The sequence below is a fragment of the Liquorilactobacillus uvarum DSM 19971 genome (genome assembly GCF_001434935.1).
In the GTDB taxonomy this organism is placed as follows: domain Bacteria; phylum Bacillota; class Bacilli; order Lactobacillales; family Lactobacillaceae; genus Liquorilactobacillus; species Liquorilactobacillus uvarum.
This window is the reverse complement of the sequence record NZ_AZEG01000003.1, coordinates 1-57,671: the sequence shown is the minus strand read 5'-3', so window position 1 is coordinate 57,671 and position 57,671 is coordinate 1. Positions and strand designations below refer to the sequence as shown.

At 36.5% G+C, this 57,671-nt stretch carries 59 protein-coding genes, 1 tRNA gene and 1 other annotated feature; of the genes, 5 read left to right on the top strand and 55 right to left on the bottom strand.

The window, feature by feature from the left end; translation table 11 throughout:
* The first annotated feature begins 5 nt into the window (after positions 1-5).
* Positions 6-137: an SPJ_0845 family protein gene (locus FD20_RS13960; protein WP_268871929.1), complete on the top strand. Its 132-nt coding sequence runs from the start codon at positions 6-8 to the stop codon at positions 135-137.
* A gap of 139 nt (positions 138-276) precedes the next feature.
* Here FD20_RS13960 and FD20_RS02200 read toward each other — a convergent pair whose 3' ends face one another.
* The 29 genes from FD20_RS02200 to FD20_RS02065 form a co-directional block, all read right to left on the bottom strand.
* On the bottom strand, positions 277-576 hold the full coding sequence (locus FD20_RS02200; RefSeq protein ID WP_057735952.1) for a nucleoside triphosphate pyrophosphohydrolase family protein: 300 nt from the start codon (positions 574-576) through the stop codon (positions 277-279).
* A gap of 13 nt (positions 577-589) precedes the next feature.
* Positions 590-1,180, bottom strand: a complete 591-nt coding sequence (gene yihA / locus FD20_RS02195) for a ribosome biogenesis GTP-binding protein YihA/YsxC (RefSeq protein WP_057735951.1) — start codon at positions 1,178-1,180, stop codon at positions 590-592.
* Positions 1,181-1,338: 158 nt separating this feature from the next.
* Positions 1,339-1,518, bottom strand: coding sequence for a 50S ribosomal protein L32 (gene rpmF, locus FD20_RS02190; RefSeq protein ID WP_057735950.1), 180 nt, complete (start codon positions 1,516-1,518; stop codon positions 1,339-1,341).
* 88 nt (positions 1,519-1,606) lie between these two features.
* On the bottom strand, positions 1,607-2,140 hold the full coding sequence (locus FD20_RS02185; protein WP_057735949.1) for a YceD family protein: 534 nt from the start codon (positions 2,138-2,140) through the stop codon (positions 1,607-1,609).
* Positions 2,141-2,219: 79 nt separating this feature from the next.
* Positions 2,220-3,368, bottom strand: coding sequence for a nucleotidyltransferase (locus FD20_RS02180; RefSeq protein ID WP_057735948.1), 1,149 nt, complete (start codon positions 3,366-3,368; stop codon positions 2,220-2,222).
* A gap of 13 nt (positions 3,369-3,381) precedes the next feature.
* Positions 3,382-4,122, bottom strand: coding sequence for a class I SAM-dependent DNA methyltransferase (locus tag FD20_RS02175; protein WP_057735947.1), 741 nt, complete (start codon positions 4,120-4,122; stop codon positions 3,382-3,384).
* 1 nt (position 4,123) lies between these two features.
* Positions 4,124-4,480 (bottom strand): ribosome silencing factor, encoded by a 357-nt coding sequence (gene rsfS / locus FD20_RS02170; RefSeq protein WP_057735946.1) that lies wholly within the window; start codon positions 4,478-4,480, stop codon positions 4,124-4,126.
* A 10-nt stretch (positions 4,481-4,490) separates the two neighbouring features.
* Positions 4,491-5,090, bottom strand: coding sequence for a bis(5'-nucleosyl)-tetraphosphatase (symmetrical) YqeK (yqeK, locus tag FD20_RS02165; RefSeq protein ID WP_057735945.1), 600 nt, complete (start codon positions 5,088-5,090; stop codon positions 4,491-4,493).
* The gene (locus FD20_RS02160) at positions 5,083-5,679 is read right to left on the bottom strand and encodes a nicotinate-nucleotide adenylyltransferase (RefSeq protein ID WP_057736058.1); all 597 of its coding nucleotides are present in this window, start codon (positions 5,677-5,679) and stop codon (positions 5,083-5,085) included. The genes yqeK and FD20_RS02160 overlap by 8 nt, the downstream gene beginning before the upstream one ends.
* A gap of 60 nt (positions 5,680-5,739) precedes the next feature.
* Positions 5,740-6,051 (bottom strand): ribosome assembly RNA-binding protein YhbY, encoded by a 312-nt coding sequence (yhbY, locus tag FD20_RS02155; RefSeq protein ID WP_057735944.1) that lies wholly within the window; start codon positions 6,049-6,051, stop codon positions 5,740-5,742.
* 15 nt (positions 6,052-6,066) lie between these two features.
* Positions 6,067-7,185, bottom strand: a complete 1,119-nt coding sequence (gene yqeH / locus FD20_RS02150; RefSeq protein ID WP_057735943.1) for a ribosome biogenesis GTPase YqeH — start codon at positions 7,183-7,185, stop codon at positions 6,067-6,069.
* The gene (locus tag FD20_RS02145) at positions 7,178-7,711 is read right to left on the bottom strand and encodes a YqeG family HAD IIIA-type phosphatase (protein WP_057735942.1); all 534 of its coding nucleotides are present in this window, start codon (positions 7,709-7,711) and stop codon (positions 7,178-7,180) included. Before FD20_RS02145 ends, yqeH begins: the two co-directional genes overlap by 8 nt.
* A gap of 159 nt (positions 7,712-7,870) precedes the next feature.
* Positions 7,871-8,230, bottom strand: a complete 360-nt coding sequence (rplT, locus tag FD20_RS02140) for a 50S ribosomal protein L20 (protein ID WP_057735941.1) — start codon at positions 8,228-8,230, stop codon at positions 7,871-7,873.
* A gap of 162 nt (positions 8,231-8,392) precedes the next feature.
* Entirely contained in the window at positions 8,393-8,593 is a 201-nt protein-coding gene (gene rpmI, locus FD20_RS02135; RefSeq protein WP_057735940.1) for a 50S ribosomal protein L35, read from the bottom strand.
* A 29-nt stretch (positions 8,594-8,622) separates the two neighbouring features.
* Positions 8,623-9,123, bottom strand: coding sequence for a translation initiation factor IF-3 (infC, locus tag FD20_RS02130; protein WP_056967411.1), 501 nt, complete (start codon positions 9,121-9,123; stop codon positions 8,623-8,625).
* A 45-nt stretch (positions 9,124-9,168) separates the two neighbouring features.
* Positions 9,169-9,301: a sequence feature (ribosomal protein L20 leader region), on the bottom strand.
* 71 nt (positions 9,302-9,372) lie between these two features.
* Positions 9,373-11,325 carry a threonine--tRNA ligase gene (gene thrS, locus FD20_RS02125; RefSeq protein ID WP_057735939.1) on the bottom strand — a complete coding sequence of 651 codons (1,953 nt, stop codon included), beginning with the start codon at positions 11,323-11,325 and terminating at the stop codon, positions 9,373-9,375.
* Between the two features lie 40 nt (positions 11,326-11,365).
* Positions 11,366-11,539, bottom strand: coding sequence for a hypothetical protein (locus tag FD20_RS13260; RefSeq protein WP_157060823.1), 174 nt, complete (start codon positions 11,537-11,539; stop codon positions 11,366-11,368).
* Positions 11,540-11,629: 90 nt separating this feature from the next.
* A complete protein-coding gene (gene dnaI, locus FD20_RS02120; protein ID WP_057735938.1) occupies positions 11,630-12,559 on the bottom strand; it encodes a primosomal protein DnaI in 930 nt (309 codons plus the stop codon).
* A 24-nt stretch (positions 12,560-12,583) separates the two neighbouring features.
* Positions 12,584-13,966 (bottom strand): replication initiation and membrane attachment family protein, encoded by a 1,383-nt coding sequence (locus FD20_RS02115; protein ID WP_057735937.1) that lies wholly within the window; start codon positions 13,964-13,966, stop codon positions 12,584-12,586.
* 14 nt (positions 13,967-13,980) lie between these two features.
* Complete coding sequence (nrdR, locus tag FD20_RS02110) at positions 13,981-14,493, bottom strand: transcriptional regulator NrdR (RefSeq protein ID WP_057735936.1); 513 nt, start codon at positions 14,491-14,493, stop codon at positions 13,981-13,983.
* 39 nt (positions 14,494-14,532) lie between these two features.
* The gene (coaE, locus tag FD20_RS02105) at positions 14,533-15,132 is read right to left on the bottom strand and encodes a dephospho-CoA kinase (protein WP_057735935.1); all 600 of its coding nucleotides are present in this window, start codon (positions 15,130-15,132) and stop codon (positions 14,533-14,535) included.
* Complete coding sequence (mutM, locus tag FD20_RS02100; RefSeq protein ID WP_057735934.1) at positions 15,133-15,960, bottom strand: DNA-formamidopyrimidine glycosylase; 828 nt, start codon at positions 15,958-15,960, stop codon at positions 15,133-15,135.
* A 14-nt stretch (positions 15,961-15,974) separates the two neighbouring features.
* Positions 15,975-18,641, bottom strand: a complete 2,667-nt coding sequence (polA, locus tag FD20_RS02095) for a DNA polymerase I (RefSeq protein WP_057735933.1) — start codon at positions 18,639-18,641, stop codon at positions 15,975-15,977.
* 140 nt (positions 18,642-18,781) lie between these two features.
* Positions 18,782-19,486: a Bax inhibitor-1/YccA family protein gene (locus FD20_RS02090; RefSeq protein WP_057735932.1), complete on the bottom strand. Its 705-nt coding sequence runs from the start codon at positions 19,484-19,486 to the stop codon at positions 18,782-18,784.
* Positions 19,486-19,968 carry a MaoC/PaaZ C-terminal domain-containing protein gene (locus FD20_RS02085; RefSeq protein WP_057735931.1) on the bottom strand — a complete coding sequence of 161 codons (483 nt, stop codon included), beginning with the start codon at positions 19,966-19,968 and terminating at the stop codon, positions 19,486-19,488. The genes FD20_RS02090 and FD20_RS02085 overlap by 1 nt, the downstream gene beginning before the upstream one ends.
* A 213-nt stretch (positions 19,969-20,181) precedes the next feature.
* Positions 20,182-21,507, bottom strand: a complete 1,326-nt coding sequence (gene murC, locus FD20_RS02080; RefSeq protein WP_057735930.1) for a UDP-N-acetylmuramate--L-alanine ligase — start codon at positions 21,505-21,507, stop codon at positions 20,182-20,184.
* Positions 21,508-21,595: 88 nt separating this feature from the next.
* Positions 21,596-23,923, bottom strand: coding sequence for a DNA translocase FtsK (locus tag FD20_RS02075; protein WP_057735929.1), 2,328 nt, complete (start codon positions 23,921-23,923; stop codon positions 21,596-21,598).
* Between the two features lie 119 nt (positions 23,924-24,042).
* Entirely contained in the window at positions 24,043-24,657 is a 615-nt protein-coding gene (gene ytpR / locus FD20_RS02070) for a YtpR family tRNA-binding protein (RefSeq protein ID WP_057735928.1), read from the bottom strand.
* 206 nt (positions 24,658-24,863) lie between these two features.
* Complete coding sequence (locus FD20_RS02065) at positions 24,864-25,187, bottom strand: thioredoxin family protein (protein WP_268871930.1); 324 nt, start codon at positions 25,185-25,187, stop codon at positions 24,864-24,866.
* Between the two features lie 150 nt (positions 25,188-25,337).
* Here FD20_RS02065 and FD20_RS02060 point away from each other — a divergent pair, with 150 nt between their 5' ends.
* Positions 25,338-25,664, top strand: coding sequence for a hypothetical protein (locus tag FD20_RS02060; RefSeq protein WP_057735926.1), 327 nt, complete (start codon positions 25,338-25,340; stop codon positions 25,662-25,664).
* Positions 25,665-25,672: 8 nt separating this feature from the next.
* Here FD20_RS02060 and trmB read toward each other — a convergent pair whose 3' ends face one another.
* From trmB to FD20_RS02040, 4 genes are all read right to left on the bottom strand, one after another.
* On the bottom strand, positions 25,673-26,311 hold the full coding sequence (trmB, locus tag FD20_RS02055; RefSeq protein WP_057735925.1) for a tRNA (guanosine(46)-N7)-methyltransferase TrmB: 639 nt from the start codon (positions 26,309-26,311) through the stop codon (positions 25,673-25,675).
* Between the two features lie 188 nt (positions 26,312-26,499).
* Positions 26,500-27,294, bottom strand: a complete 795-nt coding sequence (locus FD20_RS02050; protein ID WP_057735924.1) for a phosphotransferase family protein — start codon at positions 27,292-27,294, stop codon at positions 26,500-26,502.
* A 63-nt stretch (positions 27,295-27,357) separates the two neighbouring features.
* Positions 27,358-28,572 (bottom strand): ABC transporter permease, encoded by a 1,215-nt coding sequence (locus FD20_RS02045; RefSeq protein ID WP_057735923.1) that lies wholly within the window; start codon positions 28,570-28,572, stop codon positions 27,358-27,360.
* Positions 28,565-29,305 (bottom strand): ABC transporter ATP-binding protein, encoded by a 741-nt coding sequence (locus tag FD20_RS02040; RefSeq protein WP_057735922.1) that lies wholly within the window; start codon positions 29,303-29,305, stop codon positions 28,565-28,567. The genes FD20_RS02045 and FD20_RS02040 overlap by 8 nt, the downstream gene beginning before the upstream one ends.
* A gap of 136 nt (positions 29,306-29,441) precedes the next feature.
* Between FD20_RS02040 and FD20_RS02035 the strand changes: the two genes are divergently transcribed.
* The 3 genes from FD20_RS02035 to FD20_RS02025 all read left to right on the top strand — a co-directional run bounded on the left by FD20_RS02035 (position 29,442) and on the right by FD20_RS02025 (position 31,239).
* The gene (locus FD20_RS02035; RefSeq protein WP_057735921.1) at positions 29,442-29,864 is read left to right on the top strand and encodes an HIT family protein; all 423 of its coding nucleotides are present in this window, start codon (positions 29,442-29,444) and stop codon (positions 29,862-29,864) included.
* Positions 29,865-29,885: 21 nt separating this feature from the next.
* Complete coding sequence (locus FD20_RS02030; RefSeq protein ID WP_057735920.1) at positions 29,886-30,188, top strand: hypothetical protein; 303 nt, start codon at positions 29,886-29,888, stop codon at positions 30,186-30,188.
* Between the two features lie 172 nt (positions 30,189-30,360).
* Entirely contained in the window at positions 30,361-31,239 is an 879-nt protein-coding gene (locus FD20_RS02025; RefSeq protein ID WP_057735919.1) for a peptidylprolyl isomerase PrsA, read from the top strand.
* A 169-nt stretch (positions 31,240-31,408) separates the two neighbouring features.
* On the opposite strand, the gene FD20_RS02020 is transcribed toward FD20_RS02025, so the two are convergent.
* The 22 genes from FD20_RS02020 to purC all read right to left on the bottom strand — a co-directional run bounded on the left by FD20_RS02020 (position 31,409) and on the right by purC (position 57,188).
* The gene (locus FD20_RS02020; protein WP_057735918.1) at positions 31,409-32,383 is read right to left on the bottom strand and encodes a 3'-5' exoribonuclease YhaM family protein; all 975 of its coding nucleotides are present in this window, start codon (positions 32,381-32,383) and stop codon (positions 31,409-31,411) included.
* 28 nt (positions 32,384-32,411) lie between these two features.
* The gene (locus FD20_RS02015) at positions 32,412-34,982 is read right to left on the bottom strand and encodes an ATP-binding protein (RefSeq protein ID WP_057735917.1); all 2,571 of its coding nucleotides are present in this window, start codon (positions 34,980-34,982) and stop codon (positions 32,412-32,414) included.
* A 3-nt stretch (positions 34,983-34,985) separates the two neighbouring features.
* Entirely contained in the window at positions 34,986-36,188 is a 1,203-nt protein-coding gene (locus FD20_RS02010; protein WP_057735916.1) for a metallophosphoesterase family protein, read from the bottom strand.
* 194 nt (positions 36,189-36,382) lie between these two features.
* Complete coding sequence (locus FD20_RS02005) at positions 36,383-36,721, bottom strand: YlbF family regulator (protein ID WP_057735915.1); 339 nt, start codon at positions 36,719-36,721, stop codon at positions 36,383-36,385.
* A gap of 75 nt (positions 36,722-36,796) precedes the next feature.
* The gene (locus FD20_RS02000) at positions 36,797-38,926 is read right to left on the bottom strand and encodes a PBP1A family penicillin-binding protein (RefSeq protein ID WP_057735914.1); all 2,130 of its coding nucleotides are present in this window, start codon (positions 38,924-38,926) and stop codon (positions 36,797-36,799) included.
* A 99-nt stretch (positions 38,927-39,025) separates the two neighbouring features.
* Positions 39,026-39,496: an arginine repressor gene (gene argR, locus FD20_RS01995; protein WP_057735913.1), complete on the bottom strand. Its 471-nt coding sequence runs from the start codon at positions 39,494-39,496 to the stop codon at positions 39,026-39,028.
* A gap of 65 nt (positions 39,497-39,561) precedes the next feature.
* Positions 39,562-40,272 carry a Crp/Fnr family transcriptional regulator gene (locus FD20_RS01990; protein WP_057735912.1) on the bottom strand — a complete coding sequence of 237 codons (711 nt, stop codon included), beginning with the start codon at positions 40,270-40,272 and terminating at the stop codon, positions 39,562-39,564.
* Positions 40,273-40,537: 265 nt separating this feature from the next.
* The gene (gene argS / locus FD20_RS01985) at positions 40,538-42,238 is read right to left on the bottom strand and encodes an arginine--tRNA ligase (RefSeq protein WP_157060822.1); all 1,701 of its coding nucleotides are present in this window, start codon (positions 42,236-42,238) and stop codon (positions 40,538-40,540) included.
* Between the two features lie 304 nt (positions 42,239-42,542).
* Positions 42,543-42,613: transfer RNA gene (locus FD20_RS01980), tRNA-Gly, on the bottom strand.
* Between the two features lie 49 nt (positions 42,614-42,662).
* The gene (locus tag FD20_RS01975) at positions 42,663-42,869 is read right to left on the bottom strand and encodes a hypothetical protein (RefSeq protein WP_057735910.1); all 207 of its coding nucleotides are present in this window, start codon (positions 42,867-42,869) and stop codon (positions 42,663-42,665) included.
* A gap of 118 nt (positions 42,870-42,987) precedes the next feature.
* Complete coding sequence (locus FD20_RS01970; protein ID WP_057735909.1) at positions 42,988-44,394, bottom strand: MATE family efflux transporter; 1,407 nt, start codon at positions 44,392-44,394, stop codon at positions 42,988-42,990.
* A 223-nt stretch (positions 44,395-44,617) separates the two neighbouring features.
* Complete coding sequence (locus FD20_RS01965) at positions 44,618-45,514, bottom strand: LysR family transcriptional regulator (protein ID WP_057735908.1); 897 nt, start codon at positions 45,512-45,514, stop codon at positions 44,618-44,620.
* Between the two features lie 197 nt (positions 45,515-45,711).
* On the bottom strand, positions 45,712-47,307 hold the full coding sequence (locus tag FD20_RS01960; RefSeq protein ID WP_057735907.1) for a putative polysaccharide biosynthesis protein: 1,596 nt from the start codon (positions 47,305-47,307) through the stop codon (positions 45,712-45,714).
* Positions 47,308-47,421: 114 nt separating this feature from the next.
* A complete protein-coding gene (gene purD / locus FD20_RS01955; RefSeq protein ID WP_057735906.1) occupies positions 47,422-48,687 on the bottom strand; it encodes a phosphoribosylamine--glycine ligase in 1,266 nt (421 codons plus the stop codon).
* Positions 48,688-48,706: 19 nt separating this feature from the next.
* The gene (gene purH / locus FD20_RS01950) at positions 48,707-50,245 is read right to left on the bottom strand and encodes a bifunctional phosphoribosylaminoimidazolecarboxamide formyltransferase/IMP cyclohydrolase (RefSeq protein WP_057735905.1); all 1,539 of its coding nucleotides are present in this window, start codon (positions 50,243-50,245) and stop codon (positions 48,707-48,709) included.
* Complete coding sequence (gene purN, locus FD20_RS01945; RefSeq protein ID WP_057735904.1) at positions 50,242-50,832, bottom strand: phosphoribosylglycinamide formyltransferase; 591 nt, start codon at positions 50,830-50,832, stop codon at positions 50,242-50,244. The genes purH and purN overlap by 4 nt, the downstream gene beginning before the upstream one ends.
* An 11-nt stretch (positions 50,833-50,843) precedes the next feature.
* Positions 50,844-51,881, bottom strand: a complete 1,038-nt coding sequence (gene purM, locus FD20_RS01940; RefSeq protein ID WP_057735903.1) for a phosphoribosylformylglycinamidine cyclo-ligase — start codon at positions 51,879-51,881, stop codon at positions 50,844-50,846.
* Entirely contained in the window at positions 51,881-53,335 is a 1,455-nt protein-coding gene (purF, locus tag FD20_RS01935) for an amidophosphoribosyltransferase (RefSeq protein WP_057735902.1), read from the bottom strand. The genes purM and purF overlap by 1 nt, the downstream gene beginning before the upstream one ends.
* The gene (purL, locus tag FD20_RS01930; protein WP_157060826.1) at positions 53,311-55,536 is read right to left on the bottom strand and encodes a phosphoribosylformylglycinamidine synthase subunit PurL; all 2,226 of its coding nucleotides are present in this window, start codon (positions 55,534-55,536) and stop codon (positions 53,311-53,313) included. The genes purF and purL overlap by 25 nt, the downstream gene beginning before the upstream one ends.
* Positions 55,536-56,222 carry a phosphoribosylformylglycinamidine synthase subunit PurQ gene (gene purQ / locus FD20_RS01925; RefSeq protein ID WP_057735901.1) on the bottom strand — a complete coding sequence of 229 codons (687 nt, stop codon included), beginning with the start codon at positions 56,220-56,222 and terminating at the stop codon, positions 55,536-55,538. The genes purL and purQ overlap by 1 nt, the downstream gene beginning before the upstream one ends.
* On the bottom strand, positions 56,222-56,470 hold the full coding sequence (gene purS, locus FD20_RS01920; protein WP_057735900.1) for a phosphoribosylformylglycinamidine synthase subunit PurS: 249 nt from the start codon (positions 56,468-56,470) through the stop codon (positions 56,222-56,224). The genes purQ and purS overlap by 1 nt, the downstream gene beginning before the upstream one ends.
* Positions 56,463-57,188 (bottom strand): phosphoribosylaminoimidazolesuccinocarboxamide synthase, encoded by a 726-nt coding sequence (purC, locus tag FD20_RS01915; protein WP_057735899.1) that lies wholly within the window; start codon positions 57,186-57,188, stop codon positions 56,463-56,465. The genes purS and purC overlap by 8 nt, the downstream gene beginning before the upstream one ends.
* Between the last annotated feature and the right edge of the window lie 483 nt (positions 57,189-57,671).

The window sequence follows — 57,671 nt, the reverse complement described above, 5'->3', positions numbered from 1 at the left end:
CCACTATGGGACTTACAATAAATCGTCAAAATCAGTTAGACAAATTATTTGAAAAACTTGCAGTTGATCCTATTGAACCTCCAAAGAAAAAATCAAAAGATAGCGAGAATGCAAAGAAAGAACAGAAGAAAAAGTAATTAGACACAGAATTAGTAATAATTTTGTTGTAATAAAAGAATCTCAAGCAAGGCTTATAACCCGCTTGAGATTCTTTTATTAATTATTTCTAACATTCAATAATATTGTTTGCTATATGTAGCCTAAACCCCAGCTTCTTTACTTGCCTTGCGAAAAGCCGTGTGGGTAACGTTTATTCAGTGTTCTAATGTTATCTTCAGCGACTTCATCAAAGGGTATATCCGCCCATGCTGCAATCTGAGATAGATACCAAAGCACATCTCCTATTTCATGTACCATCTCTGAACGATCTAAATCTTGTCCTTTAAAAGTGTAGTTTTTAATCAAATCAATTAACTGTCCGCTTTCCCCCGCCAGTCCCAACGCGCAGTTCGTTAGAACCTGTTCATTACCATATAGTGTTCTTTTAGCAGCCTTTTGATAATCATCAAATTCCATCACTGTCACCCTTTCAATTTTGCCCTGTCATCTTTTCAATCCAAGCCCAAACTGAATCTTTTCCAGTCTTGTCAGTAGCAGAAAACAATGTAAAATTGTCTTCGTTCAAAAAACTTATTTTTTTCAATGTACTACTCGTCACTTTATTCCATTTTGAACGTGGAACCTTGTCTATTTTTGTACCAACAGTCAAAACAGGCAACTGGTAGTAGTGTAAAAAATCCAGCATTTGGATGTCTAATTCAGTAGGATCGTGTCGAGCATCAATCAGTGAGATTACACCCTTAAGACTGGGACGCTTTGTTAAATACGTTTCAATCATTCGGCCCCATTTATCACGCTCTTTTTTTGAAACTTTGGCGTACCCATACCCCGGAACATCAACCAAAAACAATTTTGATTCAACATTATAAAAATTGAGTGTTTGCGTTTTTCCAGGTTGACCAGATGTTCGCGCATAGCTTTTACGCTCAATTAAGGTATTGATTAGCGATGACTTTCCGACATTAGAGCGGCCGACCAAGGCAATTTCTGGGAAACCTTCATCAGGATATTGTTCTGGTCTAACTGCACTTATTGTCAGTTCAACATTGTGCACTTTCATCATTGTTGCCTCCTTGCCTTGATAAATTCTACCACAATTTTTGCCTTAGTCTCCACTAAAACATTAAAAACTCACTAAGCACATATTTATGGTAAAAAAAAACATTCCACGACATATAAGTCTGGAATGCTACTATTTCATTGTAATCGAAGTTCGTCTTACTTTGAAATTTTAACGACTTCTTTGTCACCATAGTAACCACAACTTGAACATACATGATGTGATTTTCTTAACTCACCACAATTTGGGCAAGCGCTCATTCCTGGCACCTGTAGCTTGTAATGTGTACGGCGTAATCTTTTACGTGTCTTTGAAGTTTTACGTGCTGGTACTGCCATTGACAGCCACCTCCTTTAAATTAATTATAAATTATTCAACAAGAAGAATTGTACTTTGTATTCGCTAAATTTGCAACCATCCGCTGACTCATTTATCAGTTTTAAAAAAATCCTTTAATTTTGCCATCCGGGGGTCAACACCATCGCCATCATTACGTTGACTGTCTTCCTCTGATAGGTTCCAATCGGAACCGCGCAAATCTGCCGCATGCTGTTTCTCATCCTCAGTTAGAATCTTCATCGGAATATGTAGCAAAATGTTATCCTCCACGATTTGACCCAAGTCAATAACGTCATTATCTAAAATAATCACAACATCATTATCATCAAATCGTTCCATATTAGACTCATAATGGCTGATATAATATTCACTAGTATTAAATTTAAGCGGTATCTTGACCGGTTTTAACGATCTCGTTGAAGGCACCGTCACGCTAACCGTTACCTCCAAATACCCCAACAAACCCAAGCTATCCATCGAAAACAGACCGTGGACATGTGCCGGTGAAATAGCAAGAATATCCTTGTTTCGCTCTTTAATCGATGCTGTAACATCAACCATTGTATCAATATGGAGAGGCTTTGCTCCCTTTTGACTCAACTCACTCAGAGACCACTTCATACAAATCTCCTCCTAATACAACAACCGTAATTATACCTGTCTCGCAAACCAATGTCAACGTTTATTCCTTGACAGCTGCTTATTCAAAACGCAGTGGAACTTGTCTCAAATCTTGCGTCATACCATTTATTAAGGAATATACAGTCCCTGCACGATAATCAACTCGCATAAGACCTTCCTTATTATTTTTATCAACCTTTGTTATTATGGGATAACTGCAGTTCTTTTTTATTTTATTCAAATGAAGTCGTCCTTTACCACTAAAGCCCAACAGTCTGATATAAGGATGCTCATCAACCTGTTTGACTTCCTCAGGAGTGACCTGTATGAGTATAATTACTGCTAAGCGCGATAAACGAGTATAAGTATAGCGTTTTGATTTAACCGCTTTGATCCAATCATCAAATTTTGCATTTTCAGGAAGTCGCTCCATCTGCTGCTTTACTCGATATTCAAGTCCCTCTGAAACATCATATAGTTGCCCTATTTTCTTTAAACTGCTTGTCTTGATTTGATATTGTAACAACGGCCAAAAATTCTTCCAAGAAATTATTCTCTCATTAGCCAAAGTAGCATAGGTTACAACAGGAACATATTTTTTTATTTCTTTCTTGCTTTGCATTTCAAGTTGCTTTCTAATTGCGGATGCACTAGCAATATGCTTTTTTTCCTTTAAAAAAAGATCATGATGTCCAGCTACCACTCGCTGAATTGGCATCAGCTGAAACGGAGAACCTAATTTTCTATTTGCTTTTGCATATGCTAGTCCCAAAAGATCATTGGGCTGGTCAACGCTATATCCTAATTTTTCACGAACTGCTCGCTGATATGCGGCTGCAAAAGACTCATTATATTTAGCAAAATCTCCATGAACATCCAATGTTTTTTTCGCCATCAAATCAAAATTGTAAGTGGCATGTTCTGCACCGAAGAATAATTTCTGAACACCTAATTCCTTCAAAATTTTTATCGCTCCCAGCGCAAATCGATCGGCTGGCTGAACACAAAAAACAAGCGGTAATTCCACAATTAGATCAACACTAGCTGACAAAGCTTGCTTTGCACGTGTCCACTTATCAACACATGCCGGCTCCCCTCGTTCCAAGAAGTTTCCACTCATAGCAACAATGATCGTAGCATCAGAAAATTGAGCACGCACTTGCTTAATCTGATAGAGATGTCCATTGTGAAAAGGATTATATTCGGCAATTATTCCAATTACTGTCACTACATTTCGCTCCCTATGCTTTATGGCAAACAAAGAACCATCTATCCGTTGTTTCAGAAAGCTCAGCGCTCCCAAAATCACCAAATTTTTCTACGTTTTCAAACCCTGCGGCATCCAACAATTTCAAATATTTGGATAGTGTGTACGTCCGTTCATAATGTGTTTCACTTAAGCGTGCATATTCGTTATTTTGTTTATCATACACAAAAAAATTTAGAATATGAGTGACACTATGTGGTTTTCCCCCACTATAGGACTGCCATATAAAGGCCTGTTCATTGTCTGTATAATTGTACATATAACCAGGATAAACGACATCTGTCTGATAAGGAGAGATTACATCAAAGATAAAGTCCCCTCCCTTTTGCAAATGCTCATACACTTGACTAAAAACTTTCAGCATATCGTCTTCATTCTCCAAATAACACAAAGAATCCAAACAGCAAGTGATAACATCGAATTTTGCTAGTTCACTCAAATCGAGCATATCAGTTTCAATCAAAGGAACTTTAACTTTTTCGTCTCTTGCACGTTTTTCAGCCAAAGCCAGCATATCAGTGGACAAATCTGCACCTGCAATATTGTAGCCTTTTTTGGCAAATAAAACAGCCAATCTTCCTGTTCCACATGCAAGATCAAGAATTTGAGCTGACGAAATCATTGGAACCTGTTCTTCAACTAACGAACACCAGCGTGTGTATATTTCTGGTTCCATTAAATCATCATATAATTGGGCAAAAGTTGTATAAATCATCTTAATCCGTTATCCAATCAGTGAGGTTAACAAGCGGTGCTTCTGACCAAAGCTTCTCTAAATTGTAAAAATGCCGTGTTTCTGTTTTAAAAACATGTACAATAACATCGGACAGGTCTATCAATATCCATGTCCCACTATTTTTTCCTTCAATTTGCTTAATCGTAACTCCATTTTCCTCGGCTTTTTCTTCAATCGTATCGGCAATTGCTTTTACCTGACGTTCTGAATCGGCCTGCATAATCACAAAATAATCGGCCACATAACTTATCTTTTGAACATCAAGTGCAACAACATCTTCAGCCATTTTACTATCTGCTGCTTCAACAACTACCTTTAAAATATCTTTGCTATTCATCTAATTCTCCTTAATTTACTGCGACTACCCAGCGATTATAAGTTTCAATAGCTACAGGATAAATCGTCTTGTTTGCAGCCAACAAATATTGCAGGGTATGTTTAGTTTCAAAAGCAACTGCCTGATCCAGATTGTTAAACGCAATCGTACGTGCAACATCTACATCAGGAAATACACGTCCCTTCTCAATAAAATCAGCAACATAAACTACTTTATCTAATTGAGTCATTACTGCAGAACCAACTGTGTGACGTCTGACAGCATTCAATATCTCTTCATCATCTATCTTAAGTTCATCTGCAATAATCTCAGCACCTACGACTCCGTGCCATATAAAATTATTCCATTTCAGTAAATCGGGATCTAAATGCTTTTTTTCAATTACTCTTTTGAATTCCTCAGTACTTCGTTCTTTAGCATAATCATGAACTAAACCTGAAATACTCGCCTTTTCAACATCAACATTATTTTCTTGTGCAAGTTGAACAGCTGCCTGTTCAACTCCTAAAATGTGCTGATAGCGTTTTGTACTTACACTCTGCTGAATTTTAGCACACAGCTCATCTCTGCTTCCAGCAAAATAATCTTTGCGATACTTCAAATCAAACACCGTAAAGTCCCCTTTCGTAAATGTATTTCTCAACAGCAGCAGGTACCAGATATTTGATTGAGCAATGCTGACTTAATTTTTGCCGAATTAAAGTTGAACTGATGTTGATCAAAGGGATATCAACCCATGTAATTGGATATGGGCTATTCTGGGGATAACCTTCCCGGGCAACCCCCACAAAATGTACCATTTTAACCAATTGGTCAATTTTATGCCACTTAGGCAGATAAGCAACCATATCTCCGCCAATGATAAAATATAATTCGTAATCTGGGTGACATTTTTTTAAAAATTTAACACTATCATAAGTATAGCTTATTCCTCCACGCTCTAGTTCGCATTCTTCCATCTGAAAAAGAGCATTTCCCTCTATACTTAATGCAACCATCCGCTCACGCTCAATTGCATCAATCGAACCCTTATGATCCACATGAGGCGGTTTAGCATCTGGCATAAAAAGTATACGTTCCAAACCCAGCTGATCGGCAACCTGCTCTGCAATAATTAAATGTCCCATGTGAGGTGGATTGAAGGTTCCCCCCAGAATCCCAATTCTTTTTTTATTTTCATTAAAATCAGTTTTTGACATGGTCAAGACTTGCGGGTCTTTCACCGTTTGCACAGTCACTTTTCACACCTCCGCATTTGCTTATAATTCCTTTAGCTTAATTGAGATATCGCGATTTTTTTCGCTGTCTGCCTGCCGGTAAAGAACCAAAATATGTCCTATTTCTTGAACAACTTGAAAATCTGTTTTTGTTTCTAGATACTCACGTACTTCACTAGTATCTGATGGAGCATTCTGTAAAAGATTGATCTTTATTAATTCGCGCTTGTTCAAAGCATTTTTGACTTCTTTAATCCAAACAGTATTCAAGCCTACTTTTCCAATTTGAAAAAGAGGCTTCATTGAATGAGCCTGAGTTCTTAAAAAACGTTTTTGTTTACCAGTTAATGACATGATTTCCTCCATAATTTAAATCATTGCTCTTCGTAACGTAACTGCAACTCCTTGGGGTGCCCATCCTGCAATAATCGTATCCGCATTAACAGTTATCCAGCCTAATCCTGAAAAAACAAGATCACTTTTTTGAGTTGCTTTAAATTCGAAACGGACAAGTTTGGGTAATTTCTCAATATTTTCAGCAATCGGCGGCTGCAATAATTCACCGGCATGTTTTTCATAAAAAGTGTCAGCATTACTTGTTTTCGTTCGATGGATCATCAAATTATTATCAACATATACCACGACACCCTTTTTTTCTCCGCCCAAATAGTCAAAACGAGCTAAAGCGCCTAGGAAAAGTGTCTGTCCTGATCCCAGTTGATAAACTTTAGGTTTGATTTCTTTTTGTGGTACAGCAATATTCAGCTCTTTGCCTGAAAGAAAATGCGCCATTTGCTGCTGATGAATGACTCCAGGAGTATCAATTAGAGAATGTTCATCATCTAGAGGGATCTCGATCTTATCAAGCGTTGTTCCAGGAAAACGAGAAGTTGTAATCAACTCGTCAATTCCAGTTTTTTGCTTGATAACCTGGTTGATAAGTGTTGACTTTCCAACATTGGTAACACCTACCACATAAACATCACGACCATTTCGGTGCTTGTCAATCAATCTTAATAAAGAATCTATCATGTGATTTTTTTTGGCACTTACCAATGCAACATCAATTGGTCGAAGACCTTGCATGTTGGCATTTTGCCTAATCCAATCCCGCAACTTGGATCTTTTTAGAGACTTTGGTAACAGATCCTCTTTATTACCAACAATTAAAATGGGATTATCACCTACAAAACGTTGAAGCCCCGGTATAATCGATCCACTAAAATCAAAAATATCAACAACATTAACTATTAACGAATCTGTTTCACCAATTTGTGTCAGGATTTTTAAAAAATCATCGTCTGTTAATGCCACATCGGACACTTCATTATAATGCCGCAGTCTAAAACAGCGTCTACAATACAGATCTTCATCTTCATCCCTTTTTTGAACTGCCGAAGCCGGAACATATCCAACTCCTTCAGGATTGGAGCTCTGAATCAATGCCCCACAACCAATACAATACAGTTCTTCGTTCTCTTTAGTCATCTAATGAATGCCCCCATGTTGATGAAATAACATTATTTTTTATTAAACTTTTTTTTATCATTTTTTCAAAAAAACGATTTATTTTAGTATTCCATGCGTCTGTTTCAATAATTGGTTTAACTAGGATACTTTTGATCCCAGCTGAGTTAGCAGCAGCAACATCTGTCATGAGTTGATCGCCTACTAAAACTAATTCACTATTTTTTAGTTTGAATTTTTGTTTTGCTTCATTTATTCCACGTGAAAAGGGTTTTAATGCTCGTGAAACAAAAGCAAGTTTTAGCGGTGATACAGCCTTAGCAACGCGTTTCTTACTATTATTAGACACGACAATCACTGGAATTGACTCTGCCTGCATTATCTCTAACCATTTTTTTAATTCAGGCGTTCCGCCAGGATTATTCCATGCAATCAGAGTGTTGTCTAAATCTGTTAAAATGACCTTGATTCCATTCTTTCTTAAATCACCTGGTGTCAAATCATAAATTGATTCAAGCATCCAGGTTGGCTTGAAACGTGTAAACATATAACACACTCCTACTTTTTCTTAACTTATTTATTATATGCTACTTTCATCAAGTTACGCAAAAATTATAATTGCTACTGTTTATACAACAAAATTACCTAGATATAACAAAAGTCTAGAACAAATTTGTCCTAGACTCTCTCTTCTTGCTTACGTTGATTATTTAGCTAAAGCTTTCTTTGCTTCTTCAACAATAGAAGTGAAAGCAGCACTGTCATTAATAGCCAAGTCTGCTAGCATTTTACGATTTACTTCAACTTCTGCTAGTTTCAAACCATGCATCAACTTGCTATAACTGATATCATTGTTGCGGGCAGCAGCATTGATACGAGCAATCCATAATTTACGGAAATTAGTCTTAGTCTTACGACGATCACGAAATGCATATTGGTAAGATTTCATAACTTGTTGCTTAGCAACTTTAAATTGGATATGCTTTGATCCACGATATCCCTTTGCTAATTTGATCATTTTTTTACGACGTTGGCGTGTAACTGTTCCACCTTTAACACGTGGCATGAAAATTCCTCCTTAAGTTAGTCTAAGGGTATCAATTGAAATATTATTCGCAATAAACGAATTTGCCCTTAGAACACATATCTCTTTTACAAGATATATTACTGGTCACATACGTGATCTTATTTTAATTTGTTAAACAATAAAAAACGAAAAATGCATTGATTACTTAACTTGTGAAAGCATTTGTTTGATTCGTTTCATATCAGAAGAAGACACCATCGATGCTTTACGCAATTGGCGACGTTGTTTCTTCGTTTTTCCGTGGAAACGATGACTAGTAAAAGCATTTGAACGCTTTAAACCACCATTTCCTGTTCTTTTGAAACGTTTTACTGAAGCGCGATGTGTTTTTTGTTTTGGCATAATACTTTCTTCCTCCTATGTTATAAAGCCTATTTTTCAGCTTTAGGCGCTAACATTAAAAACATGCTACGACCATCCATTTTAGCTCTTGATTCAACCGTTGCAATATCATTAGTTGCTTTTGAGAACCGATTTAAAACATCGTAACCAATCTCTTTATGCGTGATTGCACGACCCTTAAATCGAATAGATACCTTAACCTTGTCCCCTTTAGAAAGAAACTTACGTGCATTTTTCATTTTAGTATTGAAATCATTAGTATCAATTGTTGGACTTAACCGAACTTCTTTAACATTAATGACTTTTTGTTTCTTTCTTGCTTCGCGCTGCTTTTTCTGCAACTCGAAACGATATTTCCCATAATCCATGACTCTGGCAACTGGCGGTTTTGCTTTCGGTGCAACTAAAACTAGATCCAAATTTGACTGTTCAGCTAAGCGCAAAGCTTCCTGCTTGGACTTAACACCAAGCTGAGAGCCATCACTAGCAATCAGACGCACTTCACGTGCTCGAATACCTTCATTTACCATTTTATCAACTGCTATGGTGTTTCACCTCCAAATATAATCAGAGAAAATGCAGAAAAAACGGGAAACTTATTGCTAAGCCTCCCGCTTTCTTCACTTCGTTCAATCCGAAACCTATTATATAAGTGCCCGGGAACTAAAATGTTCGCAAGGCGAGAAGCGGGTGCTTCTGCTTTTTTCTCAACTTTTATTATATTACCACCAAAGGTTACACAAAGTCAAGTTTATAATTCAAAACTATTCATTTAAATTTTATTTTACTTCCCGGCTATAGCTTGATATATCAGCAAGAATTTCATTCACAAAGTCCTCGATCTTTACTTCCTTACTATTATCTTGCCCATAACGGCGAACAGAAACGCCCTTTTCGGCTACTTCTTTATCGCCAACTACCAAAATATAAGGAATTTTGTTAACTTGTGCTTGCCTTACTTTATAACCCATCTTTTCATTTCTCTCATCAATGTTAACTCTGACACCATTTGCAACTAGACGATCACGTAACTGTTCGCAATAGCCCAAATGCAGATCATTCTTGACAGGAATAACTGTAACTTGCTGCGGAGCCAACCAAGTTGGAAATGCACCTTTGTACATTTCTGTTAAGTACGCTGTAAAGCGTTCCATCGTTGAGACAATCCCCCGATGAATCATAACTGGTCGATGCTCTTCTCCATCAGCACCAATATAATGTAAATCAAATTTTTCAGGCAATAAGAAATCTAATTGAATAGTTGAAAGAGTTTCTTCTCCGCCAAGTGCAGTTTTGGTCTGAACATCCAACTTAGGACCATAGAAAGCAGCTTCTCCTTCAGCTTCATAGTAATCTAGTCCAAGATCATCCATTGCAGCTTTCAACATTTTTTGGGACTTTTCCCACATTTCATCATCATCAAAATACTTATGAGTATTCTTTGGATCACGATAGCTAAGCCTGAAACGATAATCAGTGATATCAAAATCACTGTACACTGAGACCATCAATTGAAGCGTTTGTTTGAATTCCTCTTCAATTTGGTCTGGTGTAACAAAAGTGTGTCCATCATTTAAAGTCATTTCACGCACACGAGACAATCCTGTCAAAGCACCAGATTTTTCATAACGATGCATCATACCTAATTCTGCAATTCGAAGTGGAAGATCACGATATGATCGGATATGCCGATTATATATCTGAATATGTGATGGACAATTCATCGGGCGTAATTCAAGCATTTCCCCATCCCCCATGTCCATTGGTGGAAACATATCCTCACGATAATGATCCCAATGTCCAGACTGCTTATATAAATCTAGATTTGCAAGAATCGGTGTGTAGACATGTTCATATCCGCGTGAAACCTCCTTGTCGATAATATATCGCTCAATTGTTCTTCTGATCGTAGCTCCCTTGGGCATCCAGTAAGGCAGGCCAGCACCGACCTTAGGATCAACAAAAAACAAATCCAAATCATTGCCAATAACACGGTGATCACGTTCACGTGCTTCTTGACGACGTTTCAATTCTGCTTCCAAGTCCTTTTGCTTGAAGAAAGAAGTACCGTAAACACGCTGAAGCATTGGATTGCTTGAAACACCTTTCCAATAAGCACCAGCAACGGAAAGTAATTGAAAGATCTTAACCCCTTTTGTGGCAGCTAATTTTGCACCACTTGAAACATCAACAAAGTTTCCAAGTACATGTACGGCTACCTGACCATTATTTTCCGCCGCTATTTTTTTAACCAACTCCATGCGATAAGGATCGCCATCAATTGCCTTCAGAGCTTCCTGCTCACTAAGAACCTTATATTCAATTGTCATATTTGCTTTCACAAATTCTTTCATTTTTTGTGAAATTTTTTCAAATTCTGTTTCAGCTACCTGACCATCAACATTATCTGTATCAAAGTAAAAACCATGTTCTGTTGTTTTTCCTTCGCCAAAATGCATTTTAGGATACAATTCAGATAATGCACTCGCTAATAGAATAGCACCCGTTTGCCACAAAACCTGTAGTCCTTCTGGAGAATCTTTAGTAATAATTTTTAGTGTCCCATCTTCAACCAAACCTTGCTGATAATCAATCAACTGATCATTAAAATTTCCTGCAACAGCCTTTTTTGCAAGACTCGTACTGATAGTTTTAGCAATTGCCTCAGTCGTAATTCCTTTGTCAAATTCTTTGATTGCTCCATCTGGAAATGTAACTTTAATTTTTACCACAATTCATTCCTCCAAATTTAATAAGATAATAAAAACGCCTCTAATATGCCTCACGCATATTAGGGACGTTTTTAACGCGGTTCCACCCAAATTCAAGATTACAGTAAGCTCGCAATCTCCTCAAATACGTTGCTAACGGACGCAGTCCGACCTGAATTTTCATCAGATAAAAAATAGAAGTGGTAAGCTTACCGCTCGGGTGGTTTTCAGTCAAGACCACCCATCCCTGAATTCATAAACCGTTTATCTTCTACATCAACTACCTAATATTAAACCACTAATAAGCTTGACGTTCAAGTCAAAATTATTTTTTAAATTGACGACGATTTCGACCAACAATTCTGAATTCCTCAGCTAAAAATCTGATTCGTTCCATAATGCGTTTTGCTTTGAGTGGTTCTGCTTCGCCCCGATTGTTCGTTGTCAAGTATTGCTTTTCAAGCTGAACCATATCTAAATTAGAACTAAAAAAAGTTGGCAGCTCTTCTTGCATCCGATACTGAAGGATAACTCCTAAAATATCATCCCTGATCCAACTTGACAGTTGATCAGCACCAATGTCATCTAACATCAAAACTGGTGTTCTTTTGACCTCGTCAACCATTTTCATTGTTCCGTTATTTCCAATTGAATTCTTCATTTCAACGGCAAAACTAGGGAAATGCAGCAGAGTAGAAGCCACTCCTTCTTCAGCTAAACCATTCGCGATTGCACCCAAAAGATAAGTTTTTCCTACTCCAAAACTCCCTTGCAGGTACATTGCACGGTGAAATTTTTTAGGAGAACTCGTATATTCTTCAATGAAACGACCAGCAGCTTCAGCGGCTAGCTCACGCCCTTCAAGATCATAATCAGCTAACTCTGCATCGCGGATATTTTTAGGCATATTGATTGAACGAACACGGTTATGAACGGCTTGTCGTTTTTTTTGTACCATCAGCGCTTCGCTAGGAACATAGGTGACATCTATTAGATGGTTGTTGAGAGTCAATTGCGGATCATACCCAGGTGCAAGCGTTTCTTCTCCACGCTTTATTTTATTTTTTACACTGACGAATTCATATACTTTACTAGCGCTCTTTGCAATATCTTCCTGTGTGAGTTCAGTTTGATTATTCCGAATGAAGGCTCTGACTTCTTTATCTTCAAATGCATCGCGAATCAATTGTTGATAGTTTTTAGTCCAATTACGTTTTTTTAACTGTTCAGCTAATTGTTCACCAACATCTTTCATTTCGTCATCTCCCCAGCACCAATTTTACTTTTTTTTGCGAAAACGGCTTAGCTTTTCCTTAATTTTTTTTCGCTCTGCCTCACTTACAGTTGAAACAGTCTTAGGTTTGTACCCATCCTGCGCCCAATCAGGCAATTTCTCTTTTTGAATGACCTTAGAACGCCTGTTTTGCTTTGAGTAGCCTGCAGATGAATAATTATTTTGCTTTTTTTGTGAACTGAATGTTCGAACTTGCTTCATTGCTTCCTTGGGATCTTTAATTTTTTTCTGAGCCCAATCTGCAATGACTGCTTCAAAAAAAGCTCGGTTCAAGACGGACATTCCACGATCAACTATCATGTAATGAATTAAAATATTGATAACTGCATTATTAAATAATTGTTTTGCTGATACCCATTCAAGTGTGTTTCTTTCCGCAGTCGTAACAAAAGTTCCCTTTTCAGATTTCAGAACCTGCAAAAATTCCGCAGGAGCATAAGCATGACATGCATTCAATAATGCTCGATCTGATCTATTCAAATCACTATTTTTTTCAGAAACTACATTCACAGTGGGAACATCCGTGTTAACTTTAGATGAATTTGTTCGTAAAGATTCTCGTTCACTATATTTTTTGTGCAGTAGTGACATAAAAACTCTAAAATCAACCTCATTCGTCTGCACATTAGCTGCCTCTTCTAAAAGTTGCATTACTTCAAGTTCATCAAGTCCATAAACCGCATGCGCCACCATAACTTTTTCTTTTTGCTTTATAACCTGTTCAGCATCAACAAAAGATTTAACTAGCATTTTCTGCAAAAAATCCATGTCAAATTGGCTATTGTCTTCATCCAAAACAATTCCCTTGGAAACTTCTTCCGGACGCTCTTGCGCAGCATTAGCAGCATTGTATAAAGCTTGTGTCTGTAGTGAAAAAACATCCAGAAAATGTTTTGTTGTTTCATGTGCCTTGCTATCCACAAATTTTTTAGGGATAAAAAGCGATTGTAATTCATTAAAACAATCTTCCCCAACTGTTTCTAAAAGCAGAGCACGCAATAAATCATCCTTAAAAAAGGCAGCTGGTTTCTGGGGTACTTGGATAACATATAGGTCCATCTTTCCAAGTTCATCTTTTCTTTCAAACGTTCGCAACAGCCCCAAAGCTTCGAGTTTGCAACGCGCCTCAAAAAAAGATCGTAAACCAATCCCTAACAGATCAAACAATTTAGTGTGCATTTTTCGAACAGAAAGTTGCGGTTTCATTTCAATTTGTGTGCGAAACAATGAGTACAGTCCAAATGCAGTTACACCCATCAACGGTTGGTAAAGGCGCAATATAACATCCATATCACTATCAAATATTACATCATTTGAAACAACTAGATAGCCATCTTTAGGAGACAGCTCCTGCCAACCTGCGTCCATGACAAACACATCCTTTACTTCTTCTTGTCATCTGCTGTTCGTTCCTTACTATCCTCGTTATTTTTGCTTTTTTTATCACGTGCCATCATTTCCTGCAGTTCCTTTAAGAAAACACTCATATCCTTAAACTGACGATAAACACTTGCAAAACGAATATATGATATTTCGTCAACATCTGCCAGCAAACCCATTACATACTCGCCAACTAATTGACTAGAAACTTCATTTTCGCCAAGAGAACGTACTTTATTTTCAACTTCATCAACAATCCGTGTGATTTCGTCCATCCCGACCGGCCTTTTTTCCGCCGACCTAATCACCCCACGAAGTATTTTTTCCCGATTAAATTCTTCACGTGTACCATTTTTTTTGATAACCAATAGCGGTGTGGCTTCAACTCTTTCAAAAGTTGTGAATCTAAATCCACAAGCTTCACACTCACGGCGGCGTCTAATTACGTGACCGTCGTCCGCTGGTCTGCTGTCGACAACACGTGAACCATTATGATGGCAATGGGGACATCTCATATCCTTCACCTCATTAAAAAGAATTATTTCTTTCTTGTGCTATGCAAACTTATTCATTATAAGCCATTCTATCACTTGCGTTAAGGTTTCTTCAACTTGTTTAGAATTATCAATGACAATATCTGCACGTCTATTTCGTTCATCTTGGCTCATTTGTGTCTTAATTCTTTTTTGAGCCTCACCCTTCTTCAAGTTGTTTCGTTTCATCAAACGCTCTAATTGAACTTCATGAGGGATCGAAACTGTCATAACACTATCGCAATATTTTTCATAATGTCCTTCAAAAAGAAGAGGGATCTCCAAAACAAGCAATCTTATTTTTAACTGTCTTGCCTCTTCAATTTGCTCTTCAACTCTTTGTCTAATGAGTGGACCAGTTATTTCATTTAATCTCTTCAGCTGTTTTTTATCTGCAAAAACAATCTTACCTAGACGAGCTCTATTCAATGTACCATCTTTCTTGATGATTTTAGTTCCAAAGGCCTCTTTCAGTTTCCTTAAACCTATCTTTCCAGGTTCAACAACTTGCCTAGCGATAATATCACCATCAATCACAAAAGCACCTTTTTTCTTCAAAAACGCACTAACAGTCGATTTTCCGCTTGCGATTCCTCCAGTTAAGCCTAAAATGTACATCATTTATTTAACCTTCTGACAAACCGGACAGAAATGCGTTCCACGTTGACCTACAACAATTTTTTCTATTGAGGCTCCACAGCGTTCACAGGGTTTTCCCTTTTTTCCATACACATGCAGATCAAATTGGAACGATCCTAAATGCTGGAAAGCATCTGTATATGTTCTGATCGTTGTTCCTCCAGCTTTCGTTGCTTTTGCAAGTTCCATTATAATATAATCATGCAGTTGCACAGCTTCTTCTTTATCTAAATGACACGCTGGCGTCTCTGGGTGAATGTGGCTTAGCCATAAGACCTCATCAGCATAAATATTTCCCAAACCTGCCACTAACGTCTGATCAAGAAGTGCTGTTTTGATAGCTTTTTTCTTTTTATTCAAATGCTGATAAAAAGCAACTGCATCAAAAGAAGCACTTGTTGGTTCTGGGCCCAATTTCTTTATTCCCGGAACTTCATACTTATGAGATGTTGGAACCAATTCCATTCGTCCAAATTTTCTTACGTCATTGTACCGCAACTGACGTCCACCCTGCAGTGAAAAAACAATATGCGTATGTTTTTCTAGCGGATCACTGCTCAATTTTACAAAATACTTTCCCTCCATCCTAAGATGAGAAATTAGGGAAAGTTCTCCACTAAGATTAAAAATCAAATACTTACCTCGCCTGTCAATAGAGAGAATTCTACGTTCTTTCAAAAGACAACAAAATTTCTTTGGATCACCATTAATTATTTTAGGATACAAAGCTTCAACATGTTCGATTGTAGCTCCCAAAACCATTTTTTCTAACCCGCGTCGAACTGTTTCAACTTCTGGCAATTCTGGCATCTGTTACACTTCCCTTATTTTGCATCAAACCATGTTTTTCCATATGAGCTCTCAACTTTAAGCGGTATATCAAGCGACACCGCTGCGTCCATTACTTTAGGAACAAACTTTTCCAAGACAGTTATTTCTTCATTTGGAGCCTCGAAAATAAGTTCGTCATGTACTTGCAACAACATTTTTGCTTTTAGCTTTTTTTCTTTCAGCATTTTCTGCATATTGATCATTGCAACTTTAATAATGTCTGCCGCGCTTCCTTGGATAGGAGTATTCATTGCTGTTCTTTCCGCAAAAGAACGTATATTGTAATTACGACTGCTAATGTCGGGCAAATACCGCCGACGTTTAAACAATGTCTCAACATATCCTTTCTCACGCGCACTTGAAACAATTCGTTCCATATATTCCTTAACTCCAGGAAATACCTGAAAATATTTTTCAATGAATTCTTTGGCCTGTTTGCGAGTAATACCAATATTTTGTGCTAATCCATAGTCACTTATTCCATAGACAATTCCGAAATTGACAGCCTTAGCCTGACGGCGCATATTACTTGTCACCTCGGTAGGCGAGTCAAGTTCGAAAATATTCATAGCTGTATTGGCGTGAATGTCCTGTCCTTCCGAAAAAGCAGCTCGCATGTTGGCATCACGTGAGATATGTGCCAATACCCGCAATTCAATTTGAGAATAATCAGATGAAAATATTTGCCATTCTTTTTCTTGCGGTATGAATGCTTGTCTAATCTTCTTACCTTCAGCCAAACGAATTGGAATATTTTGCAAATTAGGATCTACAGAAGAAAGACGTCCTGTTGAAGTCAACGTCTGCGTGTAGCGTGTGTGCACCTTACTGTCTTTTTTAAAAGTCACCTTCAGTAAACCTTCGACATATGTTGATTGTATTTTTGCGATTTGTCGATACTTTAAAATATTATCAATAATGGGAGCCATTCCGCGCAATTTTTCTAAAACACTAACTGCCGTTGAATACCCAGTTTTTGTCTTTTTTATTACTGGAAGTTTCATTTTTTCAAACAAAATAACACCTAATTGTTTGGGCGAATTAAGATTAAATTTCTCACCTGCTTCTTGATAGATAGTCTCTTTAATTTCACTGATTCTTTCTTTGAATTCGCTCCCCATCTCTTCTAGTCTTCTAGTATCAACTGTTATGCCATCTATTTCCATTTCGGCCAAAACAATTGACAAGGGACGTTCAATATTGTAGTAAAGTTCTTCTTGATGATTATCAGACAACTTTTTCATCATTGAATTTCTTAATTTCTTGATTGTTCGGGCCTTGTTGCACAAATGTCCATAATATTCGGTATCATTCTCAGGAATCTTAAGCTTGGATCCTTTTCCGTATACTTGCTCGTCTTCGAGTACTTGAGTATAGTTGTGCAATTGAGCTAGTTTTCCCAGATCATTACTGTTATCACTTGTATCAAGCAGATACGAAACAAGTAGCAAATCAAATCTTACAGCTGTCAGATGTATCCCCAAGCGGTCAAGACCCACAAAAGTTCTCTTTCCATCAAATACATCAACAGCAATATTCTCATCCTCTAAAAGTTTTCGCAGTTTTAAATGTTTTAATAGTTTTGTATCTCTGGCAACATAATACTTGGCTCCAATATTTAAGACAAAACCAACAAGTGGTGCTGTATGATAATTTTCGCCCAGCATTTCTAAATAAAAAGAGATTTCCTTGTTCCCGCTGAAATCAATTTGATCCAATTTTTCCTGTGATAATACATCAAAATTAATATTTTGAATGACCTTTTGAGAAGGCTCATCATCCATTTTCATTTTTTCTAAAAATCGTTTAAAATCCATTTCATGAAAAAAATCAACGAGCGCCTTCTCGTCTATTCCTGTCCACTCAATATCGTCAAGGGTCACCTTAAGCGGAATATCACATCTAATACGCGCAAGATCTTTGCACATAAATGCTTTTTCTTTGTCTTCAACCAAATGTTCTTTCATCTTGGATTTTTTCAAAGCATCAATATTCTCATAAATACCCTCAATTGATTCGAACTGCTTTATCAGTTTAACGGCTGTTTTCTCACCAACTTTGGCAACACCGGGATAATTATCTGAACTGTCTCCAACCAACCCTTTCATATCTATAATTTGTGCTGGCGTCAGCCCATATTTTTCTTTAACATGCTCAGGGGTATAATTCTCGACTTCAGTTACCCCCTTTTGAGTTACAGCAACCGTTGTTTTTTTAGTGGCAAGTTGTGTCAAATCACGGTCTCCAGTGACAATTGTTGTTTCAAAGCCCTGTGTCTCACCTTGATAAGCAAGTGTTCCAATGATATCATCTGCTTCATAATTCTTAAGCTCGTAATGTTTCATGCCATATGCTTCCAACATTTTTTTTACATATGGAAACTGTTCAGAAAGTTCAGTCGGCGTTTTTGCACGTCCACCTTTGTAATCAGAATATTTAGTATTACGGAATGTTTTTTTGCCAGCATCAAAAGCCACCAAAATATGTGTTGGTTCAACATTCTCAATAATGTTGTCTAACATAGTTTTGAATCCATAAATAGCATTCGTATGCAAACCATCATGATTAACGAAACGCTCTAATGATTGATGCAGGGCAAAGAAGGCTCTGAAAGCCACACTATTTCCATCAATTAATAACAATCGTTTTTTTTCTTCCACTGTTCCTAAACTCCTTTATAAACCATTCTAATTACCACCAATTGACTATTACGATAACATCATCTATCATCTTTTTTTCAAATAAATAAGGCTAGGGCAAAATACTAATACGCCCTAGCCTCCTTAGCTGATTTAAAAAACTAATTTTTACTACTAAATCCTGTGAAAATATTCAGCAAACTGATAAATAAGTTAACAAAATCAAGATAAAGCTGCAAAGCACCCATAAGTGCCAAACTATTAACATTGACTTGACCAGCCGTCTGATGGTAAAGAAGTTTAAACTTCTGTGCATCCCAAGCGATTAAAGCCGTAAAAATAATAACCCCCACAAAGGAAAACACAAATGCAATCATAGTGCTTTGAAGAAAGATATTAATAATTGAAACAACAATCAACCCAATCAAAGCAGCTAAAGCTTGTGTTCCAATACGCGATAAATCACGCTTTGTAGTCGTTCCAAGAATGGCCAAAACAACGAAAACCGCTGCAGCAGACACAAATGCCATCGTTACATCCTGCGAAGTGTACGCTGTTAATATTATTCCAAAAAATAAACCTTCAATTACTGCAAATAGTACTAGTCCCGCACCACTTACAATTGGAGAACGATCGGCCTTAAATGACATTCCAATTGCGATTCCAAATTGAGCAGCAAACAAGACCCACATCATATATCGATTTTCTGCCATAAAGCTCACTGTTTGCTGATAATAAACATTCGATATGAGATACGCCACAACCGCAGATATTCCAACGGCTCCAGCCATAAAACTATACATTCTTGCCAAAAAGCTGTTTAAGCCTTCACGACTTTCATTTACTACTTGTTGTCCATTATTCATTAAGCATTCACCTCTTCAATATTTACGCCCTTAATCGAATTTAATCTTTTTTTGGGAGGCTTCACCATCACTATAGCATCAACAATACGCTCATCTTCATTTTTAGTCCCTGTAATAGAAAGAGTAACTACTTCTTTCATGGTGTCAACTTTAATAACTTCAAAATTAAGAGTTACATTTTCGTCATGATACACAGGTAACATAAAATTAACAGACAAATTAACAACCTCGCTTCCAGGCCCTGGCAGAAGCTTTGAAATCGAACTGGTAATTATACCAGTTAGTAAAACCGGAGGTACAACAGGTCCTTCGTAGCCTGTTTCTTTTGCATATTGATGTTGAATATACAAAGGATTGTTGTCATTTGTCATCCCTAGATAAAGTAATACATCTCGATCTGAAAGGCTCTCATTGACAGTAAGAGAATCACCCTCCACTATTTCATCAATTGTTTTACCCTTCCTATGCGTATCTTCTGACATAGATTGCGCCACCTCCATATAGTCTTAACTATATATTAGCATATCAATTTGCTCCACTCAATGTATATGTGCATACGGCAAATAAAAAATGAGCGTGTCAGAAAACAAAACTGAGATCTCATCCAGACAAAGTCCTCACTTTTCTAACTTTGACCTTATGTGCATACATCATCAATTTATGTTGCCGTCATCACTGCTCATTTAAGTAAATATTTAATTGTTTTTATAGCTCAAATTGCTTAATAATTTTTCATATGCGTATTCATACTTTTGAATATCACCTGCACCCATGAAGATAACAACTGCATCATGAAAGTCCAGCAATGGTGACATATTATCCAATTTAAGGACTGAACCGCCCTTAGTTATTTTATTCCCTAAATCAGCACTGGAAACATTTCCACCATGTTCACGGATCGAACTAAATATATCTGTCAAAAAAACTTGATCAGCCATATTTAAACTAGCAGCAAAATCATCCATCAAAGCAATTGTTCGACTGAATGTATGCGGCTGAAAAACAGCAATAATTTTCTTCTTAGGATACTTCTGACGTGCAGCATCGAGCGTTGCTTTTATTTCCGAAGGATGATGTGCATAATCATCAATAATTGTCATGTCTGCGACATATTTTTCTGTGAAACGGCGCTTTACCCCCTTAAAACTCAATAGTTCATGCTTTATTTCTTCCTGATCTACTTTTTCAAAATATGAAACAGCTATCACTGCCAAACTGTTCAAAACGTTGTGCTCACCAAATAATGGAATTTGGTAATTACCTAAAAAGACATTGTGTCGATAAACTTCAAAAGATGATCCCTTTGTTGTCCGTTTGATGTTAACAGCTCTAAATTCATCGTCTTCCTCGGTTCCATAATAATGGATTGGAACTTTCGATTTCAACTTGCGAAGATTTTTATCTTCTCCCCATGCAAAAATCCCCTTTTTGGTTTGTGAAGCCAGTGTTGAAAAAGCTTCGCAAACATCTTCAATACCAGTAAAATAATCTGGGTGATCAAAATCAATATTTGTCATAATAACATAATCCGGGTGATAAGCTACAAAATGACGTCGATACTCATCAGCTTCAAAAACAAAGAAACGTGCATTAGGCACCCCTTTACCGGAACCATCACCTACGAGGTAACTTGTTGGTGACACACCACCTAGAACATGCGCCAAAAGTCCTGTTGTGCTTGTTTTTCCGTGTGCCCCTGCTATTCCGATACTTGTAGTTTTCTGTATTAGTTTTTCCAAAAAATCTGGATAACGAATTACTTCAAGCCCCAGTTCACGAGCTTTTTTAATTTCTTTTTGATCATCATCGAAAGCATTCCCTGCAACGATTGTCAGACCTTCATGAATATTATTTTCATCGAATGGTAATATTTTAATACCAGCTAATTCCAAACCGCGTTGTGTAAAAGTATATTTTTCAATGTCAGAACCAGTAACTTTCAGTCCTTGGTCATGTAGGAGCAAAGCCAGCGAACTCATTCCTGTACCTTTGATCCCAACAAAATAGTAAGTGGTGTCCATCTATAATTATCCTCTTTTCTATCATCGCAATCATTGCATATTTTACCACAAATATAATAGGCCTGTGGCAAAATATGGAGCATCTTATTTAATCTTTTAACTTATCAAGACCAGCCTGTGTCAAAAAGACATCACGCGGTTTTGAACCTCTCGCAGGCGAGATATATCTTTTCTGTTCCAGATCATCAATGATGTTAGCAGCGCGATTATATCCGATTGAGAAAACTCTTTGCAATTTTGATGTTGAAATACTTTCCTCATTTACAATATAAGCTAACACATTTGGAAGAAGATCATCCTCTTGGTCACTACGTTCTATCTTCTTTTTAAGACTTGCAGGATCAAACGCATATTTTGGTTTTCCTTGAGTACGAACAAAATCAGTGATCTGATCGATCTCATTTTCAACAAATGTACCTTGTATCCGTGTTGGCTGACTTTTACCATTTCCCAAATAGAGCATATCGCCACGGCCTAATAATCGCTCGGCTCCAGAGCAATCTAAAATTGTTCTGGAATCAACTTGGCTCGAGACCATAAATGCCACTCTTGTAGGGATGTTATTTTTTATTGTTCCTGTTATCACATCAACACTTGGTCGTTGAGTTGCAATTATTAAATGTATTCCCGCTGCTCTTGCTTTTTGAGTGATTCGCGCAATATAATCTTGAACTTCGGATGATGCAACCATCATTAAATCCGCTAACTCATCAATTATAATTATGATATAAGGCATTTTCAGTCCATAATCGCCATGCTTTTCAGCCTTTGCATTGTAACCTTCAATATTACGTGCACCACCCGCTGCAAGACGCTGGTAACGCTCCTCCATTTCCTCTACTGCCCACTTCAAAGCTGCAGCTGCAGCTGCAGGATCAGAAACGACAGGGGATAATAAATGCGGAATATCATGATATGGTGCCAATTCAACTGCCTTAGGATCAATTAGCAACAATTTTACCTGAGCTGGTGTAGCTTTGTATAAAAGCGATACTAAGATACTATTTATAAAGACTGATTTCCCTGAACCAGTTGCTCCCGCTATCAATCCATGTGGCATTTTTCTGAGATCTGTAACCTTGGGCCTCCCAAATAAATCAACTCCTAAAGCAACTGTTAAAGGTGATGTTTTTTTGATAAACGCATCTGAAGTCAAAACTTCTGATAACATGACTGGTCGTGAGTGCAAATTAGGAATTTCAACACCCACACTGCTTTTTCCAGGAATTGGAGCCTCAATTCGAATGTCTCGAGCTGCTAATGCAAGTTTTAGATCATCACTCAAATTGGTTATTTTATTAACTTTAACGCCTCTGCCTAACACTATCTCAAATTGCGTTACTGCCGGTCCAATAGTCCAATCCTTTACATTTGCTTTCACGTTAAACGACTTCAAAGTTTCATTTAAAACATCGATCTGATCAAGCACCCATTCATCCATTGACTCATCTTCATTTTTTATCGGAGCGGGTAATAATGAAACTGGTGGATAACGATATTCTTTACTTTCATTTTGAACTTCGCTAGATACTGGTGATGTTTTATCAATACTGGAATCTACTTCAATCGGATCTGCTTTTTTTGTTTCGTTATCTTTTTCTACGGAAAAGTTCTTTGTTTCAGGAAGAATTATTCTTTCTTGATGAACTTTGCTGTCTTCTCTATTGTCTTCACTTACATGTATAATTTCAGGCTTTGTTTCAGAATCAGACTTGGGGGCTTTTTCACTTACACGTCCATCATTCCTGCTAGCTATTGGCAAAAGTGGACCACTACTGCTATCTACCAATTTTTTCTCTTCGATAATATTCTCAGTTGGTACATTAGCAGACTCTGCAGTGCATGGTTCATCCTGATTTTCATCATTAATTTTTTCTTCTTTAATGTTCTCAGTTGAATCGTTTTCATCCGATAATAGGTTCACACTCTGCATCTGCATTTTGTCTTCTGTCGATAATACATCCAATACATCGTCATTATTTTCAGATACAACTTGCTTCAAATCTCCATCTGCACCACTCTTTTTTTCAAGTTTGGAGTGCTGAGTCAACGACGTATTTTTTGATTTGGAATGTTCGTCTTCAAGAATAATTACATTAGTTTTGTATAATTCGCTCTCACCTTCAAAAAGAAAGAAACTTTCTTTTTCCTTTTTTAGTTGTACAAAAAGATGATCATATTTCGCCTGCTCACTGGTTAATTTATGCAATTTTGAAATTGGAGGAGGAACATATGTTGGTCGAAAAGTACGACCACTTTCTCTCCATTCCAGTTTAGCCTTATCATTATTTGTTGCTTTGTGTTTCTCCACTGCATTTTCATAAACCTGTTCTTTTGTACTTCGCTTAATATGCTGTTTAATTCTTCCCTTAGCTTTTTGCATACGATAAAAAGCCGGGCCATCATAATGTTGCATCGCTTCTCATCCTATCACTAAAAATTGGGCTAGTATCAATGTTATTAACCATCTCTACCAGCCCATTCTATCATAGAAAAGTTATTCTATCTTCAAGTTAAAAAAATTACATCAGTTCTTTAAAAAACAAATTCTTTTCCTACAGCGTACTTCTCATGTGAAAGTACTAAAATTCCCCTTTTCTCAGGAGCGTTGGGAAGACTCAATTCTCTTGCAGAACAGATCATCCCTTCACTTGGGACGCCACGCAATTTTCCTGGCCAAATAATTTGTCCACTTGGCATCATTGCACCAACTTTAGCAACAACAACAGTTTGACCTTGTTCAATGTTAGGTGCACCGCAAACAATTTGCAACAGGTCTCCATTATCAACCCTTGTTTTAGTTATATGCAGATGATCTGAATCTGGATGTTCACTTATTTCTTCTACATACCCAACAACAAACTTAGGCTCATTATCAATAACTAGCTCATCTTCAAAACCAGCCTCAGTTAAAGCTGCATTGAGACCCGCAACTTGACTGTTATTCAATTTCACTTGTCCCTTTTCATCTAGAGAGCCAATGATTTTAGAGACATTAAAAAAATTATATCCAAGTATTTTATCAGTATCAACAGCTCTAATACGGACAATATTGCCCTTTTTATCTATTCTTTGTTGTGCTGTATCCTCATGTATAACAGTGATCAAAACATCACCCAGACTACTGGGATTGTAGCTAGCAATCAACATTAAATCTTATTCTCCTTTTTTCACAGCAGAGCCGTTCTTAAAATTTTTTAAAGCAACTCAACTTTATACTCTCTAAATACATGTTAAATTTCAAACATTTCTATCTAACTTTCAACTAGCAATGGCAAAAAACTTCACCGCCAACACTGTCTCAAGCAACATTTGTTTTTCTGCGTATTTCAAGCAGAGAAACCTCAATAATATCCTTATACTGCTTGATTCAAGAAATGCTCTACTTCTTCTTTTGTCTTTCGATCTTTGTTGACAAGCCGTGCACTTTCTTTTCCATCACGATAAACTAAAAAGCTAGGGATCCCCATAATTCCTAATTCCTGACACAATTTAATGTTCTCATCCCGATCAACTTGGATAAACGTATAGTCTTTGTATTCTTCCTCAATTTGAGGCATTGCTGGTTTAATAAACCGACAATCTGGACACCAATCAGCTGTAAAAAAAAGCACATAAGTTCCGTCACTCAGCTTATTTTGCAAATCAGCGGCATTTATTTTTTCTAGAATTTCCATAATATCCTCCCTGTTACTTTTTATGCTTCATATTATAGCTTTTTTTGAAATTAAAAAAAATTATTTGTTTGTGTTGTAAAATCTAAAACGTTTTTTTTGACTGAATTTGGTGCTATACTTTAAGCATTAAATTAAATTTTCAGGAGAAAAGTTATGACAGATTTAAAATCAAATAACATCCCATTGATGTTAGGTGTTTTAGTAGGTTTTGCCACTGGAATTTATGCAAATAGACTAGCCAGAAAAAAGACCAGCGTTTCACCTCAAAAAATCCTTGAGCAAGTCAAAAAGACATTCCAAGAAGAAACTCCTATTCAGGGAGCTTGGATCAACACATTTACTCAGCCGTTCCAAAAATTTGCTTTTAAAACTCAAGTTTATAGCGGAGGAATTTCACGCATAGAAGACCGTCAACTCATTCAATATAAATTTTTGGCCGACGCTAAAACGGGCGGAGTACTTGACTTGCAACGCCTTTAGACCGACATTTAAAAATGTGCTTCCAACTTATATATTACTTGGCCCCTTTGACTGAATTTTTCTTCATACTCAGTCATGATATTTTGCTCTGCTTCCTCACTTTGATGAAGATCAAGCGAAACTTTATCGAAAACCATTCCAAAATTATTCATGCTCATTAAAGAATATTCAAATAGTCCCCGATTATCCGTTTTAAATTCTAAGTGTCCTTTTTCCTCTAGTACCATTTTATACTGCTCTAAAAAAGTCGGATACGTTAATCTTCGTTTGGCCTGCTTTTTTTTAGGCCAGGGATCCGAGAAATTCAAGTAAATACCTGTAACTTCCCCATTCTCAAAATATTCACTTACTCCGCTTCCATTCGCACAAATTAACTGCAGATTGTTCAATTTTAATTCAAGCTGCTTTTTCAAAACGACCGCTGCTACAGACGTCTGAAGTTCAATACCAATAAAATTGCGCTCTGGATATTCCTGAGCCATCTCAATAATAAATTGACCTTTTCCGGTCCCTATCTCAACAAATAATGGGGCTTTTTTCTTAAATCTTTCTTGCCACGCACTTCGATATTTTTTAGGATCAGTCGTGATAAACTGCGGATTAGCTTCAATTAAAGGCTTTGCCCATGGTTTATTGCGCAAACGCATACTTTTCCTCCTATGGCTAATTAATTATACAAAAATAAAAAAGCTGGAACAAAAGCTTAATTTGTTTCAGCCCACTATAACATTAAAAATATCCATTGAACCAGAATATATCTTTCATAGTTGCTATACGCTGTCTCCTTAGCAGTCATTTATCTCTTCTAAGGAAGGATAGGTAAACAACACTAAACTTAGATAAAGTCCTGCTTCTTTGATATGTCAGCAAGCTTTAATATGTCTTGGTTCATTTCGATGAAATGACCACGCTCGCAGTGATGTTTGATTGATAACAGTAAACTCAGCCTGCAATACCAAGCTATACGTTGTTGAAACGTATCCTTCAAGCTCTGTTCAAAGTTCGTTGTCAACCAAGCTTTCCAATCCTTGCGTGGGACATACTGACACATTAACATGCTCAGATCCATGGCTGGGTCAGCTAATGTTGCCGACTCCCAGTCAACTAAATACAGTCGATTCGAATCTGATAATAACCAATTTTTGTGATTCAGATCACCATGACAAACGCTGTAATCACGATGATCAAACTTGGGTTGGTAAGATCTCAGCTCATTGGCGACGTTCTTTAGCAAAGGGTGTTGCCTAAGCGAACTACTTAACCCTCGAAAATAACTTGCTAATAAATCCTCAGGAAAAACATAGCAACCTCCGACTTGTCTCAACATTTTCTTAAGTACATTTGAACCATGCACTTTTGTCAAAAGTGCCGCAACCCGTCCATCTTTCATTTCTCCACGAGTTAAACTGCGACCATTAAGCCATTCTTGTGCTGTCAACGTATCTCCAGTTGAAATATGTCGTGTCCACACTAAACGCGGGGTTATCTCCTCTAGTGAAAGAGCTGCTAAAAAAGGCGAAGTATTTCGCTTTATAAAAAGCTTCTCTTGCTCTTTGGTCCCCACATATGCCATTCCGGTATTACCGCCAATCGGCCGAATCTGCCAACCGTCATCCAGTCTGAAATCCATATTGGCCAATCTCCTCTACACGATACCTAACTAATACAAGTCTACAAACTCCCCCTCTGAGTGTCAAGTATTTTTTGCCGCGTACTTTGTCAAAAAATTACCCGTTAAAATGATAATCATTAAAATCGTGGCACCTGCAATTCCTAAAGTCTCATACAAAGAATGTCGTGCAAATACACTTGCCACAACAAATAAAATTCCTGTCACTAATAATAAAATGCGTAGCATCCCTCTAAAATTAGAGAGCCTTGCCCCCCTTTTCAGTGGATAGATATGCGTAAAAATTATATCGTCATAATCATTATAGAGCGGTAATAATTGAAAACCAATCAGATACAAAAAAAGTATCGTTAAAATTACCGCTAATAAAATGTTCGGGATAAACATCAAAATAAAAAAACCAAGCAAACTAAGTCTTAAAAACAAATTGCTGTATTCGCCTTTTCTGATCAAAGCACGCCAATATAGAAATTTAAACACATCTTTTGATGATTTCATTTTAGGTAAATAAACATCTAGTAGCTTGAAACGATGAATTTTTCCCTTTACTTGCGGAACATCTGTAAAAAGATTTATAAGGTGATAGAGACCCATCATTCGATGGTTTTCAATCTGTAACATTCTTTTCCAACGAAAAACATTTTGTTTTGCTGCTTTTCTAGCAAAATAAAATACAGATATTGAAATAGCTATCGTTAAAATCAAAGCCTCAAGTGCAGAAACATAAAGAGCTACAATTATCACCAATGACGGACCACCAATTTCAAACAATAGTTTTATCCACCACTTATCAAAAGAAACACTGTAACTAGTGATAAAAAATCGCCCAAGATAAATTTCTTTTAGCAATAATTGAATTAACCAAAGTAAAAAAATATTAATTCCTGTTAAATGAACTCCCTGTTGAAGAAAAGGTACCGCAATCAGTACACATAAAGATTGAAAACAGCTTGCGATAAAAAATGAATACCTAAAAGCCCGCTTTAAAAAAGAAAACATTTTATTTTCTAAGGGTAAAAGGAAGACAGTATCGGGACCATCCAAAAGAGAAACAAAACTGCCTATTTGAAGCACCAAAACAAAAATAACTACAATCAATGGCTTACTCCACCAATTAAGTGCATCAGGCAATGATTTCAAAAAATTAGAATAACCTAATCCAAGTCCGCCAACTAAAAACAACAAAGCCAGTACAAAATGATCATTCAGTACAAACTTTGAATATCGCAAGAGCATCCGCTGGTACTTTTTCAAGCGCACATTCCATAAATTATTCATCAGCAGTCACTTCCTGAGTTAGTCCAAGGTATATATCTGTTAATGTAGCCTGTTGATTCTGATATGCACTGCGAAGTTCACTAAATGTACCTTGTGTCTTTATTCTGCCTTCATGAAGAAGTACAAAATAATCACAATGCTCCTGAGCTGTACTCAAAACATGCGTTGACATCAATACAGCAGCACCTCTGCGCCTTTCACTTTCAATCAAGTTTAATAAATCTCTGGTTGCTAATGGATCTAATCCTAGAAAAGGTTCATCAATTACATAAAGTTCAGCTTCAGTCAAAAAAGCACATACAATCATGACTTTTTGTTTCATCCCTTTTGAAAAATTAGCAGGGAACCATTCCAATTTATTCGAAAGCCTGAACGTTTTAAGCAGACTTTGTGCCCTCAACCAAGCTTCTTTCTTATTCAAACCATACGCCATTATCGTTAAGTCAATATGTTCCCTTAACGTCAATTCTTGATACAATACTGGGATCTCGGGAATATAAGCCATCTTACTTTTATATTTTTCCGGATCTTTTAAAAGTGTTACTCCGTCTATCGTGATACTTCCTTTTTGAGGGGTTAATAAACCAATAACATGGTTGATTGTCGTTGACTTTCCTGCACCATTTAAGCCGATGAGTCCGACAACTTGACCAGTACGAACTTCAAAAGAAATATTCTTTAAGACCGGCACTTGGGAATATCCTCCAACTAAACCATTAATTTTTAATGTCATTACAAATATATTCCTTTCAACTTTTTCTTAGAGATATTATAGCATATCTTTTTGAGAGAGCAGTTTAAAAGAGCAGCATCAAAGTCCTCATATAGTGTATACTTAACTATGAGTAAGTTTGAAAGAAGGTCATATTATGGAAGAATGTATTTTTTGTAAAATTATTACTGGTGAAATACCAAGTACTACAGTGTACGAAGATGAAACTATCAAAGCTTTTTTAGACATTTCACAGACAACTCCAGGACATACACTGATCGTTCCTAAGAAACATGTTGCTGATATTTTTGAGTATGATCAAACTTTGGCAGCCGAAGTATTTGGACGTATCCCTAAAATTGCTCGAGCAATAAAAAATAGTGACGATTCCATAAAAGGAATGAACATTGTAAACAACAATGGTGCAATCGCGTACCAATCTGTTTTTCACTCTCATTTCCATCTTATTCCACGCTACTCAAAAAAAGATGACTTTAAGATGGTTTTTACAGATAATTCAGCAAATTACAAACAAGAAAAACTTAATCAAATTGCAGCACAAATAAAAAAGCAACTATAAAGGTAAAGGGAGTGGATAATATTGAAAATGTTTCATAAACTTGGTCTGATTGGTATTATTGCGGGAACTTCTGTCGCTGTATATTGTTCCCATCGTCAACTTGAGCGCAAAGGGAAACAAGCAAAAGTAAAATATATGAGTTTGAAGGACGATTTGCATAAAATCATCGAAAAAACCAGTAGCGTTTCTAATAATTTCCAGAATCTCTCTCATGACATTGACAAATATTCTCCTGTTTTTGAAGAGTTGATGGATGAAATTAGTGAATTTCAATTTCTAATAAAACCACATCTCGATAAAATTGAAAAAGCACAATCGAAATAAGAAAATAATTTATTGCTTTTTTGTAAAGTATTGGATAAAAGCTGAAATTTTGGTAAACTTTTTCATTTTATCCAATCTTTTATTGTCATTGTGTTATAGTTATTATCGTTAGTTTGTATGCTTTCAGTTGTAAGTATATGAAGAAAAAAATGAATGGGATGTGTTTTATATAATGAAGAAATGGGTTCTTGGTGTAGCAGGAGTTCTTATGACGTTAAGCCTTGCAGCATGTTCAAAAACAGTTGCTACGACATCTGGTGGTAAAATCACCGAAAGTGCATATTACGACAGTATGAAGAAAACTTCATCCGGTAAGCAGATTCTGCAACAAATGATTTTGGACAAGGTTCTTGAAAAGCAGTACGGCGATAAAGTATCCGACAAAAAAGTAACAAAGCAATATAATACTTATAAGAGCCAATATGGCTCTTCATTCAGTTCTGTTTTATCTCAGAATGGGATGACAAAATCTAGTTTGAAAAAACAAATTCGTTCAAGTCTTCTTCTTCGCGAAGCTGTTAAAGCAAATACGAAGATTACTAATAAGCAACTTGAAAAGCAATGGAAATCTTATGAACCTAAGACAACTGTTGCCCACATTCTTGTAGCAAAGAAAGCAACAGCTCAAGAAGTTATTAAAAAACTTCAAAGTGGCGGAGACTTCACCAAACTGGCTAAAGAATACTCAACTGATTCGGCCACAAAGAACAAAGGTGGTAAACTTACAGCCTTCGATAATACTGATACATCTTTGGACTCAACCTTTAAAAAGGCTGCTTTTGCTCTAAAACAAGGTGAGTACACGAAAGATCCAGTAAAAACAAGTTATGGTTATCACGTTATCAAATCTATCAAAAAACCTGCCAAGGGCAAGATGTCAGATCATACTGCAGAGTTGAAGACACAAATTATTGATAACAAGATGAATAGTTCTTCTTCTTTACAGAGTGTTGTTTCCAAGGTTCTGAAAAAGGGCAATGTTTCAATCAAGGATAAAGATTTGAAAGATATACTTTCCAGCTACCTTTCAACATCAAGTTCATCGAATTAATTTTTTAAAATAAAAAGAGAGTGCTGCTATAGAAATTATCTTAGCGGCACTCTCTTTTTATTTTGCCAAATTTTGTAGCAATAAATATTAACTGCATTGTATTTGAGCTCAACTCAATTCAGACATTAAAAATCCATTTGAATTTAGAATTACCAAAATACATTATTTTTCAATCATTTTCAGTGGGTTTTATTTTTCCCTGTGGACGATAAAAATTGCGGCCATCCATTCCAAAAATCCGTTCAGAAAAATTCCCTGGTTCCGTATGACTCAGCGTTCCTTTCAGCATTTGTATAGACGCGTCAAGTTCATCAATTTGATGCAAAACTTCGGCCTCCAGCAAATGCGGTCGAACTGGCGAACCATATTCCAGCAATCCATGATGCGAAAGAATCATATGTCTCAATAAAATCATGTCTTCACTTTCGAGATCAATTTTCAGATGCTGACATGCCTTGACAATTTCTTCATCAACCAGAATGATATGTCCAATCATGTTTCCCTCAAGTGTATATTTCGTTGCAATCGGCCCAGACAATTCAATTGTTTTACCAAGGTCATGAAGAATCGCACCAGCATATAACAAGGGTGCATTGATTACATCAGAATACTGTTTTGCAATCGAATGAGCTAGCCGTAGCATTGATAACGAATGATAGGCTAACCCCCCATCAAAAGCATGATGATTTTTTTTGGCTGCTGGAAAACTAAAAAAAGCATCATGATGTTCATGTAGTAAAAATCTTACGACCCTGTTCCAATTAGGATTAGTAATTTCAAAAAGTGACTGATTAAATTCTTTTTCCATATCATCTTTTGAGACTGGAGCTTTTTTGACAAAAAATTCTGGATTTGCTGGTTCTTCATCCGTTGTTTGTCGCATATGAAAAATTTTTATTTGGGGATTATTTTGATATACCTCTCTTTTACCTTTTAAGAAAACAATTTTCCCAGGTTTAAAATTAGAAATATCTTCTTCTGAGGCATCCCAAAATTTCGCACTGATTTCTCCAGAGCTATCGGAAAAATTAAATGCAATAAATTTTTTCCCATTTTTAGCTAATCTTACATCTGCTGATTTGATTAAAACAAATAACTCAACATTTTCATCAACTGCATAATCATATATTTTCTTTTGCTTCATTTCTGTTCCTGCCTCTCCATTCTCTACTCTATCCGATCATTAAAATTTCTCTCTCACTAACTTTATCATAGAATGGCTCAATATCGACTGTAAAACATAAAACTTGTATTTCATTACTGATTTCCCGTATTAATGAAAGCATAGATTTCTTGCGTTGACTATCAAAATTCACAAAAGCATCATCTACGACAAGTGGCAACCGATACTTCTCATTTGCCTTAACAATAAAGGCAAAACGCAAGGCTATATATAACTGTTCTGTAGTTGCTCGCGATAATTCGCCAACTTCAAAGTTAATCTTTCTATTTGAAACAAGTTTCAAACGTCCTTTAGAAAACAATATTTTTTTGAAATGATCCTCCGTTAAACGTGAAAAGTATTTCTCAGCTAACTGAATCACCTCGGGAAGACTATTTTGTGAAGACAATTCTAAAATACGCTTAAGCCATTCTTTTGTCGCATTAAAAGCAACCCAATTTTCAGACTGTTCAATAATTTCCGTTTGCAAATTGGTCAATTCCTGCTCCATTATTTGCAATTTATCATATTGGCCCATCTGTTCAAGACGAACTTTTTCCTCTGTGATATCTGCAATAAGCTTGTTTAATTCTTTTTTTGCGGATTCTATTGTCTTAGAAAGAGTGCTATAATCCAACTCTAAATTACTTAAACTCTGCTTTTTTTCTAGAATTTCCATCGTTTGAAGATCTATTTGGGTTTTTAAACTCGTCAATTTAACATTATCCGACAACTGCTCTCTGTGTAAAGCATACTTTTTCTCAAAATCTGTAATACCATTGCTTCCATAAACTTCAATTTTTCTATTCATCTCTTCGGATAAAACTCTTACCTTATCAATTCTTTTTTTCTTTTCTTCTTCATAATATGCCACCACTCGCTCATGTTCTTGCCGTGCACGCACTAAAGGTGAAATTCTTCTTTGATATGTCTGCAGCTGTTCAATTCGTTGCAAAGGATCGACTGATAATTCCAATTTTTTTTCGCAAAAAAATGTTTGTTCTTTAATTACCGTTAGCTTTTTTTCCACTTCAGTCAGATGCATTCTAAATTCGCTGATTTTTTCTGTCAATTCAGACCAGCGCTCAAGATCCATTTGATCTGCCTGCAGCTCCTTCAAAGACAGTTGACACCCCGCATCTTCTAATATTTTCATAATTTCAGCTGCGCTCGTTCCATTAGCAATAAATTTTTGTTTGCTGCTTTTTGCTTTGGAAAAGTATTTTGAAAGCATTACGATCCCTTCAACCAACACACATACTGCAAATAAGCTCTTAATTAGCGTACTTGGCACTATAAAAACACCAATTATCAATAATAGTGCTGCACAGATTCCTACTAACGAAAAAGGGTGTTCCACTTTTTCTCTCGTGCTTTGTCTCCTTCTGGCAAGCGTAGCGTCATGTTCTACTTCATCTGAGTTAAGTTTATTTTGTTGCAAAAGAAATAATAGGCGTTTGATATCCATTTTTGAAAAAGCCTGTAAATCTTTATCTTGCCATCTGTGCTTCAATGTAAGTTGATTACGTTCTTCAGTTAATACCTTAAGCCGATCTCTAAGTTGCTTTAACCGCTGAGTAATTCCGCTGCTTTGATCAATTATTTGAAAGACATTTTCAAACTCATCTTCATGCAAATTGAAATAACTTAAATCCTCGGTTTCAAGCTGCTGATTCTCATCGACCAGTGATCTAATCTTGTCTTCAACCAATTGCAGCATTTTTCTTTCACTATCGATAGTTAATTTTCTTTCTTCGACTGCACGATATTCCTCTACTGATATTTTTGATTCACTAAAATTCAGATTATTTTGCTTATTTAATTTTTGATATTCTTTGTATACTGGCCATAGATTCTTTGCTTTTTGCAGCTTCGCTAATTCATTTTCATTTTTTTTGATTTTTGCTTCAAGCTGCTTTTTATTCTCTTCTTTTTCTCGTATATCTTGAGTTAGTTCATTAAAAAGCCCCGTCTTTGCCCTTGTTTCATCTACAGCTTGTTTTTGCTGTTTATATTGTTTTAACAATTTATTCAGAATTGGAACACGTCCGCTAGGTTTGTACAATTCGTCCGCTTTTTTTTGAAATTTTTCCTGAATTTCAAAAACCTTTTGACTTCCACTAGTGCCTACACTTAAGAGACTTTTTTCAAGTTCATCAGGTTTTAGTAAACCAATTTGATGTAAGGAATCTTGATCAAAACAGTATATCTCATTAAAAATCCTGAGCGTGACAGGACCAAGCCATTTTTCAAGAAAACTTTCAGGCCAAATTTGGTCTGTCTGCACATTCGTAATCTTCAGCTTCCCGCCATGACTTCCGTCAATACGTTCAATGATGAACTCACCATCAACAGTATCTACCTTGAGGTATCCACCATACTTTGAACCATCTTTAGGATAATACTGTGCAAAAGGATTCCGTTTGGTAGCGAAGCCAAACAAAATACTGGTTATAAAAGATTTTAAGGTCGTTTTCCCGGCCTCATTATTTCCATAAATGAATTTTAGTTTTTTATTTAAATCAAACGAAGTATCACTCCATTTTCCAAAACCATAAATTTTAACGGCTATGATTTTCATAAACTATTCTCCATCCATTTCTTCTTCAAGATAAGCTGCCGACTTGCTTTTGATAATATCAGCTGTTGAGGACTTTGCAAAATGTTCATCAATAAAGCGATACTTCACAAGATTATCTGCCAGATGATAGAGCTCACCTCTTTGAAAAGTTAATTCATCGGCTTTTTTTTCAGTAGCTTCATCCCAAAAACCATTTTTTGGTTGGTGTGCAGACTTCATAATAAGACTGTACAAAAAAATACTGTGGTCATTTTGAAGATCATTTTGGATCTGACCTAACAACACGCCTTTTATAACACGGTCCCTTAAGCTTGGTTCCAACTCTAGAGGTGCTTTTAGGATAATTCGAATGAGAATCGCTTGAGCAAACCGTACTGTCTGTTTAATATTCTTTAACTTGTTTTCGATTTTATCTTTAATTTTCTCAAATGTTTCTTCTTCTGCAAATGCAAAAGTTGTTTCAATCCATTGAATACCTCTTAACGGACAGAAACTTGGTACTAATTGTCCATCTTTTTCTTCTACTAGGTAATACCCTTTAATCCCAGATTCTTTAATATTTTTTCCTTGAATATTACCAGGGTAAATGATCAGGGGATCATTACTAAGAACTTCTCTTTTGTGTATATGTCCTAAAGCCCAGTAATCATAGTTTTTACTTTTAAGCTGGGACAATGAAAAAGGTGCATATCTAGCTTCTTCATAATTAGAACTCAGTTCACCATGCAGCATTCCAATATGCCATCTTTCAGAACTCTTCAAAGGGAAAAAATCAGTTTGTCCTTTCGTCCATTGCTTTCCATAACTAAAGCTTGTTAAACTTACAGACTGTCCATCCACGAAGAATCGTTTAGTTGTAGCCTGATTTGGAAAAACATACACATTTTTCGGATAAACGAGCGCTGTTTTTTTTAAATCAAGGAAATCATGATTTCCAAGACAAAGGTAAACAGGTATCCTAGCCTGCTGAAGTTTGACAAATTCTTTCTGTAAAAAAAGCTGGGCAGCAACACTTGGATGCGGATTGTCAAACAAATCTCCAGCGATAAGAATAAAATCGACCTGTTGCTTAACCGCATCTTTGACAATCTCATCAAAAGCTTCCATTGAAGCATTATACAATTTCTTCGCTAAATCATTCGGAATTTTTTTTAATCCCTCAAAGGGACTGTCTAAATGAAGATCAGCCGTGTGAATAAACCTCACTACTATCGTCCTTTCTCAAAGAAGTTATGTTCTATAATTTCTTTAAATGAACACAAAAAAGCACGAATTATATCACTTAAAAATAATCCGTGCTTCTTAGTCGTAAATTTGGAGTCTCAACGCCCAGATAGCGGCTATGTGAACATTACCCCATTCCTGCACGTTTATTTTATGTGCTTGTAGATTCCCGTTTCCTAATCTTGATATAGCTCATTCACAGGTTTGAACATTATTTGATTAATTTCGTCCATTACCTGAGCAAGTTTGCGTTCTTTTTCCATTAAAGTCATAATAACTTTTTTCTTTTCGATTTTTTCGCCTAAGCTTTTGATTTTATCAACATCACTATCTGTTAATTCACCCTTCGCTTGTTTACTCTGAAACTCCATTTGAGCTTTTTGAAACTCTTTGAATTGTTTGTAAGAAGTCTCATCAGATTTCACCTCTGAATAGGCTTTCTCTAGTTCTTGATACTCTTCTGTCTTGCGTAAATTTTGTTCTAATTGATTAGCGGAATCATATATATTAATCATAAAAAAGTTCCTCCTCTTTTCGTTATTAAACGCACTTTAATTGTAACATTATATCTTGCTCTTCCATAGTATCAATTATTGCCCTAACCATTCTTGTATCTTTTGCTTACCTGAATCAAACAGGTCTGTAGCTTTCTTTTTTATACTAGAAGTCGACTTAGAAACATTGTCACTGGCATTTTGCCCTGCATCCTTCAGACTATTCCATAAACTGTTATTCTCCTTATTAGAAGCAGCCACTTTACTTGATGCACTTTTTATCCCAAATGATGTCTGTTTTGTCGCAGGGAGTATGGACTCCATCTCATCTTTAAATAGTGCAGATCCCCCTCGGGTTCCTTCATCTGTCAGTGAATGTTTAGATGAGTCAAAACCAACCCATGTTGCCACCACTACATCTGGGGTATATCCTATATACCAATGATCCTTGTCGCTAGTTGAAGTTCCATCCGCGCTTTGTGTACTCCCGGTTTTACCAGCAATCGTGTATCCACTCGGTTTAGCATCAGTCCCTGTTCCAATATTGTAAACATCCATCAGCATGCTCGTCATTTCTTTAGCGTTTTTAGTACTTATAATTCTTTTAGAAGATGGCGATGTGTTATCCACAATTACTTTTCCAGAAGCATCAACAATTTTAGTAATAAAATGCGAATCATTCTTAACACCCTTGTTAGCAAACGTGGTATAAGCACTTGCCATCTGGTAAGGAGATTCCCCCTTGGTAAGTCCGCCCAAGCCTAAACTGAGATTATCATCATTTTTAGTTACACCTAACCCAAATTTTTTAACCATATCATAGCCAGATTGAACCCCAATTTTATTCAAAAGCCAAACAGCTGCGGCATTTTTACTTTCTGCCAAAGCCTTATACATAGCAATTTTCCCTGCATATACATTGTTCCAATTATGCGGGGTATATTTATTCGTTCCATAAGATTTCAAATTGTCCTGTAAAATAGAATCATAATGGTATCCCGCTTCAATTGCAGGTGTGTACACTGCAATTGGTTTAATCGTAGAACCTGGCGATCTAACCAATTGTGTCGCACGATTATAGCCTCTAAAAACATGTGAACCTGAGCGACCGCCAACAACTGCAGCCACCCCTCCAGTTTTAGGGTCCATCACCACTGAGCCGCCTTGGGCTTTTGTTCCATCTTCTGCATCGTAAGGAAACAAACTCGAATCAGCAAAACTATTTTGCAAACTTGCCTGATAGTTTTGGTTCAAAGACGTATAGATTTTATAACCCCTATTCATAATTTGTGATTCTGTAAGCCCATATTTTTTTATTGCTTCATTGATCACAGCATCGAAATAGTAAGGATATTTATAACCTGATTCATAATGATATTCATCGTCAACTATCATACTCTGCGCTTTATATATCTTAGCTTGAGACTTGGAAATTTTTTGATTTTCCGCCATCAAATCAATAACAACGTTTCGTCGTTGTTTAGATTTTTGAGGATGATCAATTGGATTAAAGCCGCTCGGATTTGTCAACATTCCTGCTAATGTCGCAGCTTGATTGACACTTAGTTGGCTAGCGTTAACTCCAAAATATTTTTTTGAAGCATCTTCGACACCCCACACTCCATTTCCAAAATATGCATTATTGAGATACATTGTTAAGATTTCTTTTTTGGAGTATTCGTTTTCAACTTGCATTGCAATAAATATTTCTTTTGCTTTGCGTGAGAATGTCTGTTCCTGTGATAAAAATGCATTTTTTACAAGTTGCTGCGTTAACGTACTTCCCCCACCACTAATGTAACTGCGTCCCAATAGTTTATTCTTCAGATATAGAATTCCTGCACGACCAATTCCTTTAAATGAAAAACCGTACTCATGATAAAAGTTACGATCTTCTGTTGACAAAACAGCATTCTGCATGTTCACTGAAATATTATCAAGCGACTCCCAAGTTCCCTTTTGTGAATATAAGTGACCAGCTTTTTTCCCCTGGTAATCATATATTTCAGTTGATTGTTCCAATTCCGTTTTTAAATTCCCAACATTTGCAGTTTTAGCTATAAAGATAAGATAAATGCTCGTAATTAAAAATACACTCAAGAAAACCACCGCTAACCAACGCCAAATCTGGTAGCGCCAAAATTTTCTTCTTGTCCAATTCTTTATATTATTCCAACATTTCTTAGCATTTTTTTTGATAAACTCTATCCATGAATCATACTTCATAATTTTATGTTCAACCTCTTCGTGGATTATTTATTACATTCTATCATACTGTTTAGTTTATCAAATTGAAACGGATAACTTTAATGTATAATTAAAAGGTTAGCTCTCCACATTATTTTTATCTATATACTTCATAAATAATTTTTCAATCATTTGAGCATCATCTTTGGATTTACTGATTATTATAATCGTGTCATATCCTGCCATTGTTCCCACAACTTCTTTAAGTTTCAGATCATCAATGATCGCTGTTAGCACATTAGCATTGCGAGGTGAGGTATGAATTACATTTATAAATTCCACTTGTGTAATATCAGTTACCATCTCATGAATATTTTCAAAAAGTTTTTCTTCTTCTGATTGACGGTTACCCTTAAAAATTGCATAGTGCAGTTGTCCGCCTACACCTTGTTCTTTAACTATTCTCATTTCACGAATATCACGTGAAATGGTTGCTTGTGTTGATTTAATGCCACTATTTGACAGAGCTTTCATTAATTCATCTTGCGTTGCAATTTCGTTTTGGTTGATTATCTGAGCTATTTTTGCTTGTCTTTCCTCTTTTTTCATAATGCACCTTTCTTCATTACTGGTTTAGAGCTATTATATCAAAACTCTTCATTTTAAACGAGCCATTAACCCAAGTCCTTATACTTTTCAAAAAAATTCTTTTTTAAAATCCATACATGTCGCGATAACTTAATCATTGAATCCTTTTCTAATTTTGAAAAAGTTGTATTTATAGTTTTAGATGTTGTTCCCACCACATAACCTAGTATTTCTCTTGTTATCCAGTGGTTGCTTATTTTTATTCCTTCAGAACAAGTCTCTCCAAATTTTTCACCGATAAAAAATAATTCTTCAATAACTCTCTCACTCATTTGAGGTGCGGACACATCAATTGCGTGCTTCGTGCGTTCCTCAATTAATTCTTCTCTCATCTGCATATATAATTTGTGAAATTTTTTATTGTTTTTAGTTAACTTTTTTATTTCTTTAACAGGTATCACCAGCACTTCAACACATGAACACGTATTTATTTCAAATAAAACATTCTGTTTATTATTTTCCGTAAACATAACAATCGGAAAGAAATCGTTTTTCCCTAACAAAAAACACCGAATATTTCTTCCATTTTCGCTGCTTAACTTCACACTGACAATTCCCTTTACTATCAGATAGATTTTGGAAGAATCTCCCGGTCTATATCCCATATTACTTTTATAACTAAATTCCTGAAAAGTACTAATAGACAAAAACTCGTCCGCTGACTGCTCATCCAGCAATGAATAGATTTTCAGCTGTTCTAATTTTCCTTTCATCAACGCTTGCTGTGTTTTCTTCATCTGATTATTCTCCATCGCATTTGCTAATTTTTAAAACAAATAAAACTAAATTACCTTACATATATATTTTACAATATGTTAATTATATTAGAAAGCATTTTTTGTGAATGTTTTAGCTAATTATTTTGACATCTAAAAAAGGATGAGTCAAAAAATTTTTGACTCATCCTTTTTTTAATCTTGTATTATGCGAATCAACAAGTCTAAGTAAAATACTATTTTTTACTTTGAAAGTCTTGTTCAACATATTTAGTCGATAAACAAATTACATCTCTTCAGGTGCTTGAACCCCTAAAAGACGCAAAGATTCCTGTAGCACTACAGCTACACTTTTTGCAAGTGCTAATCTAGCCGTTAATTGCTCGTCATCTTCCAAAATCTTGGTATGTGCATAATATTTATTAAATGACTTCGCTAAATGCAAGGCGTATTTTGCAACTACAGAAGGTTCGTATTCCTCAACTGCACGTTTGATAATCATTGAAAATGAACCAAGCAAACGTAATACCTCCCATGACTCCACATCATTCAGTTGGTATTTTTCCATCTTATTTCCACTCAAATCTTTGTCTTTAGCCTTGCGCAAGATGCTCATTGCACGAGCATGCGTGTATTGCACATATGGTCCCGTCTCACCTTCAAAACGGACTACCTCATCCAAATTAAAGTCGAAATTATTCATACGCTCATTTTTTAAATCATGAAAAATTACGGCTCCTACACCAACCTGTTTGGCAACTTTTTCTTTATTCTTTAAGTCTGGGTTTTTTTCTTCAATTTGTTTTTCGGCAAGTGACACTGCATCATCCAATACTTCATCTAAGAGAATAACACGTCCCGCACGGGTCGAAAGTTTTTTACCCCCTTGTGTTATTAAACCAAATGGAATGTGATGAATATCGTCTGACCAATCCTCGCCTAATTCCTTCAAAACAGCTTTAAGTTGTTTAAAATGATTGGTTTGTTCATTACCAACCACGTAAAGAGACTGAACGAAATTGTAGGTCCGTTTCCGATAAATTGCTGCTGCCAAATCACGTGTGATATACAATGTAGCACCATCAGTTTTCTTAATCAATGCAGGATTCAGATTATACTCGCTCAAATCAACAATTTGGGCACCTCTACTTTCTTGAAGCAGATTCTTTTGTTCAAGCAATGAAACAACTTCATCCATTTTATCATTATAAAAGGCTTCACCATTAAACGAATCAAATTCAACACCTAACTTGTTATAAATCTTCATGAAGGATTTTAACGATTCGGAGCGGAACCATTTCCACAAGCTAATTGCTTCAGGATCACCATCTTCAAGCTTTTTAAACCATGCGCGTGCTTCATCATCAAGTTCTGGATGCTCAACATCCTCTTTATGAAAACGTACGTAATATTCAAGGAGTTTATTGATCGGGTCTGCTTTAACTTCTTCTTCGCTTCCCCAAAGCTTATATGCTTCGATTAATTTGCCAAATTGAGTTCCCCAATCACCTAGATGATTTATCTTAATAGGATGATAATTTGTTTTTGCTAAAATTTTTGCCATTGAATTTCCGATTACTGTTGAGCGTAAATGTCCCATTGAAATTGGTTTAGCAATATTAGGTGAAGACATATCAATCGGTACATTTCCATTATCTCCTAAATTTTGATTACCATAATTCAAACCCTCGATAAGAATCTGATGCAAAACATCATCACTATAAGCTTTTTTATCTAGGAAAAAATTAATATATGGTCCAACAGCCTGAACTTTTTCAAATTTTTTTTGATCAACTTTAGCAGTGACCTCACTTGCAATAATCTGAGGAGCCTTTTTGAATACTCGTGCTAAGGAAAATGCAGGAAAAGCAAAATCACCCAATGCTAAACTTTTAGGTTTTTCAATTGCACTATTAATCGTATTTCTTTCCATTTGACCTTCCAACGCAGCATATAATGCATCGACAACAATCGCTTTATAATTCATAATTTCCTCCTTGTTTTGACAATAAAAAAACCCCTACACTAAATAAAATGTAAGAGACGAGAAATTTTCCCGCGGTACCACTCTAATTGATCAACAATCCACTCAATTATTTAATTAGACAATTCAGAAAGTGCGATTCAGTTATTTCAATTACCTAGCTTACACCACCCCAGGTTCGCTTAAAAATATTTACATAACTTACTACTCTTTCCTCACAAACTCTGCCTAATTGTACCAAAAAAAAAACCTAATTCCTAGTACCGAGATAAAAAAAACGTCCTTCATAGGACGTAAGTTTTTGCAAAGCGGGTGACGAGAATCGAACTCGCGACATCAGCTTGGGAAGCTGGGATTTTACCACTAAACTACACCCGCACAACACAAAGTAGTATATCACAAAACTACAGATGTGTCAGCTTCAATTTTAAGAAATCTTTTTCATGCTTTTTAAACGGACAATTGCTCTCTTGTGAAAATCACTGACTGCTAATTCATCAGAATCATCATGCTCAATTATTGAAACCATTGCAGAATTTTCATAAAATTTTTCAATTGATCCAACAAAATCGTGATTTAATGCACCAAATTTTTTGCATTTTACTTTTTCACCGATTTCAAACTTTGCTTCCATTGACTCACCTTCATTCCATACATCTTAAGCATAATATCAAATATAAAACAGAGTCGCAACTTTTTTACTTAATACTAACAATTATAGTAACAATTCTTTCTATTATTTCCTATTTCCTCTACTGATGCACTTCAACCTGTTGGCTCTCAATTTGCTGAGTCCCCATTTCTGGCTGTTCAATCTTGATGTTCCCTTGCTTTTGTTTCAGCATCCTCATTGCTTTTACATAGGAAACAATCAGCACAAGACAAGATCCAAACCATGCCAAAGGATTTGCAAAACATGTTCCAACGTAGCCGACAGAAGTTGCTAACAGTAATGCGGCCAGACAACGCATTAACAACTCTACAACACCTGCTAGAGTTGGAATAACACTTTCTCCAAGTCCTTGTAAGGTGTAACGCAAAATAAATAGGGTTGCGAGCATTAAATAAAATGAACCATTGACATTGAAATAAAGCTGCGCTAAATTCAAAACTTCTTCTGCTGATTTTCCAACGAATAATACTACTAAATCTCTGCCAAAAGAAATGACCAATAATCCCGCAACAACACTAAAAGCACCTGAAACCAAAAGACTTTGTTTAACACCTTTTAGTATTCGATCATATTTGTGGGCTCCAAAATTTTGGGCAGTGAACGTTGCCATTGCAATTCCAAAAGACATCATTGGTTGAATTGCAACCTGATCAATCTTGCTGGCTGCCGTCGTAGCAGCAACAGCTGTTGTCCCCAAACTGTTGAGAGCAGCCTGGATCATTATTGAACCAATTGCAATAATTGAGGTTTGAAAAGCCATTGGCAATCCAACATATAAATGACGCCGTATTTCTAAGCTCGTAACTTTTTTAAAATCACTTTTTCGTACTTGCAATAGAGGCATCTTCTTTATAATGTAAACGACACACAATGCAACCGAAAAAACCTGCGCAATTACAGTAGCAAATCCAGCTCCTTCAACTCCCATTTTAAAAATTAAAATAAAAATTAATTCAAGTATGATATTAACTACTGCAGCAACTATTAAAAAATAAAGCGGTGTTCGACTATCCCCAAGGGCTCGAATGATATTGGCTAACAAATTAAAAGCCATCGATGAAAAAATACCAGCAAAAATGATTGAGATAAACAGTTGAGCATCTTGCTTGATTGCCGCTGGTGTCTGCATCAAATTTAAGATATCACCGATAAAAAACAAACTCAAAAAAGTTAAAATCAAAGTTGCACCAATACAAATAATGATACTTGCTGCAAAGCTCACTCTGACCTTCTGATAATCATGTGCTCCAAAATATTGTGCCGTCATTATTGATAAACCAGTTGTCAAGCCTTGTGCAAATCCAATAATCAGAAATTGAATACTTCCAGTCGCACCAACTGCTGCGAGTTCGTTAACTCCAAGAGTTTGTCCGACAATCAAAGTATCTGAAATACTATACAATTGCTGAAACAAATTTCCAACCAGCAGCGGAATGGTAAACATCAAAATAAGTTTTATTGGACTTCCTTCAGTTAATTCCTTCACCTTTTGCCTCCTTGTTAAATTAAACAGATCTTACTCGCATAAACATCTTACTATAAGCTCTGGAAATCACGTTTTTACATAATAGCACAATTATTTATATAACGATAGTATATGCTCGCAATTTTTCTGATTGAAAAGAAAATGTAATACTTATCCTTAAAACTAACTTTTTTAAAACCTATTTAAAAAAATTCACATTTTTATCGTAAAGTTTAGTTATTTTCTAAAAAAAATGATCTTCATTTCCATATCGCTCTAATAGATATGTTTGAACAACTTTTAAAAACGCACGTGTTGAAGGTGTTTGTTGTGCCTCCGAATGTGAGATAAGGCAAATAGTCCGATAAAAATTTTCTTTGAATGGATAATGATTAACATTCCCAGATAATTTCTGCAAAGCCAATTCCGGTAGAATTCCTAACCCTAGTCCGCTTTCAACCATCGCAATAATGGAAGCATCATCAATACTATAATGAATTGAATTAACTGAAACATCGTATGCATCCAATGCTCTCTTGGTATCACGGTCATAATCAATTTGCTGCAGGATAAAACTTTTTTCTTTAATATCGCTGCGTGTTACTATTTTCCCTTCTTGTGGTTTAAACTTTTCTGGAGCTATACAATATATTGGATCTTTATGAAGTGGGATCACCTCCAGTTTTTCTTTGATTGGAAGAGCACTGAAGCCGATGTCTAGTGTCCCCAATCTGACTTGCTCTGCTACTTCATTAAAATTTCCTTGTGTAACTGACAGTTCAATTTTGGGATACCTCTTCTTAAAACGACGGATAATATCTGGTAACCAATTAATACAAACACTGCTGAATGCTCCTATTCTAATTCGTCCTTCGTTTAAGCCATTGATTCTTGCAGCTTCTTCAGCAAGCTTCGCCTCCGAATTTAAAATTCCTTGTATAATCGGCAATACTTTTTGACCATCAGGAGTCAGCCTAACACCTGTGCGACTGCGAATAAAAAGAGAAAAGCCAAGATCCTTTTCTAGACCTGCAATTGAATGGCTAATCGCTGAAGGTGTAACATTGAGTTGCGTTGCAGCGGCAAAAAAGGTTTTTTGTTTTGCTACCTCACTGAATACTTCATAAGCAAATGTAGACATTGAGAATTCTCCTTAAATGAGCTCATTTCATTTTATAATAAGAACGATGAGCATTTTTTATTATAAAGACAAAGGTACACTCAAAATAAAGCAATTGCAAGCCTTTTTCTTCCCGAAAAATAACTTAAGAATCATACTTACACAAAAAACTGGAGTGATAGAATTCCTCCAGCTTTAATCATATTAAAAAATATCAACTAGTGCTTTTTTTTCAAAATAAAGGCTTTGCCAAATATTGTTCGCGAAAGTTTTGTTTTATCAAGTATCAGGATATAAACAATACCAAACAGAAGTGCAAAAATAAATGCATACATGAAAGCAATTATCTTACTATGCGGCACATATAGTGAACTTATTGCATATTGAACCAAGAAAGTACATACACCTAACAAAACATTCATAAAAATAATCTTTTTGACATTTTTCAACTGTCCAGGTATTAAATTATCTTCGCTTATTCTTCGGAAAGCCAATAAACTTATAGCCAAGAAAGCAATCATTGTACTTATAATTGCTCCAAAAGCTCCCCACAAAGAAACACAAGGTATCTGCAACACTAATTTTAAAATCAATCCTACGATTAAATAACGAACAGCCAAATGATGTTTCCCCATAGCCTGTATTATTGTGAAAAAATCTGTAAAGATTGCCAGGCTTATACTTGAAACTAGTGCTGTTGCTAATAATCTCGCTGCATAGTCATCGAACTGAAAGAATATTCCATTGATCTCCCACGACAAAGTTAGAAGTAATGTCACTGCTGGCAGAAGAAGCATAAACATCAAATCTATATTTTGACCTATAACTTCACTGACCTTTTTTCTATCTTTCCGGTCATAATAATGCGCTAGTAGTGGTAATGTCGTTTCTGAAATAGCAATTGTCAACGAAACAACCACAGTCGTTATTTTATTCGGGTTAGCCGCAAAGTACGTATACATCAGTTCAGCCTGTTGAACAGTTGCCCCCAGTAGGTTCGTTACAATGTTCTTGAATGTGACTTGATCGAAAAATTGAGTAATCGTTATTCCCGAACCAATAAGAACAAATGGTAAAGCTTCTGAAACAATATTTTGAAAAAGCCTTAAAATATTTTGTTGTTCGACAGGTTGACTGTCGTGATAAAGCATTCGATACTCAGGTAATTTAGTCCGTGCATAATTTAATAAATAAATATAACTTGCAATTGTACCAACAAACGTAGCGAATGTACTATAATTGACAGCTACGATGTAACTTTTGTGAAATACCTCAAGTACAACAAAAGTAGCACTAAGAATAAAAAGAACACGCACAAATTGTTCCCACAATTGTGAAACACCAAAAGGTTTCATATCCTGATTACCCTGAAAAAAGCCTCGAATAAAACTCATCGGCGGTAAAATAATCATTGTTGGTACTAAATAATAAATGGCTGTGGTAGCAGCATCTTTTGAGACAACCGAGCTATGTGCAGCAATAGATGGTGCTGCAAAATATAGCAACCCTCCGCAAAAAATCCCAGTCATCATCATAAAAAGAAAACCATATTTAAAAATTCTAACACTATTGCGAAATTTATTCTGCGAGTTATAAGAAGCAACTTGGCGTGCAATAGCAGTCGGAAATCCCGCAGTCCCCAGCGCTAAGAACAACGAGTATGGCGTATATGCCGAATTAAAAACAGCTTGTGCTTGGTTTTGATCCTTTCCAAACATTATCAACCATGGAATTAAGTATACAATACCCAGAACACGGGAGAAAATACTTCCGAACGACATCCAAAAAGCACCAGAAAGTAATTTATTTTTCATTTCAGATAAACTCCTATTTGCAAATCAAACCTCATTTTAACATTTTGTGAAGTCTTTTTTAGAAAATTATCCAAAATTTTGTAAATATTTTCCAAATCAACACATCTACGAGCTTTAGTACATTTTTTTTGTAGCTTTTTCCCCAATATCTTTACGATAAAAACATCTTTCAAACATTTTTGTTTCTAAATAGCTGTAAACTTTCTTTTGCGCTTCCTCAATTGTTCTTCCTTCACTCAAAACCGTTAAAAGCCGCCCACCGTTTCCTTTTAGCTCTGATATGTCACCGATGACATTTGCATAATCGACTGCAATTTCTTCGCTGTTCAAAAAACTTGGTAGTTTCTGACCTTTTATGGGCTTTTGAGGATAGCCTTCAGCTGCAATGACGACCCCAAGACAAGCTTTTTCTAAAATTTCGATTTCAGGTAATTTTTCGTTGTTAACACAAGCATTAATCAATTCTGCAAAATTACTCTTTAATCTTGGCAAAACAACTTGTGTCTCAGGATCTCCTAAACGAACATTATATTCAATTACCTTGGGCCCTTTTGAAGTCAAGATAAGACCTATATACAAAACACCACAATAATTAAGTCCAGCTTCTCGCAGGCCCTTGACAGAAGGTTCAACAACATCTTTTAACATCAATTGGTAATCCTTTTCTGATAATTGCGGAACAGGGCTATATGCTCCCATTCCACCTGTGTTCGGCCCCTTATCAAAGTCATACGCACGTTTATGATCCTGAGCTACCGGAAGTATGCGGTAATCTTTATTATTAACCACAACAAAAATCGAATACTCAGGACCCGTCAAGAATTCTTCTAAGACAATCCGGTTTTGATCTCCTGCAAATAATTCCTTAATCTTTGTTTGTGCCTGTTCCTCATTTTGAGCAATTGTTACACCTTTGCCTGCTGCTAAACCATCAGCCTTAATTACAACCGGTAAATCAAATTTCTGCAAACCCAACAACGCATCTTTCACCGTATTATATGCTGCAAATTCAGCTGTTGGTACGTGATAATTCTTCATAAACTGAAGAGCTGTATTTTTAGACCCCTCCAGCTGAGCTGCTTTTGCATTAGGTCCAAATATTTTTAAGTTTTCTTCTTCAAATGAATCAACAATCCCATCAACAAGTGCATCCTCGGGTCCAACAAAAGTCCACTCTATTGCATTTTTCTTAACAAAATTTTTTAGATCTTCAAAAGCAAGCTCTGGGATGTCAACAATTTCGATTCCATCAACCGTCATCCCGATGTTACCTGGTGCACAATATACCCTTTCAACAACCTGGCTTTGAAGTAATGATTTACAGATTGCATGTTCACGTCCACCGGATCCAATAACTAATACTTTGAATTTGTCCTTCATTAGTTTTTATCCTCCTAGATCAATGTCTAAAATGACGGATTCCTGTCGTAACCATTGCAATCCCATATTTGTCTGCCATGGCAATTGAGTCCTTGTCACGGATACTCCCGCCAGGTTGAACAATTGCCTTAATACCATTCTCAGCAGCATATTGAACACAATCATCCATCGGGAAGAATGCATCACTAGCTAATACAGCATCATCATTAATTGCATCTAACGCATGCTTAACAGCTATTTTAGTCGAATCAATACGGTTAGGTTGCCCTGCCCCGATTCCTAATGTTCTTTTTTGATTTGCAATTACAATTGCATTGCTTTTGGTGTGTTTAACTGCCTTCCACGCAAACAATAAAGTCTGTAATTGTGATTTTGTCGGTACGTTTTTTGTAACGACACTCCAATTATTAGGATCTTCTTGCAAAACATCTTGTTCCTGTACGAGCAATCCACCCATAACCGAAACAACTTCTTTTTTTGCAGGCTCATCTTTTTTGGCAAAATCAAGTGTTAAAAGGCGAAGATTTTTTTTCTTAGCTAGGATAGTATACGCTTGGTCATCAAAGGCTGGTGCAATAATAATTTCCAAGAATAATTTATGCATTTTTTCTGCTGTCTTCAAGTCTACCTTGCGATTCAAAACAATAACACCGCCAAAAATAGAAATAGAATCTGCTTCATATGCCCGATCCCATGCTTGTTCAATTTGTTCAGCACGACCAATACCGCAAGGATTCATATGTTTTAATGCAACTACTGTTGGTTCAGAAAATTCGCGTGCAATTCTAATAGCTGCATCGGCATCCTTAATATTGTTGTAAGAAAGTTGTTTCCCATGTAATTGTTTGGCATTTGTTATTGAGTATTCCTTTGGAAGAGCATCTCGGTAAAACCATGCCTTTTGATGACTGTTCTCACCATAACGCATCGTATCTTCTAACTCATACGTTAAAGTCAACTTTTCTGGAGCCTCAACTTCGGCCTGTTTTGACAGATAATCAGCTATTAATGCATCATAAGCAGCTGTATGTCGAAATACCTTTGCGGACAACTTTGCCCGCGTTTTAAGCTTTGTTTCCCCTTGCTCATCTAATTCTTTAACGATTAAATCATAGTCCGCAGCATCAACAACAACTGTCACATCGTGGAAGTTCTTCGCAGCGCTCCGCAGCATGCTTGGACCGCCAATATCAATGTTTTCAATCGCAGTCTCAAGGTCAACATCAGGTTTTTCAATTGTCTCTTTAAAAGGGTATAAGTTGACACACACAAGATCAATCGGGTTGATATGCAATTTCTGCATAGTTTCAACATGTTCAGGTAAATCACGCCGACCCAAAAGCCCTCCATGAATAAATGGATTCAAGGTTTTGACCCTACCGTCAAGAATTTCAGGAAAACCGGTTACAGCTTCAACTGAAATCGTATTGATACCTGCTTCCTCTAAAACATGTTTTGTCCCACCAGTTGAAATGATTTCGAATCCGTGTTCCACCAATTTGCTGACAAAAGGGACTAAATTTTTTTTATCGGAAACGCTGACTAATGCTCTTTTCATTGATTGTTTTGCTCCTTTTTGTTAATTTTAAGTAAAATTTCTTTAACAACTTGTGGATAAAGTTGATGTTCACATTCATGAACACGTTGTTCAAGTGTTTCCAAACTGTCTGTTGCTAAAATTGGAACACGTTGCTGTTCAATAATTGGTCCCGAGTCAAGTCCGTCATCGACATAATGAACTGTAACACCTGTTTGTGTTCGATGATCAGATAAGGCTCTCTCGATAGAATGCAGTCCTGGATATTCTGGCAGATATGCAGGATGTAAGTTAACAATCTTTTTTTCATAATTCTGCAAAATTGTTGGTCCAATAACCCGCAAATAACCTGCTAAAACAATAAAATCAATGTGAAATTCTTTTAAAAGCTCCATTATTTTTTTTTCGTATGGCAATTTCCCGCCACACTCCTTGACTGTGAAGCTTCTAACTGGAACTTGATGATTTTCGGCGCGCTTGACAACAGGTGCATCTGGATGGTCACAAAATAACAATGTTAAATTTCCAGCTAATTCATTGTTTTCAAATTTTTGAGCTAAAATTTCAAAATTTGTTCCGTTACCTGATGCAAAAATTGCAACCTTCATTGTTTCATTCCTCACTTAATCTTTATTTTACCCTCATTTTCAGGACGTTCAACTAATTTTCCAATTTGGTAAAATGGCTCCTTTTCAGCCGTCAATAATGCTTTAACTTCGTCCAGCTTTTCAGGCTTGATTGCCAAAACCATTCCCAACCCCATATTGAACGTTTCAAGACAATCCTTTCGATTTAAGTTTCCTAATTCAGCCAGATATTCAAAAATAGGTAATACCGGCCAACTTCCACTTCTGATGACTGCTTGAAACTTATCCTCAAACATTCTCGGCAAATTTTCAACTAGTCCACCACCTGTGACATGGCTTATGCCATGAACAAGACCTTTTTTTACTAACGGTAAAACTGATTTTACGTAAATTTTAGTTGGCTCCAGCAAAATGTCTCCAAGGCTTTTCCCCTGAAGCTGTTTTGGTTCGTCATCAAGTGCAAAAGCATTGTCTTTAAAACAAATTTTCCTCACAAGCGAAAAACCATTAGAATGCAAACCGCTAGAAGGCAAACCAATCAGTACATCTCTTGCTTGAGGCATAGATGGTGTCAACAATGCTTCTTTTTCAACAATACCTACTGCAAATCCAGCTAAATCATATTCATCTGGAGCGTACATATCAGGCATTTCGGCTGTTTCTCCTCCGATAAGCGATGCTTGTGATTGTTTGCAGCCTTCAGCTACGCCGTGCACAATTTCTGCAATTTTTGCAGGATCGTTATGACCAGTCGCGATATAGTCCAGAAAAAACAATGGCTGTGCCCCTTGAGCTAAAATGTCATTTACACACATCGCCACACAATCAATCCCGATTGAATCATGTTTTTCCGCTTTCTGAGCTATCATTAATTTGGTGCCTACGCCATCTGTTCCTGAAACCAAAACTGGTTGTTTTACATTTATCGCACTCAAGTCGAACAAACCACCAAAACTACCAATTTCCCCCATAACACCTGTTCTTGAAGTTTGTGCAACATCTTTTTTTATTTTTCGAACAAGCTCGTAACCTGCATTAACATCCACACCTGCTTCTTGATAACGACTCATTAACCAATAACCTCCCGTGTTCGCTGCTGTTTCAACGACTTCAAATAGCCAATTTCATAATCATAAAGCGGTGTCGGATACTTACCATCAAAATAAGCTACACACAGTCCCCCATTTGGAGCCTTCTTAGCATCGGGTAACCCAATGGCCTTGATAAGATTGGAAATATTTAAAAATGAGAGCGAATCTGCGCCCATAATCTCCCGCATTTCATCAACCGTATAATTCGCTGCCATTAATTCCGAGCGTGTAGAAATATCAATTCCATAAAAACAAGGGAAACGCAATGGTGGAGAGGCGATTCGCATATGAACTTCTTTCGCCCCAGCCTCCTTGAGGAGATGAACCAATTGTTTGCTAGTCGTTCCACGAACAATCGAATCATCAACAATTGCGACTCGTTTTCCTTCAACGACACCTCTAACAGCTGATAATTTCATTTTTACACCACGTTCACGCAGTTCCTGAGTTGGTTGTATAAAAGTCCGTGCAATATATTGACTCTTAATCAAGCCCATTTCATATGGCAATCCACTTTCTTCTGCAAAACCGCTAGCTGCCGATAATGACGAGTTAGGGACTCCAATCACCATGTCAGCTTCAACAGGAGCTTGCCTTGCTAATAGCCTTCCCATTTTTTTTCGTGCGTTATGAACAGTTATACCATGAATAATTGAATCGGGTCTAGCAAAATAAATGTACTCCATAGAACAGATCGAAAGCTGAGTTTCTTCTGTATAATGATCAATATGCATTCCACTTTTATCAATCGTAATCAATTCACCTGGTTGAACATCCCTGACAAATTTCGCACCGATCATATCGAAAGCACATGTTTCGCTTGCTACAACATATTCACCGCCATTCAGACGTCCAATTGACAGAGGCCTAAATCCATTAGGATCAAGTGCAGCAATTAAACTGTCTTTTCGTAAAATGACAAAAGCAAAACCACCATGGATCTGATTCAAACTCTTTTTTAAAGCTGTAACAAAATCCATGTCTTTTTTTTGTCTAATAAGATGAATTAAAATTTCTGTATCAGATGTCGATTGAAAAATCGCTCCTTCATCTTCTAATTCTCTCTTCAGTGAAGCAGCATTCGTTAAGTTTCCATTATGTGCTAATGCAACATCACCATCGTGAAAATGAAATAAAAACGGCTGGACATTAGCTAGTGTGTTATTTCCACTCGTTCCATAGCGGACATGTCCAATAGCTGCATTACCCTTTAGATTTTCTAAATCATCTTTGTTAGAAAAAACTTCTGCAAGCAATCCTCGTCCCCTAAACTGCTGTAGAGCTTTTCCATCACTAGTAACAATCCCTGCTCCTTCTTGGCCACGATGTTGAAGACTGTGAAGTCCGAAGTATGTTAGATGGCTTGCTTCTGATGTTCCCCAAACTCCAAAAACACCGCATTCTTCATTCAATCCTTTGATTTCATAAGACATGGTATTGCTTCCTCCCACAATCCTTCAGCTTTTTGCAGATCTAAATCAAGTTGTCCACCATTATACGCAACAATTAACTTTTTGTCGTTTGTAACCTTACCAGCATATGTTGCTTCGCCTTGCATTTCATTCAAGAACTGTTTTTGGTTTTCCGGTGTAACAGTGACAATGAATCTTCCAGCCGTTTCACTAAAAAGTTCCTCACTGCTTAAATTAATTTTTAAATTGATTCCATGTTTTGTTCCAAAAGTTGTTTCTGCTAATGCAACAGCAAGCCCACCTTCGCTTAAATCATGTGCACTTACGACCAATCCTTTTTCCATTGCTTTTAAAAGTCTCATCATTCTTAAAGATATTTTCTCAAGATTTATCTGATTTAAATGTCCTTTAATCTGACCAGTTATCATTTTCTGAAGCTCTGAGCCTGCAAAGTCTTGTTCTGTATCGCCAACTATGAAAACAAGGTCTCCTTGGTGCTGAACAAAAGATGAGATAATGTGTTTTATATTTTTAACCAAACCAACCATACCAACCATTGGAGTTGGATAAATGGCCTCACCGTTGTTCTCATTATACAACGAAACGTTTCCTGAAATAACCGGAGTATTCAAAACACGGCAAGCTGCTGCCATCCCCAAAACAGACTCATGTAATTCCCAGTATATCTCAGGGTCATTAGGATCTCCGTAATTCAAACAGTCCGTCAAAGCTAACGGTAGTGCACCACTGGCAACTAGATTTGATGCCGCTTCTAAAACTGCTATTTTTCCACCAATTTTCGGATCAAGGTAAACAAAACGGCCATTTCCATCAGTTGTCATAGCCAAGGCTTTCTTTGTACCACGAACACGAAGAACAGCTGCATCACTTCCTGGACCAACTACAGTATTAGTTCTTACCTGCGAATCATATGTCTGAGTAAACATTCTTTTTGAAGCAATTGTCGGTTGCTGCAGCATTTTTTCCAAAATTTCAGTTGCATCACTAACCTGTGGTATCCAGTTTTTTACTTTGCCTGCCTGAAGAATACGTTCAGGCATTTTTTCCTGACTTTCTTCTTCAAGAACATCATCAGTCAAACTGCTAACTGGTATGTCAGCTACAATGCTATTTTTATGTTTAAGTAAGTATTGATGTCCTTTTACAACTCTGCCAATCACAACAGCCTCAAGTCCGTAATTTTCAAAAAGCTTCTTAACTTTTTCTTCAAAACCGGCCCGAATACAGAGAAGCATTCTTTCTTGCGATTCACTCAGCATGATCTCATAAGCAGACATTTCCGGTTCACGCTGAGGAACATTATCTAGGGTTAATTCAAGCCCGCTTCCGGCCTTTGAAGCCATTTCACAACTAGAAGAAGCCAACCCCGCAGCACCCATATCTTGTATTCCCACAAGCCAGTCAGCATGTTTATTCGTTAATTCAAGACAAGCTTCCATTAGCAATTTTTCCATAAATGGATCACCAACTTGGACCGCTGAACGCTGTGTTTCCTTTTCATCACTGAAATCAGCAGATGCAAATGTTGCTCCATGAATTCCATCACGGCCAGTTTTAGCTCCAACATACATAACTGCGTTGCCAAGTCCTTGTGCGCGACCAACCTGCATGTCTTTTTGCTCCATTAATCCAACACACATAGCATTAACTAACGGATTTCCTGTATAACATTCATCAAAAGTCATTTCACCGCCAACTGTTGGGATTCCCATGCAATTGCCATATCCTCCAATTCCGGCTACAACTTCGTTAATCAAATATTTTGTCCGAGCTTGATTGATTTCCCCAAAATGCAAAGAGTCTAGCGCTGCAATCGGACGAGCTCCCATACTGAAAATATCACGAATAATTCCACCAACACCTGTAGCTGCTCCTTCATAAGGTTCTACGGCTGAAGGATGATTATGACTTTCTGCTTTAAAAACAACCGCCTGTCCATCACCAATATCAACAATTCCCGCTCCTTCGCCTGGCCCCTGTAAGACACGTTCATTTTTATTTGGGAATTCACGTAAAACAGGTTTAGATTTTTTATATGAACAATGTTCACTCCACATAACTGCAAAAAGTCCTGTCTCAGTATAATTAGGCAATCGTTTAAGCAATTTTTCACAAATATAGTTATATTCTTTTTCGCTTAATCCCCATTCCAAATATGGTTTCTTGCTTTTTATCTCCTGTGGGCTCATTTCAGTTGCAATCAACGTGCAGCCTCCTCTTTTTTCTTGCCATTTGCGAGCAACGATTTAAAAAGACGCAAACCATCCTCATTACCGAGCAGAGCTTCAACAGCTCTTTCCGGATGAGGCATCATTCCCAAAACATTACCTTTCTTGTTAGTAATTCCTGCGATATCATTTAAACTACCATTGGGATTTTCGTTCATATAACGGAAAACAACTTGACCGTTTTTTTCAAGCTCTTCCAAAACTTCCTTTTCTGCATAATAGCTGCCATCAGCATGTGCAATGGGCAAGTTAATATGCTCCCCCATCTTGTACTGCGTAGTAAAAGGTGTTTGGTTATTAGTCACTTTCAGTTCAATTTCTTTACAAACAAATTTTAAACTGTTATTTTTTTTCAATGCTCCTGGGAGTAATCCTGCTTCCGTTAATATCTGAAAACCATTGCACGTTCCAAAAACAAACTTGCCCTCGTTTGCGAATTCAACAATTGCAGGCATAATATTGCTAAAACGTGCAATTGCTCCGCTTCTCAGATAATCACCATATGAAAATCCGCCGGGAAGCATCACCGCGTCAAAACCGGTTAAGTTTTTCTGTTTATGTGATACATATTCAACATCTGCATGGCAAACTGTATGCAAAGCTTCATAAAGATCAACATCACAATTCGAACCAGGAAACACAACAACAGCGATCTTCATCAGGCTTCCTCCATAATCTCATAGCGATAAGTTTCTAAATTAAAATTAACTAACAATTGTTCAGAAATTTCGGCAATCGTTTTTTCAACAGTTTTATTGCTACTATCAACTTGCACATCGAAAAACTTACCAACATGAACTTGTTTTACCTCATCATGGCCTAAACTATGAATTGCTTCAGTAATTGTTTCACCTTGTGGGTCAAAAACTGACTCTTTGTAAGTCACAAATATACGGACATTAATCATTTGCTGATCCCCCTAATTGTTTTTGCAAGCGTTCAAGAACTTCCTTATAAACAGATGTTAGATCACCCAAATCACGACGATACACATCCTTGTCCATATGCTGCTTACTCTTCAAATCCCAGAGGCGGCAATTATCAGGTGAAAATTCGTCTGCTAAAATTATTTCATTGTCTTTTGTTTTTCCAAATTCGAGTTTGAAATCCACTAATTGAAGGCCAATTGATCTAAAAAGCTCTTTCAATAATTTATTAACATCACGTGAGATTATCCACATTGTTGATAAATCCTCATGGCTCGCAATATTTAAAGCATGTGCCTGTGATTCATTTATGAATGGATCATCTAATTCATCACTCTTGAAATACATTTCTTCCACCGGCGTCTCAAAAACTAGTCCTTCGTCTATTCCAAAACGTGTTGAAAAATGACCGGCCGCAATGTTGCGCGTAACCATCTCAAGTGGTACGATTTTTACTTTTCTTACTAACTCCTCAGTGTCAGAAATTTTTCGAATAAAATGCGTTTTTATACCCTTCTTTGCTAAGTATTCGAAAATCAAAGTTGAGATCTGATTATTAAGTCGTCCCTTGCCAGCTATCTGATCTTTCTTTTTGCCGTTTAATGCCGTCGCCTGGTCCATATAAATAACGCGAAGCATTTCATCATCATCAGTTGTCCACATTTGTTTGGCTTTTCCAGAATAAACAAGCTTATCCATAATAAAAAATCGTCTCCTCTATTTAAAACGCGAATTATAAATCAAAAAGTAGTTTAAACAATCGCTATTTGAGTTAAAGGTTAACAATTTTTTAGTTAATAGTCAATAGTGAAATACCGAACTTTAGATATTAATTCAAAAAAAATGTTTTTATTATACCCAAATAAGATAAAAAGATAATTTAAATTGAGCAAATGACATTTTAAAAGCGAACAATAAAAAGGGGCTGTGCCATAAGTCCCTAAGTTAAAGAGCTTCACCAGAGAAAGTAATGATTTTTCTGGTGAAGCTCTTTTGGTATAATTAAAAATAAAAAAGCACCGGTTGCAGCCAGCACTTTCAAAAACAATACCCCTATAGAAAGGATAATCAAAATGTATAATAATTATAACATAAATCAGACTGTACTTAGTATCAAAACTGACTGGGAACCAAAAGAAAATCATCCTGCACGGATGATTAATCAAATAGTTGAAGACCTTA

Excerpts from the sequence above, each read along its gene's own strand:
- FD20_RS13960 (WP_268871929.1), top strand. The coding sequence starts at position 6 with ATGGGACTTACAATAAATCGTCAAAATCAGTTAGACAAATTATTTGAA.
- FD20_RS02200 (WP_057735952.1), bottom strand. The coding sequence starts at position 576 with ATGGAATTTGATGATTATCAAAAGGCTGCTAAAAGAACACTATATGGT.
- yihA (WP_057735951.1), bottom strand. The coding sequence starts at position 1,180 with ATGAAAGTGCACAATGTTGAACTGACAATAAGTGCAGTTAGACCAGAA.
- rpmF (WP_057735950.1), bottom strand. The coding sequence starts at position 1,518 with ATGGCAGTACCAGCACGTAAAACTTCAAAGACACGTAAAAGATTACGC.
- FD20_RS02185 (WP_057735949.1), bottom strand. The coding sequence starts at position 2,140 with ATGAAGTGGTCTCTGAGTGAGTTGAGTCAAAAGGGAGCAAAGCCTCTC.
- FD20_RS02175 (WP_057735947.1), bottom strand. The coding sequence starts at position 4,122 with ATGATTTATACAACTTTTGCCCAATTATATGATGATTTAATGGAACCA.
- rsfS (WP_057735946.1), bottom strand. The coding sequence starts at position 4,480 with ATGAATAGCAAAGATATTTTAAAGGTAGTTGTTGAAGCAGCAGATAGT.
- FD20_RS02160 (WP_057736058.1), bottom strand. The coding sequence starts at position 5,679 with ATGTCAAAAACTGATTTTAATGAAAATAAAAAAAGAATTGGGATTCTG.
- yhbY (WP_057735944.1), bottom strand. The coding sequence starts at position 6,051 with ATGTCATTAACTGGTAAACAAAAACGTTTTTTAAGAACTCAGGCTCAT.
- yqeH (WP_057735943.1), bottom strand. The coding sequence starts at position 7,185 with ATGACTAAAGAGAACGAAGAACTGTATTGTATTGGTTGTGGGGCATTG.
- FD20_RS02145 (WP_057735942.1), bottom strand. The coding sequence starts at position 7,711 with ATGTTTACACGTTTCAAGCCAACCTGGATGCTTGAATCAATTTATGAT.
- rplT (WP_057735941.1), bottom strand. The coding sequence starts at position 8,230 with ATGCCACGTGTTAAAGGTGGAACAGTTACACGCCAACGTCGTAAAAAA.
- rpmI (WP_057735940.1), bottom strand. The coding sequence starts at position 8,593 with ATGCCAAAACAAAAAACACATCGCGCTTCAGTAAAACGTTTCAAAAGA.
- infC (WP_056967411.1), bottom strand. The coding sequence starts at position 9,123 with ATGGTAAATGAAGGTATTCGAGCACGTGAAGTGCGTCTGATTGCTAGT.
- dnaI (WP_057735938.1), bottom strand. The coding sequence starts at position 12,559 with ATGAAAGATGTTGGTGAACAATTAGCTGAACAGTTAAAAAAACGTAAT.
- FD20_RS02115 (WP_057735937.1), bottom strand. The coding sequence starts at position 13,966 with ATGGACGCAGGTTGGCAGGAGCTGTCTCCTAAAGATGGCTATCTAGTT.
- nrdR (WP_057735936.1), bottom strand. The coding sequence starts at position 14,493 with ATGAGATGTCCCCATTGCCATCATAATGGTTCACGTGTTGTCGACAGC.
- coaE (WP_057735935.1), bottom strand. The coding sequence starts at position 15,132 with ATGATGTACATTTTAGGCTTAACTGGAGGAATCGCAAGCGGAAAATCG.
- mutM (WP_057735934.1), bottom strand. The coding sequence starts at position 15,960 with ATGCCAGAATTGCCAGAAGTTGAAACAGTTCGACGCGGGTTAGAAAAA.
- FD20_RS02090 (WP_057735932.1), bottom strand. The coding sequence starts at position 19,486 with ATGAATAATGGACAACAAGTAGTAAATGAAAGTCGTGAAGGCTTAAAC.
- FD20_RS02085 (WP_057735931.1), bottom strand. The coding sequence starts at position 19,968 with ATGTCAGAAGATACGCATAGGAAGGGTAAAACAATTGATGAAATAGTG.
- murC (WP_057735930.1), bottom strand. The coding sequence starts at position 21,507 with ATGGACACCACTTACTATTTTGTTGGGATCAAAGGTACAGGAATGAGT.
- FD20_RS02075 (WP_057735929.1), bottom strand. The coding sequence starts at position 23,923 with ATGCAACATTATGATGGCCCGGCTTTTTATCGTATGCAAAAAGCTAAG.
- ytpR (WP_057735928.1), bottom strand. The coding sequence starts at position 24,657 with ATGTTGATTGCTAGCTACAATCCCAGTAGTCTGGGTGATGTTTTGATC.
- FD20_RS02060 (WP_057735926.1), top strand. The coding sequence starts at position 25,338 with ATGACAGATTTAAAATCAAATAACATCCCATTGATGTTAGGTGTTTTA.
- trmB (WP_057735925.1), bottom strand. The coding sequence starts at position 26,311 with ATGCGTTTGCGCAATAAACCATGGGCAAAGCCTTTAATTGAAGCTAAT.
- FD20_RS02050 (WP_057735924.1), bottom strand. The coding sequence starts at position 27,294 with ATGGATTTCAGACTGGATGACGGTTGGCAGATTCGGCCGATTGGCGGT.
- FD20_RS02045 (WP_057735923.1), bottom strand. The coding sequence starts at position 28,572 with ATGAATAATTTATGGAATGTGCGCTTGAAAAAGTACCAGCGGATGCTC.
- FD20_RS02040 (WP_057735922.1), bottom strand. The coding sequence starts at position 29,305 with ATGACATTAAAAATTAATGGTTTAGTTGGAGGATATTCCCAAGTGCCG.
- FD20_RS02035 (WP_057735921.1), top strand. The coding sequence starts at position 29,442 with ATGGAAGAATGTATTTTTTGTAAAATTATTACTGGTGAAATACCAAGT.
- FD20_RS02025 (WP_057735919.1), top strand. The coding sequence starts at position 30,361 with ATGAAGAAATGGGTTCTTGGTGTAGCAGGAGTTCTTATGACGTTAAGC.
- FD20_RS02020 (WP_057735918.1), bottom strand. The coding sequence starts at position 32,383 with ATGAAGCAAAAGAAAATATATGATTATGCAGTTGATGAAAATGTTGAG.
- FD20_RS02015 (WP_057735917.1), bottom strand. The coding sequence starts at position 34,982 with ATGAAAATCATAGCCGTTAAAATTTATGGTTTTGGAAAATGGAGTGAT.
- FD20_RS02005 (WP_057735915.1), bottom strand. The coding sequence starts at position 36,721 with ATGATTAATATATATGATTCCGCTAATCAATTAGAACAAAATTTACGC.
- FD20_RS02000 (WP_057735914.1), bottom strand. The coding sequence starts at position 38,926 with ATGAAGTATGATTCATGGATAGAGTTTATCAAAAAAAATGCTAAGAAA.
- argR (WP_057735913.1), bottom strand. The coding sequence starts at position 39,496 with ATGAAAAAAGAGGAAAGACAAGCAAAAATAGCTCAGATAATCAACCAA.
- FD20_RS01990 (WP_057735912.1), bottom strand. The coding sequence starts at position 40,272 with ATGAAGAAAACACAGCAAGCGTTGATGAAAGGAAAATTAGAACAGCTG.
- argS (WP_157060822.1), bottom strand. The coding sequence starts at position 42,238 with ATGAATTATAAAGCGATTGTTGTCGATGCATTATATGCTGCGTTGGAA.
- FD20_RS01975 (WP_057735910.1), bottom strand. The coding sequence starts at position 42,869 with ATGGAAGCAAAGTTTGAAATCGGTGAAAAAGTAAAATGCAAAAAATTT.
- FD20_RS01965 (WP_057735908.1), bottom strand. The coding sequence starts at position 45,514 with ATGTCTACATTTGCTTATGAAGTATTCAGTGAGGTAGCAAAACAAAAA.
- FD20_RS01960 (WP_057735907.1), bottom strand. The coding sequence starts at position 47,307 with ATGAAAAATAAATTACTTTCTGGTGCTTTTTGGATGTCGTTCGGAAGT.
- purD (WP_057735906.1), bottom strand. The coding sequence starts at position 48,687 with ATGAAGGACAAATTCAAAGTATTAGTTATTGGATCCGGTGGACGTGAA.
- purH (WP_057735905.1), bottom strand. The coding sequence starts at position 50,245 with ATGAAAAGAGCATTAGTCAGCGTTTCCGATAAAAAAAATTTAGTCCCT.
- purN (WP_057735904.1), bottom strand. The coding sequence starts at position 50,832 with ATGAAGGTTGCAATTTTTGCATCAGGTAACGGAACAAATTTTGAAATT.
- purM (WP_057735903.1), bottom strand. The coding sequence starts at position 51,881 with ATGAGTCGTTATCAAGAAGCAGGTGTGGATGTTAATGCAGGTTACGAG.
- purF (WP_057735902.1), bottom strand. The coding sequence starts at position 53,335 with ATGTCTTATGAAATCAAAGGATTGAATGAAGAATGCGGTGTTTTTGGA.
- purQ (WP_057735901.1), bottom strand. The coding sequence starts at position 56,222 with ATGAAGATCGCTGTTGTTGTGTTTCCTGGTTCGAATTGTGATGTTGAT.
- purS (WP_057735900.1), bottom strand. The coding sequence starts at position 56,470 with ATGATTAATGTCCGTATATTTGTGACTTACAAAGAGTCAGTTTTTGAC.
- purC (WP_057735899.1), bottom strand. The coding sequence starts at position 57,188 with ATGGATAAGCTTGTTTATTCTGGAAAAGCCAAACAAATGTGGACAACT.